This window comes from Prolixibacter denitrificans, assembly GCF_003014495.1.
Taxonomy (GTDB): Bacteria; Bacteroidota; Bacteroidia; order Bacteroidales; family Prolixibacteraceae; genus Prolixibacter; species Prolixibacter denitrificans.
Genome location: NZ_PYGC01000002.1, coordinates 288,357 through 346,027, shown reverse-complemented (window position 1 = coordinate 346,027; position 57,671 = coordinate 288,357). Strand labels below are relative to the sequence as shown.

General features: G+C 42.3%; 59 protein-coding genes and 1 tRNA gene (2 of these 60 cut by a window edge). 32 read left to right on the top strand and 28 right to left on the bottom strand.

All coding sequences use genetic code 11. The annotated features are described in order from the left end of the window. Positions 1–151, top strand: partial view of an AAA family ATPase gene (locus CLV93_RS05155; protein WP_106541105.1) — the end only. It extends 869 nt beyond the left edge of the window; 151 of the gene's 1,020 nt are visible here — the last part of the coding sequence; its start codon lies beyond the left edge, outside the window; its stop codon occupies positions 149–151. A 194-nt stretch (positions 152–345) separates the two neighbouring features. Here the strand turns inward: CLV93_RS05155 and CLV93_RS05150 are convergent, their stop codons facing one another. Continuing rightward, positions 346–567 carry a helix-turn-helix domain-containing protein gene (locus CLV93_RS05150; RefSeq protein ID WP_106541104.1) on the bottom strand — a complete coding sequence of 74 codons (222 nt, stop codon included), beginning with the start codon at positions 565–567 and terminating at the stop codon, positions 346–348. A gap of 152 nt (positions 568–719) precedes the next feature. Here CLV93_RS05150 and CLV93_RS05145 point away from each other — a divergent pair, with 152 nt between their 5' ends. The 6 genes from CLV93_RS05145 (at position 720) to CLV93_RS05120 (ending at position 4,035) form a co-directional block, all read left to right on the top strand. Further along, positions 720–1,178 carry a TerB family tellurite resistance protein gene (locus CLV93_RS05145; RefSeq protein WP_106541103.1) on the top strand — a complete coding sequence of 153 codons (459 nt, stop codon included), beginning with the start codon at positions 720–722 and terminating at the stop codon, positions 1,176–1,178. 363 nt (positions 1,179–1,541) lie between these two features. Next, on the top strand, positions 1,542–2,030 hold the full coding sequence (locus CLV93_RS05140) for a hypothetical protein (RefSeq protein ID WP_146141952.1): 489 nt from the start codon (positions 1,542–1,544) through the stop codon (positions 2,028–2,030). A gap of 50 nt (positions 2,031–2,080) precedes the next feature. Further along, the gene (locus CLV93_RS05135) at positions 2,081–2,491 is read left to right on the top strand and encodes a hypothetical protein (RefSeq protein ID WP_106541101.1); all 411 of its coding nucleotides are present in this window, start codon (positions 2,081–2,083) and stop codon (positions 2,489–2,491) included. Positions 2,492–2,524: 33 nt separating this feature from the next. Continuing rightward, positions 2,525–3,148: a hypothetical protein gene (locus CLV93_RS05130; RefSeq protein WP_106541100.1), complete on the top strand. Its 624-nt coding sequence runs from the start codon at positions 2,525–2,527 to the stop codon at positions 3,146–3,148. A gap of 75 nt (positions 3,149–3,223) precedes the next feature. Then, the gene (locus tag CLV93_RS05125) at positions 3,224–3,595 is read left to right on the top strand and encodes an SHOCT domain-containing protein (protein ID WP_106541099.1); all 372 of its coding nucleotides are present in this window, start codon (positions 3,224–3,226) and stop codon (positions 3,593–3,595) included. Between the two features lie 137 nt (positions 3,596–3,732). After that, positions 3,733–4,035 carry a DUF6804 family protein gene (locus tag CLV93_RS05120; protein ID WP_106541098.1) on the top strand — a complete coding sequence of 101 codons (303 nt, stop codon included), beginning with the start codon at positions 3,733–3,735 and terminating at the stop codon, positions 4,033–4,035. A 235-nt stretch (positions 4,036–4,270) separates the two neighbouring features. Here CLV93_RS05120 and CLV93_RS05115 read toward each other — a convergent pair whose 3' ends face one another. Beyond that, entirely contained in the window at positions 4,271–5,062 is a 792-nt protein-coding gene (locus CLV93_RS05115) for a hypothetical protein (protein WP_106541097.1), read from the bottom strand. Further along, positions 5,038–5,700, bottom strand: coding sequence for a sigma-70 RNA polymerase sigma factor region 4 domain-containing protein (locus tag CLV93_RS05110; RefSeq protein ID WP_106541096.1), 663 nt, complete (start codon positions 5,698–5,700; stop codon positions 5,038–5,040). Before CLV93_RS05110 ends, CLV93_RS05115 begins: the two co-directional genes overlap by 25 nt. 119 nt (positions 5,701–5,819) lie before the next feature. Between CLV93_RS05110 and CLV93_RS20230 the strand changes: the two genes are divergently transcribed. Genes CLV93_RS20230 through CLV93_RS20635 form a run of 5 tightly spaced genes read left to right on the top strand, consistent with a single transcriptional unit; the run spans position 5,820 to position 8,401 of the window. Next, positions 5,820–5,993 (top strand): hypothetical protein, encoded by a 174-nt coding sequence (locus CLV93_RS20230; RefSeq protein WP_170108868.1) that lies wholly within the window; start codon positions 5,820–5,822, stop codon positions 5,991–5,993. Between the two features lie 30 nt (positions 5,994–6,023). Continuing rightward, positions 6,024–6,323, top strand: coding sequence for a multiubiquitin domain-containing protein (locus CLV93_RS05100; protein ID WP_106541094.1), 300 nt, complete (start codon positions 6,024–6,026; stop codon positions 6,321–6,323). Then, the gene (locus tag CLV93_RS05095; protein ID WP_106541093.1) at positions 6,320–6,715 is read left to right on the top strand and encodes an E2/UBC family protein; all 396 of its coding nucleotides are present in this window, start codon (positions 6,320–6,322) and stop codon (positions 6,713–6,715) included. Before CLV93_RS05100 ends, CLV93_RS05095 begins: the two co-directional genes overlap by 4 nt. Continuing rightward, a complete protein-coding gene (locus tag CLV93_RS05090) occupies positions 6,691–8,097 on the top strand; it encodes a HesA/MoeB/ThiF family protein (RefSeq protein WP_170108867.1) in 1,407 nt (468 codons plus the stop codon). The genes CLV93_RS05095 and CLV93_RS05090 overlap by 25 nt, the downstream gene beginning before the upstream one ends. 1 nt (position 8,098) lies before the next feature. Then, entirely contained in the window at positions 8,099–8,401 is a 303-nt protein-coding gene (locus CLV93_RS20635) for a ubiquitination-like system serine protease family protein (protein ID WP_106541091.1), read from the top strand. A gap of 39 nt (positions 8,402–8,440) precedes the next feature. On the opposite strand, the gene CLV93_RS05080 is transcribed toward CLV93_RS20635, so the two are convergent. From CLV93_RS05080 to CLV93_RS05065, 4 genes are all read right to left on the bottom strand, one after another. Next, on the bottom strand, positions 8,441–9,067 hold the full coding sequence (locus CLV93_RS05080) for a hypothetical protein (protein WP_106541090.1): 627 nt from the start codon (positions 9,065–9,067) through the stop codon (positions 8,441–8,443). Positions 9,068–9,331: 264 nt separating this feature from the next. Next, entirely contained in the window at positions 9,332–10,063 is a 732-nt protein-coding gene (locus tag CLV93_RS05075) for a hypothetical protein (protein WP_106541089.1), read from the bottom strand. Then, the gene (locus CLV93_RS05070) at positions 10,063–12,630 is read right to left on the bottom strand and encodes an N-6 DNA methylase (RefSeq protein ID WP_106541088.1); all 2,568 of its coding nucleotides are present in this window, start codon (positions 12,628–12,630) and stop codon (positions 10,063–10,065) included. The genes CLV93_RS05075 and CLV93_RS05070 overlap by 1 nt, the downstream gene beginning before the upstream one ends. Positions 12,631–12,641: 11 nt before the next feature. Next, a complete protein-coding gene (locus CLV93_RS05065; RefSeq protein ID WP_106541087.1) occupies positions 12,642–15,173 on the bottom strand; it encodes a DEAD/DEAH box helicase family protein in 2,532 nt (843 codons plus the stop codon). Positions 15,174–15,623: 450 nt separating this feature from the next. On the opposite strand from CLV93_RS05065, the gene CLV93_RS05060 reads away from it, so the two are divergent. The 4 genes from CLV93_RS05060 (at position 15,624) to CLV93_RS05040 (ending at position 19,308) form a co-directional block, all read left to right on the top strand. Beyond that, positions 15,624–15,983, top strand: coding sequence for a hypothetical protein (locus tag CLV93_RS05060; RefSeq protein ID WP_174821578.1), 360 nt, complete (start codon positions 15,624–15,626; stop codon positions 15,981–15,983). 10 nt (positions 15,984–15,993) lie between these two features. Continuing rightward, entirely contained in the window at positions 15,994–16,908 is a 915-nt protein-coding gene (locus CLV93_RS05055) for an AAA family ATPase (RefSeq protein WP_246187195.1), read from the top strand. Next, positions 16,880–17,851: a DUF3871 family protein gene (locus CLV93_RS05050; protein WP_106541085.1), complete on the top strand. Its 972-nt coding sequence runs from the start codon at positions 16,880–16,882 to the stop codon at positions 17,849–17,851. The genes CLV93_RS05055 and CLV93_RS05050 overlap by 29 nt, the downstream gene beginning before the upstream one ends. A gap of 791 nt (positions 17,852–18,642) precedes the next feature. Next, a complete protein-coding gene (locus CLV93_RS05040; RefSeq protein ID WP_106541083.1) occupies positions 18,643–19,308 on the top strand; it encodes a PQLLE family protein in 666 nt (221 codons plus the stop codon). 62 nt (positions 19,309–19,370) lie between these two features. On the opposite strand, the gene CLV93_RS05035 is transcribed toward CLV93_RS05040, so the two are convergent. Beyond that, positions 19,371–21,035, bottom strand: a complete 1,665-nt coding sequence (locus CLV93_RS05035; protein ID WP_106541082.1) for a hypothetical protein — start codon at positions 21,033–21,035, stop codon at positions 19,371–19,373. Positions 21,036–21,041: 6 nt separating this feature from the next. Beyond that, on the bottom strand, positions 21,042–21,836 hold the full coding sequence (locus CLV93_RS05030; RefSeq protein WP_106541081.1) for an ABC transporter ATP-binding protein: 795 nt from the start codon (positions 21,834–21,836) through the stop codon (positions 21,042–21,044). A gap of 187 nt (positions 21,837–22,023) precedes the next feature. Here CLV93_RS05030 and CLV93_RS05025 point away from each other — a divergent pair, with 187 nt between their 5' ends. Further along, positions 22,024–22,473: a hypothetical protein gene (locus CLV93_RS05025; RefSeq protein ID WP_106541080.1), complete on the top strand. Its 450-nt coding sequence runs from the start codon at positions 22,024–22,026 to the stop codon at positions 22,471–22,473. Between the two features lie 3 nt (positions 22,474–22,476). On the opposite strand, the gene CLV93_RS05020 is transcribed toward CLV93_RS05025, so the two are convergent. Then, entirely contained in the window at positions 22,477–23,442 is a 966-nt protein-coding gene (locus CLV93_RS05020; protein ID WP_106541079.1) for a DUF1848 domain-containing protein, read from the bottom strand. Positions 23,443–23,510: 68 nt separating this feature from the next. After that, complete coding sequence (locus CLV93_RS05015) at positions 23,511–24,329, bottom strand: glycoside hydrolase family 97 N-terminal domain-containing protein (RefSeq protein WP_106541078.1); 819 nt, start codon at positions 24,327–24,329, stop codon at positions 23,511–23,513. 117 nt (positions 24,330–24,446) lie between these two features. Here CLV93_RS05015 and CLV93_RS05010 point away from each other — a divergent pair, with 117 nt between their 5' ends. Then, complete coding sequence (locus tag CLV93_RS05010; RefSeq protein WP_106541077.1) at positions 24,447–25,070, top strand: HAD family hydrolase; 624 nt, start codon at positions 24,447–24,449, stop codon at positions 25,068–25,070. A gap of 23 nt (positions 25,071–25,093) precedes the next feature. On the opposite strand, the gene ispG is transcribed toward CLV93_RS05010, so the two are convergent. Continuing rightward, positions 25,094–26,959, bottom strand: coding sequence for a (E)-4-hydroxy-3-methylbut-2-enyl-diphosphate synthase (gene ispG, locus CLV93_RS05005; RefSeq protein ID WP_106541076.1), 1,866 nt, complete (start codon positions 26,957–26,959; stop codon positions 25,094–25,096). Between the two features lie 272 nt (positions 26,960–27,231). On the opposite strand from ispG, the gene gldA reads away from it, so the two are divergent. Both gldA and metK read left to right on the top strand, forming a co-directional pair. Further along, positions 27,232–28,143, top strand: coding sequence for a gliding motility-associated ABC transporter ATP-binding subunit GldA (gene gldA / locus CLV93_RS04995; protein ID WP_106541074.1), 912 nt, complete (start codon positions 27,232–27,234; stop codon positions 28,141–28,143). A 227-nt stretch (positions 28,144–28,370) separates the two neighbouring features. Further along, positions 28,371–29,627, top strand: a complete 1,257-nt coding sequence (metK, locus tag CLV93_RS04990; protein WP_106541073.1) for a methionine adenosyltransferase — start codon at positions 28,371–28,373, stop codon at positions 29,625–29,627. Positions 29,628–31,181: 1,554 nt separating this feature from the next. Here metK and CLV93_RS04985 read toward each other — a convergent pair. Both CLV93_RS04985 and dnaG read right to left on the bottom strand, forming a co-directional pair. After that, the gene (locus tag CLV93_RS04985) at positions 31,182–32,210 is read right to left on the bottom strand and encodes an NAD-dependent epimerase/dehydratase family protein (RefSeq protein WP_106541072.1); all 1,029 of its coding nucleotides are present in this window, start codon (positions 32,208–32,210) and stop codon (positions 31,182–31,184) included. A gap of 82 nt (positions 32,211–32,292) precedes the next feature. Beyond that, positions 32,293–34,257 (bottom strand): DNA primase, encoded by a 1,965-nt coding sequence (gene dnaG, locus CLV93_RS04980; protein WP_106541071.1) that lies wholly within the window; start codon positions 34,255–34,257, stop codon positions 32,293–32,295. A gap of 268 nt (positions 34,258–34,525) precedes the next feature. Between dnaG and CLV93_RS04975 the strand changes: the two genes are divergently transcribed. Next, positions 34,526–34,936 (top strand): RNA recognition motif domain-containing protein, encoded by a 411-nt coding sequence (locus CLV93_RS04975; RefSeq protein WP_106541070.1) that lies wholly within the window; start codon positions 34,526–34,528, stop codon positions 34,934–34,936. A 28-nt stretch (positions 34,937–34,964) separates the two neighbouring features. On the opposite strand, the gene CLV93_RS04970 is transcribed toward CLV93_RS04975, so the two are convergent. Next, positions 34,965–35,714 carry a YkgJ family cysteine cluster protein gene (locus tag CLV93_RS04970; protein ID WP_106541069.1) on the bottom strand — a complete coding sequence of 250 codons (750 nt, stop codon included), beginning with the start codon at positions 35,712–35,714 and terminating at the stop codon, positions 34,965–34,967. 113 nt (positions 35,715–35,827) lie between these two features. Here CLV93_RS04970 and CLV93_RS04965 point away from each other — a divergent pair, with 113 nt between their 5' ends. The 3 genes from CLV93_RS04965 to CLV93_RS04955 all read left to right on the top strand — a co-directional run bounded on the left by CLV93_RS04965 (position 35,828) and on the right by CLV93_RS04955 (position 37,806). Next, complete coding sequence (locus CLV93_RS04965) at positions 35,828–36,508, top strand: SIR2 family NAD-dependent protein deacylase (RefSeq protein WP_106541068.1); 681 nt, start codon at positions 35,828–35,830, stop codon at positions 36,506–36,508. A 31-nt stretch (positions 36,509–36,539) separates the two neighbouring features. Then, positions 36,540–37,148: an outer membrane beta-barrel protein gene (locus CLV93_RS04960; protein WP_106541067.1), complete on the top strand. Its 609-nt coding sequence runs from the start codon at positions 36,540–36,542 to the stop codon at positions 37,146–37,148. An 82-nt stretch (positions 37,149–37,230) separates the two neighbouring features. After that, the gene (locus CLV93_RS04955; RefSeq protein WP_174821577.1) at positions 37,231–37,806 is read left to right on the top strand and encodes a UbiX family flavin prenyltransferase; all 576 of its coding nucleotides are present in this window, start codon (positions 37,231–37,233) and stop codon (positions 37,804–37,806) included. Here CLV93_RS04955 and CLV93_RS04950 read toward each other — a convergent pair. Together CLV93_RS04950 and CLV93_RS04945 are read right to left on the bottom strand one after the other, a co-directional pair. Further along, positions 37,803–38,486, bottom strand: a complete 684-nt coding sequence (locus tag CLV93_RS04950; protein WP_106541066.1) for a ComF family protein — start codon at positions 38,484–38,486, stop codon at positions 37,803–37,805. The two genes, CLV93_RS04955 and CLV93_RS04950, sit on opposite strands and share 4 nt — an antisense overlap. A gap of 467 nt (positions 38,487–38,953) precedes the next feature. Next, positions 38,954–39,559 carry a riboflavin synthase gene (locus tag CLV93_RS04945; RefSeq protein ID WP_106541065.1) on the bottom strand — a complete coding sequence of 202 codons (606 nt, stop codon included), beginning with the start codon at positions 39,557–39,559 and terminating at the stop codon, positions 38,954–38,956. Between the two features lie 105 nt (positions 39,560–39,664). On the opposite strand from CLV93_RS04945, the gene CLV93_RS04940 reads away from it, so the two are divergent. The 3 genes from CLV93_RS04940 to CLV93_RS04930 all read left to right on the top strand — a co-directional run bounded on the left by CLV93_RS04940 (position 39,665) and on the right by CLV93_RS04930 (position 42,742). After that, the gene (locus tag CLV93_RS04940) at positions 39,665–40,072 is read left to right on the top strand and encodes an OsmC family protein (RefSeq protein ID WP_106541064.1); all 408 of its coding nucleotides are present in this window, start codon (positions 39,665–39,667) and stop codon (positions 40,070–40,072) included. A gap of 85 nt (positions 40,073–40,157) precedes the next feature. Further along, positions 40,158–40,583, top strand: a complete 426-nt coding sequence (locus tag CLV93_RS04935; RefSeq protein WP_106541063.1) for a pyridoxamine 5'-phosphate oxidase family protein — start codon at positions 40,158–40,160, stop codon at positions 40,581–40,583. Positions 40,584–40,612: 29 nt separating this feature from the next. Continuing rightward, positions 40,613–42,742, top strand: coding sequence for a TonB-dependent receptor (locus CLV93_RS04930; protein ID WP_106541062.1), 2,130 nt, complete (start codon positions 40,613–40,615; stop codon positions 42,740–42,742). A gap of 274 nt (positions 42,743–43,016) precedes the next feature. Here the strand turns inward: CLV93_RS04930 and CLV93_RS04925 are convergent, their stop codons facing one another. The 7 genes from CLV93_RS04925 to CLV93_RS04895 all read right to left on the bottom strand — a co-directional run bounded on the left by CLV93_RS04925 (position 43,017) and on the right by CLV93_RS04895 (position 49,089). After that, positions 43,017–43,199, bottom strand: a complete 183-nt coding sequence (locus CLV93_RS04925) for a hypothetical protein (RefSeq protein WP_106541061.1) — start codon at positions 43,197–43,199, stop codon at positions 43,017–43,019. 10 nt (positions 43,200–43,209) lie between these two features. Next, on the bottom strand, positions 43,210–44,187 hold the full coding sequence (locus CLV93_RS04920) for an ROK family protein (protein ID WP_106541060.1): 978 nt from the start codon (positions 44,185–44,187) through the stop codon (positions 43,210–43,212). Positions 44,188–44,276: 89 nt separating this feature from the next. Then, entirely contained in the window at positions 44,277–45,635 is a 1,359-nt protein-coding gene (locus CLV93_RS04915) for an MFS transporter (RefSeq protein WP_106541059.1), read from the bottom strand. Positions 45,636–45,947: 312 nt separating this feature from the next. Beyond that, positions 45,948–46,022: transfer RNA gene (locus CLV93_RS04910), tRNA-Val, on the bottom strand. 102 nt (positions 46,023–46,124) lie between these two features. Continuing rightward, entirely contained in the window at positions 46,125–47,417 is a 1,293-nt protein-coding gene (locus CLV93_RS04905) for an NCS2 family permease (RefSeq protein WP_106541058.1), read from the bottom strand. Between the two features lie 26 nt (positions 47,418–47,443). Then, the gene (locus tag CLV93_RS04900; protein ID WP_106541057.1) at positions 47,444–48,124 is read right to left on the bottom strand and encodes a DUF5020 family protein; all 681 of its coding nucleotides are present in this window, start codon (positions 48,122–48,124) and stop codon (positions 47,444–47,446) included. Between the two features lie 299 nt (positions 48,125–48,423). Next, entirely contained in the window at positions 48,424–49,089 is a 666-nt protein-coding gene (locus tag CLV93_RS04895) for a DUF2461 domain-containing protein (RefSeq protein WP_106541056.1), read from the bottom strand. A gap of 105 nt (positions 49,090–49,194) precedes the next feature. Between CLV93_RS04895 and CLV93_RS04890 the strand changes: the two genes are divergently transcribed. Next, a complete protein-coding gene (locus tag CLV93_RS04890) occupies positions 49,195–49,896 on the top strand; it encodes a 2-C-methyl-D-erythritol 4-phosphate cytidylyltransferase (RefSeq protein ID WP_246187194.1) in 702 nt (233 codons plus the stop codon). Here CLV93_RS04890 and CLV93_RS04885 read toward each other — a convergent pair whose 3' ends face one another. The 4 genes from CLV93_RS04885 to CLV93_RS04870 all read right to left on the bottom strand — a co-directional run bounded on the left by CLV93_RS04885 (position 49,897) and on the right by CLV93_RS04870 (position 54,149). Then, complete coding sequence (locus tag CLV93_RS04885) at positions 49,897–51,231, bottom strand: peptidylprolyl isomerase (RefSeq protein ID WP_106541055.1); 1,335 nt, start codon at positions 51,229–51,231, stop codon at positions 49,897–49,899. It lies immediately after the preceding gene. After that, positions 51,232–52,047 carry a peptidylprolyl isomerase gene (locus tag CLV93_RS04880; protein WP_106541054.1) on the bottom strand — a complete coding sequence of 272 codons (816 nt, stop codon included), beginning with the start codon at positions 52,045–52,047 and terminating at the stop codon, positions 51,232–51,234. 75 nt (positions 52,048–52,122) lie between these two features. Next, positions 52,123–52,950: a peptidylprolyl isomerase gene (locus CLV93_RS04875; RefSeq protein WP_106541053.1), complete on the bottom strand. Its 828-nt coding sequence runs from the start codon at positions 52,948–52,950 to the stop codon at positions 52,123–52,125. Positions 52,951–53,060: 110 nt separating this feature from the next. Further along, complete coding sequence (locus tag CLV93_RS04870; protein ID WP_106541052.1) at positions 53,061–54,149, bottom strand: mannose-1-phosphate guanylyltransferase; 1,089 nt, start codon at positions 54,147–54,149, stop codon at positions 53,061–53,063. A gap of 357 nt (positions 54,150–54,506) precedes the next feature. Between CLV93_RS04870 and CLV93_RS04865 the strand changes: the two genes are divergently transcribed. The 4 genes from CLV93_RS04865 to CLV93_RS04850 all read left to right on the top strand — a co-directional run. Beyond that, positions 54,507–55,247: an MlaE family ABC transporter permease gene (locus CLV93_RS04865; RefSeq protein WP_106541051.1), complete on the top strand. Its 741-nt coding sequence runs from the start codon at positions 54,507–54,509 to the stop codon at positions 55,245–55,247. Continuing rightward, complete coding sequence (locus CLV93_RS04860; RefSeq protein ID WP_106541050.1) at positions 55,244–56,023, top strand: ABC transporter ATP-binding protein; 780 nt, start codon at positions 55,244–55,246, stop codon at positions 56,021–56,023. Before CLV93_RS04865 ends, CLV93_RS04860 begins: the two co-directional genes overlap by 4 nt. Before the next feature lie 441 nt (positions 56,024–56,464). Continuing rightward, positions 56,465–56,845: a DUF4296 domain-containing protein gene (locus CLV93_RS04855; RefSeq protein ID WP_106541049.1), complete on the top strand. Its 381-nt coding sequence runs from the start codon at positions 56,465–56,467 to the stop codon at positions 56,843–56,845. Beyond that, positions 56,832–57,671 carry the 5' portion of an amidohydrolase family protein gene (locus tag CLV93_RS04850; RefSeq protein ID WP_106541048.1) on the top strand. Its footprint extends 360 nt past the window's final position, so only the first 840 of its 1,200 coding nucleotides appear in the window; its start codon is at positions 56,832–56,834; its stop codon lies beyond the right edge, outside the window. The genes CLV93_RS04855 and CLV93_RS04850 overlap by 14 nt, the downstream gene beginning before the upstream one ends.

The following is a 57,671-nucleotide window of genomic DNA, read 5'->3' as shown; positions in this document are numbered from 1 at the left end:
AGAAAAAAAATTAGCGAGAGTAGTCGAGTTGAAGGATAAGGACATGTCCTTTGAAGAAATAGCGGCTCAAATGAACAAGGAGGGTTTAAATATTTCAAAAAGCACAGCTCACAATTACTACAAGGAGGCAGAGAGAAGAGAAGCAAAATAAGGTCACCGTCCATCCATCTAATACCATTAAGAGAAAAGGATGGATGGATGAACAAGAAAGCTCACCAACACGGTGGGCTTTTCTTTTTCACTAAACGTTCAGGCAATAATCACTTTTCTATTTCGTTAACAATAAGTTGACTAAATAAATACACCAAACAAAATGCACCTACTTTCGCCAATCAGGAATAGCTCCTAATCGTCAATATCGACGATATCCGACAGCGGAATTTCAAGTGCCTGAGAAATCTTGTACAAAGTGGAAACAGTAGGATTGGTTCGACCAGCTTCGAGCCTGGAAAGATTGGCCTTCTCAAAATTGCAGATGGCAGCCAGATTCTGTTGAGAAATCCCCTTAGATTCCCGCAACGTTCTGACGCGCGCTCCAATTTTTTGCTGAAGTTGACCGATTTCCATTAGTTATCATTTCTGACAACTAATTTTTTGTTTTAAATTTGAAATGAGGTTATCATAAATGATAACACCACTTTGAGATATACTACATTCACATAAAACATGCACCAACCAACAGCACGCAAATCATTATTTAACCTTAAAAATACCTTATTATGCTTTTTAATCTATTCAGAAAAAACAACCAAAAGGAATCTGTAAAACAACACTTCCAGGACTTCAACAGTGACTTCACATTAAGGCAAAAGAAAGCAATAATCGGCAGTCTGATTGTAATTGCAATGGCTGATGGAGATTATGACAGAAGCGAAGCAAGGTGTCTGGAAGAGACTGCTATGATGCTGGATTACCCATTGGATGACGATATTAATATCGCTGTACTTGAATTAATGGATATGGACAGAGAGGAAGTACTGGCAACACTAAATAGCTTAACAAGCTCACAAAAGGACTGGTACATTATCACTGCCATGGGTATGATTCATGCAGATGGTAAGACATTAGCCGAAGAATTAATGACCGCCGCAGCCTACTTCGAAAACATGGGTATTACGCCGGAACGAGTCGATAACACACTTAAAAAAAGCATGCTGTTCGCGGAAATGCTCGGTTAATCGCTTGGTGCCATATTTCAAATAGTCAATCTAAATTAACCTATATTTGCCATGCGACCTTTATTCAAAACCTTTCCCCAACGTAGGTATTTCAAATTTCAACTGATAACAATTATCAGTACTGTGCTTTGTACCTCAGTTACGATTGTCGCCAATCCAAGTCCGCCCAAACAATATGGCTCCGGTCAATCATCCCTCACACTACCTTATTCGTCATCAACCTATTTTGTAAACGGTAAGAGTGGGCAAACAAACGAAGACGGGGAAATAATACTGGAGAAATCACATATTACGATTCGCTCTGCAGACTACCGCGAACGGTTCAATATACGCTCTGTAAATACTAACGCGAATCCAATCACATTGACAGCGTACAATAGCCGAAACAGCAACGCCAGGTTCATAATATATTTCGATGCTTTGGCATCCTTGAAAGGAATAAAAGCACAACTCCCTTCAAAAAATATCAACTTCATATTGAAGCCCCAGAATTTCTTGTTTTCGGAGATCAAGCAGTTTTATTCCTTTTCCAATTCCACTAACTGGCAATCAGATAAAACTAATACAGAGGAAGACCCATTATCTTTCTTAGACCCTGGAAAATTTGATATACATGAAGTTAAGGCCGGACAGTCTTTGGAACCTATTCCTTCTAATGTAGATGTTTCCAAATATGAAAAGGATTTAGGAAGCACGCTTGACATATACCCAGATCTGGATAAGGCCTTAGAGAAAGCAAAAGCCAAGAAAAGAGAGGAGACGTTCAAAGCCATCATTCCAATTGTTGCAGTTCTCATTGGCTTAATGTTGATCCTACTTATCTACCAATTGAAAAATAGCTGGAGGAATTAGGCCTTTTGATCCTCTAACGAATAAAACCCTGTTTTTCAAAAATGACTGAAATGAGCGAAGGAAATCCACCTTACAAAAGAGTATTTCATTGTGACCATTGCGGATATGAGGCACAAGTGGCAGGAGAACGGTATCTCGATAAAGGCTGCAACAACTACATGGAAACATTTGTATGCCCGGATTGCCAAATTCTTTACGAAAGCATTGTTACGGAAATTACGCTGCACAAAACTTTGCCTCTTTTCTTCGAAATGAAAGAAGTATTTCCAGACTTCAATCTGGACTTACCCAAAGAAATCGAAGGAGATCAATCTATTGAACCGGCTCTTTATGCAGACCATGATGAAAGACCAGAATCCAAATGCCTTCGCTGTGGAAATACTCAAGGCATTAAATGGACGAAAGAGAATCCAATTTGCCCCAAGTGCAGTCAACTGATGAGGACCAAGAAAATTGAATAATTAACGCAAACCCCCTTCAAATAGTACATCGATATGATTTACAAACTATTATACATTTCCCTGCTTTGTTTGCTAACAACCTCCATGCATGCTCAAACATCCATAGAGAAGAATTCGATTAGTGAATTCAATGCTGGTAAAACCATTGAATATTTTTCGAATGGGCAAGGTAAATCACAAGGTTTAAAAATACATTTAAAGTACCCGCAATCATGGAAGTCTCTTGAAGGCCGTCATCCACATGTTCTGGTCGACCTTGTTCAGCCCGGAAATTATGTGAATGCACTGCTCATGGTTAGAAAAAGCAATGACATTTTTACGAAACCCGAAATAAGCCACCTATTGTCCAAAGAAGGGTTAAACATGTTTGTACCTCCCAATGGATCATATATTTCGAGTAATAGTAATATCCAAATTGAAGGCCAAAGAGCTGGATTGGTTAATTATACAATGACCGGTAAAAGAATGAATCGAGTATTCTTTTCTTATTCATCGGCATATATTGTTATTTACCAGGATTATATTTTTACTCTGACTTTTATGGTTACGAATAAAATCGGTGAATCCGAGAGCAGTGTTAAGAATAGGTATGATGCGATCAAGCCGCTATTTGGACAGATGTTCAATAGTATCGTAATCGACAATATTTGGGAGTAACCTTTAGAATATTTCCTAATAACTTAAAATCACAATTAAGTAAATCAGAAACAACAACAATTTAATTTCTTAATCATGGATACTATCGGCACCATTTTACTTGTCATTGGCCTTTTGATATTTCTAATGATTTTCTTAGGTGCAATAATGGCGGGTTTTTCAAAACTATTTAATGTTCGTGTGAGAGGTAGATTCGGCAGTAAGATCGCCGACCCAGAAGATTGGGATATGATGATTGATACATTTAAAGGAGTCGGAGAATTGGCAAAAGATTCCGCTAAAGGAACTTACAAAAAGATTAAAGCAATCGACCTGGGTAGAACAAACCTCAAATCAACTGACAGACAAAATAAAATTGATCAACTACAAAAATTGGCAGATCTAAAAAATAGCGGAGCGATTACCGATGAAGAATATAATGCGTTGAAAAAGGATTTGTTAAGATAGGCACGTCAAAGGGTGGCTTCGTCCGTTAAACGCTATTACTGTTGTCAAATCCAACAATAAAGATTAAGATGCTTTTTCCTTGAACAAATTTCAATATCTTACCACCAAATAACAACATAACTAAATTTATTTATATAATGAGATTTGTACTTTTACTAAGCGCAGCCTTATTGTTACTCTCACTGGCAGCCTTACCCAGCGGATTTTACATTCTCCTTCGCATTGCAGTAACAATCGGAGCAGTTGCGGCAATTATTAGTGAGATTGACAATGGAATCAATTTCTGGGTGGTAGCATTCGCAATAATCGCCATTCTGTTTAATCCGCTGCTACCGATTTACCTGGACGACAAATCTGCTTGGATGCCCATTGATATCATCGCAGCAGTCTTGTTTTTGGTAAAATCATTTACGCTAAAGAAAGCTGAAAAGGTGAGTTAGTCCGTAATCTCTCTTTCCTCGATACACAACAATAACGAAAAGGCATTTTTGTCCTCGAGGAAAGCGATGAAAAAAAAACCTCAAAGGCAATTGGGAAATCACTCTGATTCAGTTCGAATCATATTTGAAACCAAGAAGGTTCGGCTGGCTATAAAAGAGGTCTAGCCCAGGCTTTTCTTTTTTACACATTTTTTAAATAGTGTTGTGAATCTCAGACCCCTGAAAATATCAACAACTAACCTGCTGGAGTAACACCATTTTCTATCATCCACCTAATTGCTTTTTGGGCATCTTCCCAGGCAAATTTTTTCTTCTGCTCTGACCAATCATATAGAAGCTTTATGAGACTTTCATCGTTAACAAGCTGATTCTTTTCAATTAATTCTAACCAACAACCATAAAGAGTAGCAACAAGCTCAACTTTATGAAACGGAGCCTTTTTAAATACATCAATAAACCATTGTATCCGCCCCTTACTGCTACTAAAATATCTATTGTAATATCTTCTATGCGAACCATAATTGTTAGAAGGAGCGTACAAATACCTCGTAATCACCCCTCTCTTTTCTCTCTTTACATTAAACCATCCTTGCTTTTTAAATTCATGATCAATACTATGCATGAACTTATTATCGTAAGGGCCGGCAACCTGCTTAGAATAATGATTTCTGATGTTCATTCCTTCTATGTTTTCACACAAAAACATGAGTTTTTGAAGCTTTACATGACCAAAAGTTGGTTCTTCATATAACTGAGATGTTATTTCAGCTGCGAGAACAGCTCTTTTGAAATAGGTGTTTTTGTTCCTTCCATTCTTTGCCAGAGGTAAATTCGTATTCATTTTCTTTTCTTCCTCTGCAAATATTTTATCGGGATCTCCCAGGCAATTTTTCAATTCAGAGTCCCAGTCGGCATACAGGTTATTAAAATAATCCAGTTCATGTTCAGTTCGAGGAAAAATAAAACCTGTTGAAGCCAATATATGATCTACTTTGCTTTGATCTAAACTTCGTCCCTTTGTTGCCATAACTCGGTGTATTCGTTTATTTTCCTAATTACCTCATATCTGTAATAGCGTATCGTATCTTGAGAGATATCAAGCTTTTCACGCAATTCAGTTAAAAGCTTCCTAGGTAATTTATGTCCCTGCATTTCATACTTAAGGTAGGTCAAGTAAATAACTTTGTGCTTCCAAGAAAATGTCTCCAACACCTTTTTGAGAATAATGAGTTTTTCACTTCTGACATTCAATAATTCATCAGGAATTTCAACATCATAAACGATTTCCTCACTACCATCATATGGAGAGACATTTATTCCTTTTCGCTCATTGAGTAAATCATAAAATGAATTTTGTGCAATTCGTAGAAGGTACAATTCTACCCCTTTATCAGGAGTAGAGGCTTTCATTTTTTCAAGCCTAAAATTTGGATATTTCCAGAACCGCTTAAAGGTTCTTTCAAGAATTTCTACTGCAAATTCTTTGTCAAAGTTGTTGTTTAGGCTTATACGTTCGGCCGTCTTTGCAATTACAGGCCAAAATCTAAAATAAAAAGCACGAAACGCTGCTTTAGCTATATCAAGATTTCCAAGACCGTCCTTTGACTTTATAAGCTCAATAAGTTCAGTTGTCGGAGTTTCCTTATAATTTCTCCAATCTATCATTCTTGACTGGTATTATATATACCTAAAACCGTTGGTAACGCTTTGAAGTATTTTTTATGAGGAATTGCCTTAATCCGCGATTTCAATTAACAAATATAAAAAAAGAAAGGAGTCCTATTATGGCTAAAAACGGAAAACCCAACGATGGACACCGAGAAGGTGCCGTAAAACAAAGATCTCAAACTTATAATCCAAAAATTGACCGTTGGACAAAAAGAGATACCGAATCAGGTAAATTCATGGATCAGAAGTCTGATAACAAACCCTTTAAGGGTGTTAGAAAAGAAAAATAACTAGTATTTAACCCTTTAAACATTTACACAATGGAAATCATTGATTTAGAAGAATTCTCAGAAAAAAATCCCTTAGGAAAACCTGAAAAAGGGAAGACGTATCAAATTCGTGTTGACCGGAACAAGTATGTTGTTGATGTCGATGCTATGACTGGAAAAGAAATCCTCGAATTGGCCAATAAGAATCCATACAACCACTACCAATTGAATCAGAAGCTAAGAAGTGGAACAGTGAGAAAAATCAACTATGAAGAATTGGTTGATTTTACTGAGCCCGGCATAGAAAGATTCATGACAATTCCATTACAGCAACAGGAGGGCTCTAGATGAGAAAACAATTTTTATTACCCCCTGAAGACACTTCGTTTTTGGATTCTTTGGGTCTCAATTGGGAGACCCTTAAAGAATCTAATTCAGAGTGGTTGATTGTTTATGATTACCCTGTGCCAAAAGGATATTCAATAACCTGTGTGGACGTTGCAATTAAAATTCCCTCAGGCTATCCCATAGCACCTCTTGATATGGCATATTTTCATCCTGCGTTACAAAGATTAGATGGCAAACAAATAAATGCCACCAATTGTGTACAAGCTTTAGATGAGAAATCATGGCAACGTTGGTCTAGACATAGGACAGGCACCAATGCCTGGGAACCAGGCGTTGACAGCATCATCACTCATTTTATTTCAATTAAATATTGGCTAGAAAGGGAATTTCAATGAGTTGTAAACTAAGAATAAGCGGAATTCATTACCGCGAATTGAAGCAGTATTTGTATCCTGGTGACGGAAAAGAAGCTATTGCTATAGGATTATGTGGCAGATTAACGCTGAAAGACGAGACAATATTTACGGTTCACAAGATCTTTCCAATCCCTTATTCAGATTGTATTGTTAGAGAGGAACTATTCCTTGATTGGAAAACCGATCGTATTCAACCAATACTTGTTGAAGCAGAAAAAAACGGCTATTCAGTACTCAAAATACATTCTCACCCTTCAGGTTACTCTAATTTTTCCAATACAGATGACGATTCTGATCTAAAGCTATTCGAATCAGTTTTCGGATGGACATTAAATACTAAAAACCATCTTTCAGCCATTATGGTACCTGATGGGAGAATTCTTGGAAGAATAATTGACGACAAGCTCACTTTCCATGCCATAAGTTCAGTATCTATTATCTCTGATGACATAAAAAGGTTTGAGCAAAATAATGACGAAGGTCTCCAAAAAAGAGAGGTCGATATCAGAAATATTCAAGCTTTTGGAGAGGGAACATACCAAATTCTGAAGAAAATGTCCGTAGCTGTTATTGGATGTTCGGGAACTGGTAGTCCTGTTATTGAACAATTGGCAAGATTAGGAATAGGTAAACTAGTTTTAGTCGACCCTGATGTAGTTGAAGAAAAGAATCTGAATAGGATAATCAACGCAACGCAGGAGGACGCCGTTAAGCGAAGGCACAAAGTGGAAGTACTTAAAAATGCGATAATGTCATTTGGATTTGGTACTGAGGTGACTACATATTCTGACAATCTTTATAACAATATGGAAGCAATCAAAACAGTTGCATCGTGCGATTTCATATTTGGCTGTGTTGACACCGTTGATGGCAGACACTTGTTAAACTTAATATCGAACTACTATTTGACCCCTTTACTCGACATTGGTGTAAGATTAGATGCTGATGGAAAAGGTGGTATCGAATCGATCCACGGTACCGTTAACTACGTAACCCCAGGTCGAGCCTCATTACTTAAAAGAGGTCTTTATACCCCCGAGGATCTGCTTTCAGCAGGAGAATTACGGAAAAATCCCGAGCATTACGCAAATCTAGAAAAAGAGAAATATCTGAAAAAAGCAAAGACCGATTCCCCTGCTGTAATAAGTGTCAACATGTTTTACGCGAGCCTTGCTGTGAACGATTTCTTAGCAAGAATACACCCTTTTAGAATAGAGCCGAATAACAAGTATTCCATACAACGATTTGTCTTATCAGATCCAATGTATCTTGCAGAGGAAGTTGAAGAAGACAAACTCTTTATAAAAACCATTGGGAAAGGTGATATTTCACCTCTTTTAGGATTACCAGAACTCAGTTGATATGTGGAAATGGAAAGCTAAAAGACTCAGATATAAATACCAATTTGTAAATGAGATTCCACAATTGTTGCACACCAATACTCTATATGTCGAAGGAAATCAAAAGCACAGATGGACTGCTGCATTTATTTGTCCTTGTGGTTGCAACGAGATTATTTACCTAAATCTGATACCAACAACTCGCCCCAGATGGAAAATAAAACTGGGTTGGTTTAAAAAACCTACAGTTTCACCTTCAATAAATAGACGAATAGAATGTAAAAGTCACTTCTTCATCAAAAAAGGCAGAATAAAATGGGTTTAGAATTTTTATCACGATGACACAAAAAAATATCAGGCAGTGTCAATATCTCTTGTATTTTTTTATTTCATGAATGCAGGCTCCATCTAAAATTCCAGAATTTTCAACACCAAAATTAAGTTGTTTAACCGTTGCAGGTAATACAAGCCATTCTCTATCTCTCTCGGAATTTTTCTTGGCTTCTTCATAACCTTTCTGATTATCTAAACACCTTACTACATCAATCAGAACTATCCGGTATTTGAGTTGAAATTCAAACTCTTTGAGACTTGGACTGTAAAATCCTTCATACACACCTTGACCAACTTGAACCAACGACATTTTATCAGTATCCAATGCTATTAATGCAAAATCCCAATCCTTGTCATTTTCAAAGTATTCTTGGTAATCCATGAAATTTCTCACCACTTTGTCGAGTTCACAATGTAATCCTAATCGAAGAGCAATATCCTCACTCTCGGAAAAGGAAAGGAAATGAGTTTCGGACCATCCGGTATCAACGTGTTTATTTATTAAATCAAACAGTGGCTTTTCAATAATTTCTCTTCCAACGCCACCATTAATGAGATTTGATTGAAGTTGATAATAGCTCAAAGTATTTTTTAGCTCTCTCTTGTTTTTGTGGTCATTGTCACCTCGGTACAAAAACCTTGGTATTCTATATTTCATCGTCCTTTTGATTAAACGAAATAACGGTCTCTGCTATGCTTAGTGCGGGGTTTCAAGGCACTTCGTTGTCCGAATACCAATAAGTTCATTTAATGTAACTACTTCCTTTTTAGCACTTTCACCCGCATTATGTATAGCCAATGTTGTATCCCCGTGCTTTTTCATTTTTTTTCTTGTCAGCGTTGTTGCAACCATACTCTTTAACAATTTTCGGTTTGAGCGGTTGCCTTGAGCGTCTTGGCAATTGTGTATGGATGCGAAGGGTCAGGCTGTTTGTTCGGCATATTCATTTCTTAATGTTTCAAATATCCTTTCAATCTCAGGGTATTTCTCCTGGTCTGAAAGTGAAGTAATATCATAGTCCATGCATATTTCTAAATCTTTTTGTGATAGGTAATGCTCGTGGATTAAAACTTCCTTTATCTGTTCTTCAATTATTGAATATTGCCTTTCTTCTTCGTCTTGGCTCTCAATAAGGAACTTTGTAAAACATTCTTCAATTACTGGTTTACTGAATTCCTGTATTTCTGCCACGTATCGTATAATATCATTCAAGCGGCTTTGCAAATAGCTTTCAGTACGAAATGGCATGTTTCCGCTGGCATGTGCAATATCGTTCCGTTCTTTTACCAGTCTTTTGTATTGCCCAATAAGAGATTCGACATCTGAGTGAGAATTACATAAATATTTTAACAGATTAAATACTTTGCTTTCATTTTCTATGCTAAAACCAAACGGATTTTGTGCATTGCCTAAATTATTATGAAATCCAAGTTTAATCTTGTCAAAATCATCTGCCCTGACTGATTTAATTTGCCAAATGGTAAAATACACAAAACTCATAAAAAGCATGTGGTAAGCAATAAAGGCAAATTGAAACTTCTCGTTTTGGTAATTGCTTTCAAAAGCATCCCACAAGAATTCAATGTATTCCTGTTCGTCTCTTTGTTTAAAACGATTAGGCAAATATTGTAATATTTGATAGGCTTCTTCCATTATTCTCCCCAAACTTTTGCTATGCGGTCTTTTATTTTTTGCTCGAATATTTCTATGAGTTGCTTGTTGGCATTCACCAATTTTTGCTCTTTTTCAATTTGAGCTACGATTTGGTGTTGGGTATCAATGTCGGGCAAGGGAATAGAAATACTCTCAATTCCTTTATTGCTAATATTAGCTTGTCTAACACCACCTGATGAATTTGAAAAGAGTTGTTTTCTGAAATTGTCAGTTTGAGCAATGAAATATAGGTATTGACCATCTAATTGCTCAGTTTGAATTTCAAACTTGCCAACTCGTTGATTAAGTAGGAATTGTTGGTCAACATCAATTTGGCAAACATTTCCGTAGTCTTCTTTACCGACAGTTCCTGTCATTGAGATTAATAAATCGCCTTTCACAAGAACATAGTCCGAATAAATATTCAAATAATCTTGTGGTAAATAGGAAGGTGAATTTTCTTTGTCAAAGAACATTTGTTTGACATTCCCCATTCTTATAAGTTGAATACCTTTATCTACATAATCACTACTTTTAAAGGCGTTGCCTCCCTTAATTTTACAATGCTCACCCAACTCCACCATTTCCCATTCCGGGTCAATATCAATTTTCGGTTTGTAGTTTTCAACAACCTGGCGGGCTCCATCAATTATTTTTTGGTAGCTTTCTATTTCGGCTACAATTTCTTCCTGAACGGATAAGGGGGGAAGGGGGATTGGAACTTCACCTAAATCTGATGGTCTTACTCCTGCTTGTGCTGCCCGGTTACCTAATTCAATTATCTTGTTTTGAATAAAATCAGATTGAAGAATTAAAAATAAAAAGTCTTTTGTGATTTTCTTTTCATCCGGAATGGTTTTTAGAAGAGCTACATTGTAAGCCCCTTCTTGACCTCTACAAATTCTGCCTAATGATGCTCCGTATCGAGCAATAAATACATCATCCTTCTTACAAAGTTTATTTTTAGAAGATTCAGGAATAAATGTGGGTATAGGATTTTTCCCAAAATCTCTTATTTGTATTAGCCGAACGTAATCGTTTTTAGGTTCATAAATGAATGTTTCCTTTGGTGGCTGTGAACCACCTTGGAAATCCACAATTTCTTTAAGTTCAACATAAGGAAATTGAGATGTGGTAGTTATTTGCTGCTTGTACCTCTCTCCACTCAAATTGAATTCCCCATTCTCCTCAATTTTCTCTTTTTCAACCAACGAAACCAAAACTTCATTTTCAAAATCAACATCCTCACCAAGCATCAATTTATCCCGGTATTCTGTTAATTTTCGGAATACTTCGGGTAAATCATTTTGCTTTATTGGTCTTCTTTGAGCCCCCAAATCAAAACCATCGTTTTCTATTTTGGCAAAGAGTATTTTGTCGGTTTTTTTAGCCAGACTTTTATCCAACCACAATATGGATGTTTTTACACCGCTGTATGGATTGAAAACTCCTGCCGGCAGAGAAATAACACCCACCAGATAATTGTCTTCTACCAACATCTTACGCAGGCTTTTATAGGCTGTGCCACTTTGAAAAATGATGCCTTCAGGAACAATAATGGCTGCTTTTCCGGTTGGCGTAAGATGTTCAGCCATATAATCCACGAACAGCACTTCGCTACGCTTACTTTGTACAGCAAAACGCTTATGTGGGCGTATGCCACCTTTCGGAGACATGAAAGGCGGATTGGCGAGAATAATATCGAAAAACTCATTCCAGCGTTCTTCACTGGTCAAAGTATCGTATTCGTGAATATGCGGGTCTGTAAAACCATGCAAATAAAGATTTACCAAACTTAAACGCACCATATCAGGCGAAATGTCGTAGCCTTTTATATTTTGGATGATTCGTGCCCGGTCATCTGGACTTAATTTGTCGCCTTTGTAATGCTTGCCATTTACGGTAATTTCTGCCAGCTTAACATTATTCTGCTCAAAGGTGTAAGGGTCTGTTTTATCGTAGTTACTCGAATTTTCTTTTAAAATATGCTTGTACGCCGAAATTAAAAATCCTGCTGTTCCGCATGCAGGGTCAAGCACGGTTTCGTTTTTCTTTGGTGCAATAAGGGCTGTCATAAAGTCAATCACATGGCGTGGGGTACGAAACTGCCCGGCATCGCCCTGGCTTCCCAGAACCGACAAAAGATATTCAAAAGCATCACCCAATCTTTCGCTGTGGTCGTAGGAAAAGTCATTGATTATTTTCAGGAAACTTTTCAACGTTTCAGGGTCACGGTAAGGCAAATAGGCATTTTTGAAAATATCACGAAATAATTGAGGCAAATTGGGGTTTTGACCCATTTTTAAAATAGCTTCACTATACAAGTTCAGCATTTCAAAACCACCGAGTGAAGGATTAAATATCTTTCTCCAACCGTATTTTTCATATTCTCCGCTAAAAAACGTTGGTTCACCGCCTAATTCTTCCGAATCTAAATCCATGTCGTCCATGAATTTGTAAATCAATGCAATGGTAATCTGCTCCACCTGACTTTTTGGGTCAGGGACTTTTCCCACTAAAATATCACGGGCTGTATCTATTCTTCGTTTTGTTGTTGTATCTAACATTTATAATTCTCCTACATAAATTTATTTAACGGAACATAATCCTTCACATATTCCGGTATTAGCATTCTCCAATTTTTACCAACCGATTTGTAATCGTTGATATTAAAAGAAGGATTCACATTTAATTCATTGAATTTTTTCTTTTCAATGATATCTCTTACCCTGTTATCGGTAATATATGCTTTAAAGAAGTATTTCAGTGCAATAACATCATCTTTATCCTGTGGTTTATAGTCGCTTAAAAATTTGTCAAACTCTTCTTCCAGTAATTCGTCTTTTGATTTGAAGTAAGGAATTAAACCAAAAATTTTCTCAATAATTTCCCGTAGCGTTAAACGCCTGTCAACTTCTGCTGCTTTTCTTAATTTTTCAATGGTGTAGTATTCTTCAGGCTTATTCATTATCTCTTCATTGATATAATTCAATACCAAATCCCATTTACCTTCACGCACATTTTCAGCAACAAAATCATCTTGTTTCATTTCATCCTCAAACTTATTGAAGAACATGCGGTCTATACGCATTCCTTCCATTCCGATTTGTTCTTCCTGAAGTGTCAAAACTTTGTCTTCCTCAAAAGTCTCGTATTCTTCAATAGGTGTTGGACCATCTCCACCTTGTCCTTTTTTCGATGGCTTTGCAGGTAATTTTAAAACTTCGTCATAATTGAATTTTTCTTCGAAATACTCACAATTGGCAAAGAAATCAAACAGCTTAAAGGTTTTCTTTTCGGTATCTTTGAATTCTTCCTTTAACCCAACATCAACAATCTGTTCCGAAAAGTTGTGTTTTCTAGTTCCCCTGCCTTTTATTTGGATGAAATCCTGAGGTGAAAATATTGGACGCATCAGACAAATATTCAGAATATCGGTACAGTCATAACCTGTTGTCATCATACCAACCGTAACGCAAACCCTTGTTTTTGAAGTGCGATAAACTGGATTAAAATTTCCTGTTCCGTTCAAATTATTGCTCTTGTCGGTAAAATTCAAAGTCTTTTGTTGAGCCCCTGAAATAAGAGAAGTCACTTGAACAGCAAAATCGGAATTGTATCTTCCCGGGTAAAGCTTATCAGCCATTTCATTCAATATCTGCGTAAGTTTTGCTGCATGGTTCTGACTGACGGTAAATACAATAGTTTTGCCCATTTCTCCTGAAATTGGGTCTCTTAAGGCGTTTTCTAAAAAGGTTTTACAAAAAACTACATTGGTTCTTTCTGAGAAAAATTTACGTTCAAAATCACGTTGGAAGAATGAAGTTTCATCCTCTTGATTTTCTTCATTTGTTTCTAATACAGCATACCCTTCATCTGAAAGTAGTTGGGTAGTTATTTCGGTTCTTGCATCAACTACTGTTGGGTTTCTCAGAAAATCATCTTTAACACCGTCAAGCAAAGAATAACGGAAAGTTGGTTCGCCAGATTCACAACCAAAAGTACGATAGGTATCTAAAAGCAATCTTCTTTCAAATTCCCGTGGGTCTTTTGTCTTTTTAGTATCATCGTACTTCTTTAAATAATCTTTTGGAGTTGCTGTCAAACCTAATTTATATCCGACAAAATATTCAAAAACAGCACGGGCATTTCCGCCAATTGAGCGATGCGCTTCATCAGAAATGACCAAATCAAAATCGGTCGGTGCGAATAAACGCTTGAATTTGTTATTGAATAGAAGCGACTGCACAGTGGTCACTACAATTTCAGCTTTCCGCCAATCGTCCCGGTTTTCTTTGTAAATAACCGTTTTATAGTCATTACGTAAATATTCATCAAAAGCTTTTTTTGCCTGGTCTTCCAATTCCAGCCGGTCAACCAAAAACAAGACTCGCCTTGTATTTCCAGTTCTTAGAAAAAGTTTTATAACGGCTGCTGATGTTAATGTTTTTCCTGTCCCTGTAGCCATTTCAAACAAAAAACGGTCTTTCTTTTCTGCAACGGCTTTTTGAATAGCTTTTACTGCTTTTTTCTGATAATGACGTAAGAACCTTACTTTGGTGCGAAAGAAGAAATCGCTCCTTGTTGCTTCGTTTTGAAATTCAGGGTCGGTGGCATAGCTGGGGTATTGTGTAAGCGCAATATAATCATCATCAACATTTTCCGTAACAAGTCGGTTTTTGTCTGGTTTAAACATTTTGTACCCTTCAACCGAATCAGGATTAGGAAAATTGGTTATGATATAGGGATTGCCCCTTTCTAAATCCCAGAAATAATGCAGATTCCCGTTTGAAAGAATAATAAATCGGCAATTTTGTGATTTAGCATATTTCCGGGCTTGTTCTTTACCAATCAGTGGGTTTTTACCTTCGGCTTTAGCTTCTAAAACAATTAATGGATACCCTTTTTCATCTAAGAGCAAAAAGTCAATAAATCCATTTTTGGTTTTGTCGAAATTTTCTCCCAGGTCATTAATTGCCTGTTCTGTTATCTTAATATTGTTTTCAAATACAACATTGGCTTTTTTTGAACCATCGTCTAAAAGATTCCAGCCTGCTTCTTCGAGTAGTTTATTAATCTTTATTCTTGCTTTTGCTTCTTTTTCAGCCATTATATCATTTTCCTAATTCAATTTCATTTTGTTGGTTCGTTTTGGTGCATTAAAGTATTTAAAAATCTTTTAAAAGTAAGCATTTGAGTCTCATCTCTCCAACACATAATTATCATAATTTCCCCTCACTTAACAGATCTGACCGTTCGCCACTAAAAAATGACTGTTCACCCCAATTTTTTGACGAAAAATTCTTCATTTAAATAAGAATTCAACCATAATCAAAACGAAAAGCAAAAGTTCGGCTGGATTTGGGTATGGTGAGAAAGGACATGCGGTTGATGGCATACCTAAAATATCAACACTTTTATTACACTAAACCGTCCTCCCAGATTTTAAAACATAGCTATTTCTGAGAGAACCCTCCAACTATACCACGCACCCGCCCTAACAATTGGATGGGGGAAGTCCCCCCGCAAGTTTTCAATTGTTGAATTTAAATTTTTTATCATGGTAACAATTATTGATTATTCGAAAAGAAAGAATTCTGAGGGTGAAGAGTTCTTCCTATTGGTTTTACAAGGTGGAGTTGAAATGGTTAAATCGAATGAAACCGGAAGATATTATGCCACTGCCAGACAGTGCAATATTCCATCTACCTTCGATGAAAACACTTGTAAAAACCTTATTGGTGAGCAGATGCCAGGTTCGATTCAGAAAGTGAAATGCGAGCCTTATGAATACGCTATTCCGGACACCGGAGAACTCATCGAACTGGACTTTCATTGGACCTTCGTGAAAGAAGGCGATACGATTGAAGAAGTAATTTACGACGGTGATATACAACAACCAAGTCCAGGAGTTTTTTAAACCAACTGTCGTGAAAAGAGGGGAGCTCATTGCTCCTCTTTTTTTTACCCAAAATAAAGATGTTATGGAATTAAGAAAAGCAAAACGAAGCGAAGCCACTATCAAGATGGCATTGCAAGGCCCCAGCGGAAGTGGAAAAACCTACAGCTCACTTCTAATCGCGAACGGATTACTGAGCGACTGGCGAAAAATAGCTATTGTAGATACAGAGAATCATTCCGCTCATCTGTATTCCCATTTAGGGAACTACAATGTCCTAAGCCTTGAAAAACCTTTTTCTCCTGAGCGATATATTGAAGCCATTTCAATGTGTGAAAACGCTGGTATGGAAGTAATCATTATTGATTCAATCTCTCACGAATGGGAAGGTCAAGGCGGTATTTTGGATATCCATGGGAATATGGTAGGTAACAGTTTCACCAATTGGAGCAAAGTAACACCCAGGCATAATGCGTTTGTCCAGAAAATCCTTCAGTCCCCTTCTCATATTATTGGAACCATCAGAACAAAACAGGATTACGTCATCAGTGAGAAAAATGGCAAACATGTTCCTGAGAAAGTCGGATTAAAGGGAATTACACGAGATGGACTGGATTACGAATTCACCATCGTCTTTGATTTGGATGTCAGACATCACGCTACAGCATCAAAAGACAGAACCGGTCTGTTTATGGACAAGCCTCAATTCATGATCAATAACTACACCGGTAAAAAGATTATGAATTGGTGTAATCCGGGAGAGAACAAGGACGAAATCATTAACCAGATCAACACCGCAAAATCCGTTGATGAACTCAGGAAAATTTACCTGGCTTACCCGCTCTACCAGAAAGAATTAGAAGAAAGATTTCTTTACAGAAAAAATGAATTAACAGCAAACACTAAAATCGAAGAACATGGAGCTAACAGCAGTCAATCACTATGATACGTTGGTTAAAGACCAAAATGAATCAACCAACGCAAACTTCATGGGTGCCAATACCCAGGCAATTGATGGGGAGGAGCTCTTTCATCAATGTATCATCCCATCGTTCGCAAAAGACAATGAGAGTACCATCAGCCATACTGAATTTCTTGAGGTGGTCCATCAGGCTGCATCAAGCATCTTTAGCAACGAGCAAATATTAAGCCCGGCGATACGTGTATCCCATCCAATCAAAGGGCGGATACCCGAAGCGATGGGAAAACCTGCCAAAGAACTTCTTGAGCACGAAAAAACACTTTATTATGAACGGATGGCTTTCATTCTCGAAATTCCTACGATAAGCGAAACAGTTAGTAATAATCAATTGAGCCTGACGGTAGGTGGAGTAAGAGCCTACAATCTTGAAAACCTGTACAGCAAAAAGTCGGAAGAACGATTTAAGATTTTCATCGGTTTTCAAAATAAGGTGTGTACCAATCTTTGTATTTCAACCGATGGATTTTTAAGTTCAATAAAGGTTAGAACCACAGCAGAATTGTTAGATACCGCATTACAGCTTTTTGCCAGTTACAAAGCTGACAAGCAACTAATGCAACTCTCAGCGTTGAACAATTATGCAATCAGTGAAAAACAATTTGCACACCTGGTGGGGAAGGCACGAATGTATCAGTTTCTTTCGCCACCGGAGAAAAAAAAGATCAATCCGGTTCCAATAAACGAATCCCAAATATCGACTGTAGTAAAAGACTACTACACCGATGAGGCATTTTGTAAAAATGAAAATGGAGACATTGATTTATGGAAACTGTATAATCTTTTCACCGGAGCAAACAAAAGCTCATATATCGACACATTTCTTGAAAGAGAAGTCGGTTGCCTAAATTTTGTTGAAACACTATTCTCAGTCATACAAGGTAATAACGAGAACTGGTATTTACAGTAAATAGTCATTACCGCGAATAAAGAATGTCTGCCAGTCAAACGTATGAATTATATCGACTGGCGATATACTTTGAATCAATTGAATACAACGTTAATACCTCGTAGGGGTTTATTTGAATATTGAATAGTGATGAAACTGTCGAACAACTCCCCTCCTGTACTATCCACCAACAGCATACTTTATATTGACTCAAAAGGCAAGCTACATAGATTATACTGCCCTTTTAAAGCAGTTGTAACCATTGATGCATCACCATTAAAAAGGGGTGATATTGTCACGATTGAGGCAGTAAAAGTAACATCTGAGTGGATTGATATATATATCGTAGAGAACAGAGGGTATTATTATTACTGCTTCAGAATTACACTCTAAACTAATAGGTTTTATGCTGGATTTTTACGGAATTTTTGAGATGGTTTTTTCCCTGAATAAAAATGCGCTGTAAATAAAAACCACTGAAAAATCCATTTAAGAGCTGCCCTTCGGGGTAGCTTTTAACGAATCCGGCAAATCATAATTGCATGGCTTTCGATGCGGGTAAATGTGAAAGAAGCGAGACTTTATCGAGACCTCGTGAATCAAGGGCTTCTAAAAGCCGCTAAAACAGGCGTATTCCAAATTTCGTTCAAGCCCAGCTGGGCCCACCACCAAAGGGAAGCAGGCATCTGTTTCCCTTTTTTATTTCCGGAAACTGACACATCTTCAACTATTTTTAATACTCCTCAAACGCAGCAAATTTGCCATTGGATGTTGAATTTTGTATATTCTAAAGACTCAACAGGGGGGAATTTATGATTTACAAACAAATTGACATCCGTTACGAAGCCATTCTGGATGGATACCGGAAAATCATTAAAAATGCCACCGAAGTCACGTGCATCCGCAACCGTCTTGCGCCATTTGGGTACGATGAAGCTCACTTGCAAAAGGGACTGGCCCTTTGTGAAGAAGTGGATGAGTTGCTGAATCAGCAACGAAGTGAGTCGGAGGAAAAAGACAAGACGATCCGGACCTATCTGGAATTGAAAGAAATTGCCGACCTCCATTTCCGGCGGGTCCGCAAAATCGCACAGTACGTTTTCCGTCGGGACCTGGCCAACTGGCAGGCACTGCGTTTGGGCCTAATGGTTCCGGAACGAATTGACCGATGGCAAAACTTTGTGACACTATTCTACGAGGCCTTACTCGAACATCCGATGTGGCGAAAACCGCTCGAACCATTTGGTTACACACACGAAGTAATTAACCAGCTTTATCAACAACTAAACGAACTGAAAAACCTTCAGGCAGCGATGCTGACGGAAGATGGTGTTTTTCCGAAATCGCTGTTGCGGCTAAATGCCAAGCTTGAGAAGTTGAAGAACTGGTGCAACGATTTATCGGAACTGGTTCCGTTACTTTGTGAAGAAGACGATAATCATTACATCGAAAACATTATTCGCATTGAGGAGGCCTAATGCTGATTTAGCAAGGAAAAAGCGTTGAAACGGTTACAATACTGGTTTCAACGCTTTTTATTTTAATACCGTGTATTTTTATCAATCTCTTTCCAGGTAATCCTCGTGTACACCCACCTGTAATCAACATACCAAATCAATGTCAAATACAAGGGTATAAGCAGTAAGCTGACATGAAACGGCATACTTAATAATCCCCAATGCAGTAACGCAATAAATACGACAATAAGCATTGAAAGCATCACCCGTATTCCATTGGAGCCACCCTGGACAGCCGATTTTTCCATCGAAAACGGAAATCTGGGCGTCTGATAATAATAAATAATAATGGTCATTAAGTAATTGGCAAGAAGCGCAATTGCGATATCATCTATTTTGGACGGCCCCCAAAAGAAGAGAACCACAGCCGACACAATAAAGTACACCGGAAGCAAAAAACGAATAAATCCCGCTTTGATGATGCCCCGAAACAACTCGGCCGGCGAATTCATCGGGCTGGAACGAAATATCCAACCACTCATTTTCTGTTCGCCAACCAACACAGCATTAGCCAATGTTGCAGATATCAATACCGGGAAATACAACAAAACAAGATACATTTGACTCGTCCCCAGCGAACTCATATGTTTTCCCTGAAACATCAGCGGAAGCAGTACCAGAATATAACCAATGGAAGGCAACAACATCAGCTTGAACTGCCGTTCCCGGCCAATCATTTTCCACATTACCGTAAACGAGGCTCGCTCTTCCGCTTTGCGCGTGAAGATTTTTGCTGCCGTACGGCTCCATCTTCCACTCACCTTGCTGGTTTTCCGAACCGGAGAACTACGGTCACCTTGCTCCAAATCCGCCAGCTTTTTATTGAAAAGGGGCGTCAGGTACTTACCGGTGATGATAGCGGCAGCCAGCGGCATGCCAATGGTCAACGCCACAAAAATGAGGTGGTTCAAATCCCAGTTAGAGGTCGCAATCGCATCAATGGTACCGGCAAACCACGATTGTGGTAAAAGGAAGGTATACCAATGTACAGTTACAAACATGTTGAAAACATCGGTATTATCGATGAGACGGATTCCGTACTGGTAAAATGCCATAAAGAAAATAGCAATGGCGACCTGAAAATACATCATCAGGTTCTTGAGTTTCTCGCCGGATGCCAGCTTCATAATTCCCAGATACATAATATTCGTCAGGAATAAAGTAAAGGCCGCATTCAGCGCCAGCGAACCGATATACACCACCAGCGTGATGATACCAAACCGAAACGCTCCCATAATCATCGGAACCAGCGACAAACTGAAGCCCAGCAGAAAAAGATAGACAAATATGTGTGCATTCCGGGCCAGATTGACGGTTTGCCCATTAACCGGAAGTGAATGGATCAGACTATTATCGGAAGTGGCGAACAGAATAGCATAGAACTCCGAGATAATCAACATCGCCGTGAAAATCATCACCATGGAGTGAATGACGAAATAAAACACAAATGCCGACTGAATCACTTGAAGCATACCGGTAAGAATTGCGCCAAATAACGCATACAGCCCGCTTTGCATCAGCAACATATTCCGTGCTTCTCCGCCCCGTTTGGATGAAAAGGCCGTATTTCGGCGGTTATCCATCAATAGCTTGAGCTTTAATATGGTGATGAATTGCCCGTAATCAACGCCGGTCCATTCAATCAGTCTGCGGAAGGGCCAAAAGAGGGAAACAATAAATTTAACCATAGCCAACTACTTTTCTACAGAATGAATGAATTCCTCTGCTCTGTCGGAAAGGCCGGTAGATCCGGTCAGTCGCGTAAACAGTTTTTCCAGCGATTCGTCGTTGGCCTGAGCTTTCAACTCATCGAAGGTGCCGTCGGCAATCACATTACCTTTATCAATCAACACAATGCGATCGGAAATTTTCTCTACCACATCCATCAAATGTGAACTGTAGAAAATAGTTTTGCCGTCGCGTGCCAGCTGCGTCAATACTTCCTTCACCATGATAACTGAATTGGCATCCAGGCCGGAGAGCGGTTCATCGAGGAAGATGATCTCCGGATTATGAATCATTCCCGAAATAATCAGCACCTTCTGGCGCATACCCTTGGAAAACGTGGAAATGCGCTGGTTGGCATTTTTTTGCATCTCAAAAATGCGTAACAGATTCATCGCTCTTTCGGTTACCCGGCCCGGTTCTATTCCGCGCATCTCGCCCAGGAACGAAAGGAATTCCATCGGCGTAAGCGAATCGTAAAGCGAAGCATTTTCAGGAATATAACCGATCCGCTTTTTTATCTCCATCGCATCAGTGCGAACGTTCATTCCCATCATCCGGATATCGCCTTCAAAGTCGTCAATCAAACCGCATAATATCTTCACGGTAGTCGATTTGCCAGCTCCGTTCGGACCTATATAACCAATGATATTTCCGTTTTTTATATCGAGGTTAATTCCTTTGAGCACCTCATTTTCCGAGCTTCCACTCCAAAAACTTTTGTAGAGGTCACGGATTTCAATAACATTATGTTGAGACTCCATTGATATTGGTGAGTTTAGATTATCGAATTTAAAGTTAGAATTTTGTCGCAGATATAATCAGCAAGAAATAGAAAACTTGGTCCGTTTAAATCTATATAAATTAACATAATTCAATTTGGCATTTATTTTTTCCTGAAAACGCTGACTTTTCCCAATCCCTTTTAACTTTGTAGCAAACCATACGAATATGAAGAGCAAGCTGAATATACCGGTTATTCTACTGATCACCTTTACGTTGCTGATGGTATCGTGTAAAAAACAGAATACCCCGGAATATTTTGCGCAAACGGAAGTCAACTTTTCGTATACCGAACCCGATAGCGTCACCGACTCTATTCATCCCGTTACCGTAAACATCGACTGCCAAGCGGTCAACGCTCCTGAATACAGAGGTTCATTGGAGCCTTACGCTAAAGATGCTTACTGGAAATTGTCGATGGATCAATCAGAAAAAATTCTGAAAAGCTACAACTTTGCCATTATTGACGGGCTGTCAGCCCAGTACCATCAACAGGTCAACGTCACGCGCGGCGATACGGTTGTTTTTGCCCTTTCGGGAAAATTCCAGGTAAAAGTATCGGCTGACGAAACAAAAGTTTACCTGATTGATAAAGTAGATTCGCTGATTGTTCCCTGATAATTATCGCCCAATGGGATGAGTTTTCCCTGGAATACAGTTGGCGTAGCAATACGTGCATCCCAACGGGCAAGTATCATATTCCCCGATATCCTTTGAGGCAATGCAACCGCAGTCATTCCGCTGCGATTTATCTTTGATTTTCAGATAACGACTATTGTCCTCACCGGGAAATAGCGTGTCCTGCCCGCCAATAAAATTCATCAGATCCGGATCTCCAGAAAATAGTTCACGGATTAAATCGTCATCGATGCATTTGTTTGGCTGAATACCATACCCCCTCAGGTCGATTGCCTCGCAGCACGAACGCAATTCCAGATCGTATCGCGTCCCAATGTCCTCCAGCATTTTTGCCGCTTCGTTCATTAACTCCGGTGTAAATTCGCGGTAATCGACACTGGCTTTGCGCAAATTCCTCTCCACTTTCCGGTAAACCGAAATATCGGCAAAGCTGAAAACCAGTTTTCGGGTATAACCACTCAACTGACTGGCCAATGATTCCACTCTTTGCATCAGCTTCTCCAGCGATAATTCCCGGGTAATCAACAATGGATCGAACCGCCAGATTACTTTTTCCGGACCAATTCTCTGAGACAATCTCTGAAAAGTTTCTATCCGTTTCGCCAACGGAGGCATGAAAGGCTCAAGTCCCTCCGACTCGTAATCATTCAGTGTAAACTGGAAATAGTAATTGAGATGACGCTCGTCGAGCAACGGAAGAGCCGAAAAAAACGGAGCCGGATTTTTACTCCAAAATACAAACAGACGTGCTTTGTCGAAGGAGACATAACTGACTTTCTGATTGTAGGGATTTTTCCAACTCACATAACCTTCCTTCAGCCGTTTCCTGAACCAGACACTGTAATTGGCAGGTATATCGGTGCGACGACTGGCCGAAATAATAAGCGGCGTCGTAGCTTCTTCAATCCGTCCATCGGGGAGCTGTATCGTAGATTTATCCCAAATCATATGCTTGCCTTTTCAGTCTAATCTCTCACAGCATACAACCGGAACTCCAAATAAGTTAACAGCCCCGGTTATTTCAGTGAGGAAGGGATTTCGGTGTTCATAATCGTTTCTTTCGAATCGGCGATAGTTATTTCCCGCCAAGGGAAAGGAAACGGGAAAAAGTTGATAACGGTCCCGGTTTCACTGATGACATCGAGCGTAAAATCTCCCGTCTTTCGTAGTGACGCAGTCGGTACTTTTTCGATATCGCTGATCCGAACCCAGGCATTACGCGAACTGAACCACACCGGAAAATCGATATGCGTATCAGGTTGAATGGGATTATCGCCCAATTGGCCACTATAGAAATTATTCTGTCTTCCTTTCGGAAGAATGAATTCCGTCAATTCTCCATTGATATCAATATTCTCCGATAAACCGGAAAGCACCTCGCAACGAAACGCCATCACGTTATTCCCGTACAACCGCACCAGCAACTTCATGCGCCTATCCGGAACCTCTTTACTTCGCAGGTAAATGGCCAATTCATTATAATTATGCGCATCGGCTGCTTCGCCGGCTTGCTGCTCGCGGTACGAACGACCAATCACCTTTTCAACCTCCGGCTGAGACAAAAAGGCCTTGTTCTCCGCATTCGTTAATCCCAGTCGCGAAGGCTCCAGGATATTCCTGCCTTTATAATTGATACTGAATAAGATTCCTTTTTGCGGGAAAGCTTCGAAAAACAATTTAATCTGACCACTTGGAGCGCGCATCTCCAATGCATTTTCTCCGTTAAAACGATAAAAATCCTTTTTAGGTTGGTAACATCCTGAGAGCAGGAAAAGGAAAACAAAAATGGCAGAAAGGTTCGTCGCTTTTTGAAACAGGTTCCCGGTTCGTCTCATCTTTCAAAGTTTTTAAGTCAGGTTATCATGTAGACAAAGTAAATGCTTTCATGATAATATTCTAACTTTACCGGGCGCTTTTTTACAGGAAGCTCTTTTGCCACAAAATATCCCGATATGAGTACCATCAAAAATATCATCTTCGATTTAGGCGGCGTCATACTGAATATCGCACCGGAGCGAACCGTCGAAGCATTTGCCGCCCTGGGACTGGAAAATCCGCTGGGCGAAGGGGGATGGTTCTATCATCATGACTTGTTTTACCTGCTGGAGCAAGGTACTTCGTCACCCGAAGAATTTAGGGACAATGTACGCCGGTTGCTCCACCAGAACATTCCCGACTCCGCTATCGATGATGCCTGGTGTGCCATGATTCTCGATATTCCGGCTGACCGGGTTGAGTATTTGCAAAGCCTGCGGGGCCAATTCCGGATCTTCCTTTTGAGCAACACCAACGAAATTCATCGTCAACAGTATTTCAAGGATTTTGAGTCAGCATATGGCTTTGTGCTTTCTGAACTATTTGAGCAAGATTATTACTCACATCAAATGGGGATGAGAAAACCCGATCCGGATATTTTCAGGCAAGTTCTGGAAAACCATGAATTGGTACCTGAAGAGACTTTATTTATTGACGATTCCGAGGTAAATATCAAGGCTGCATCTGAGCTTGGAATTCAGGCACTACATATCGAACCGGGAACACTAACACAAGCATTACCGGATTTTTTCGTCAAATAAAAAATAGTTTTCGAGTAAATTTTCTACCTGGAAAGCGTTGGCTCGTGCCAGTCACCATTTTCCATCATCAGTTTTTTCAGCTCATCCACAGCCTTTTCTGATGGCACATGACGTTTCACAAGCTTCTGTCCTTTGTAGAGGTTGATATGTCCCGGGCCGGAACCAACGTAGCCGTAATCCACATCGCCCATTTCGCCAGGTCCGTTAACGACACATCCCATCACACCGATTTTCAGGTGGTTGAGATGACGGAAGTGTTTTTTCACTTCGGATAAGGTACCCTGAAGCTCGAAAAGGGTTCTACCACAACCCGGACAGGAAACAAATTCGGTGCGTGTTACCCGCATACGACTGGCTTGCAACAATCCGAACGAAAGATCCTTCAACTCGTTATAACCAATGGTTCCCTGATTCGACAACAAAATACCATCACCGTAGCCATCAATCAGCAGTCCGCCCAAATCGGTTGAAGCCTTTATCAGGAGATCTTCGTAATTATCTTCCCGGTAGGAACGATGCAGAATAACCGGATTTTTGCAGATATGCGCATCAAGTTCCATGAAGAAAGCACGTAACTCCGCAAAGCTATTCAGATTATCACTTTCCATAATGATAATCGCTTTCCGCTCGTTCTTCAGCTTTTCAACAATTTCCGGGTTTTCGGCTTTCAGGGCGTCATATTCCGGTTTGCTGGCGCGAATAAACCGCTCCTGGTTGGTGTACATATCGTTGAAGAGATAGTCTTCGAGCGAAAGTATCGGAAATGCTCGACCAGCTTTATTGAAAATGCGCTTACCATCGAAATAATAATCCGGTTCCGTTCCGGTATTCAGCGAACGCACTTCTTCCAGGGTGTAGTTATTTAGCGACGCAATGACAACAACCGATTTTTTACCACCAATATCACCAACCGGGCGGTTACTTCTCCGCTCATACTCGAACGGGTTGGTTTGTGAAATCATCGGAGCAGATATTGGCGCATGATTCTCGCGACCTTTAAAAGCATCGACCAGCTTACGGGCAAACCCAATTTCGTTGGCCGGATCTTCTGTCAGGGAAACCCGGATTGTATCGCCAATTCCGTCAGCCAGTAACGCACCGGACCCAACGGCTGATTTTATGCGTCCGTCTTCGCCTTCGCCCGCTTCCGTCACACCAATATGGAACGGATAATTCATTCCTTCCAGGCGCATCCGGTAGTTCATCAACCGGACGGTGTACACCATCAGCCGCGTGTTACTTGCTTTGATGGATATTACGACGTTGTGAAAGTCAACTTTTTTGCAAATGCGAAGGAATTCCATCACCGATTCGACGATTCCCGCCGGCGTATCGCCATAACGGCTCATGATTCGGTCAGAAAGCGAACCGTGATTGGCTCCAATCCGAAGCGCTGTGCCACGTTCTGCACAAGCTTTCAAAAACGGAATAAAGCGCTCTTCGATGCTCGCCAACTCGTCACGATATTCATCGTCGGTATATTCTACCTTCTGGAATCGGGCCCGAGGATCGTAAAAATTGCCGGGATTGATGCGGACTTTCTTCACATATTTAATAGCCGTTTCGGCAGCTTGCGGAGAAAAATGAATATCAGCCACAAGAGGTGTTGCGGCGTATCCGCGCTTATCAAGTTCTGCCCGGATATTCTTAAGATTTTCAGCTTCGCGGAGTCCCTGTACCGCCATACGAACGTAATCAGCACCCTCCTTGATAATCCGGATGATCTGCTCAACCGTGGCTTCCGTATCTTTTGTATCCGTGTCGGTCATCGACTGTAGACGAATAGGAAACTCTCCTCCAACCTTCACTTCTCCTACTTGTACGGTAGCTGTTTCTTGCCGCTCGTACCGGAATAAACTCTTCACAAAATTAAAATTCTGATCCTTCATGGTTATCGTCGCTCCGGGACATTTTACTGTAAAACAGACTCATTACACAACTTTTAATTGGCATTCAAAGAGCCTGTTCGAAATTCTCGAAATTAGTTGTTTCATGGTTCGCTGCCACAAAATTAGCAAAGATTTTCAGAGAGATATGAAAATTGTCATTGCATATTGCTATTTAGACCTAAAGTCAGCAAAAACAGTTAAAATTGTCGGCCATAGCCGCTGATTTTCTTGTCAAATGAAAGGAAAAGTTATTTTTGTAGAAAAGCGAGTTTATGTCGATACAGGTCGAAAACATCACAAAATTATTCGGGGAGCAGAAAGCACTGGACGATGTTACTTTTTCCATCCACACTGGTGAGGTGACTGGTTTTCTGGGACCTAACGGTGCTGGAAAATCAACCATGATGAAGATTATCACCGGCTTGCTCACTCCTTCATCGGGCAACGCAGTGGTGAATGACCTGCCTGTCCGGGAACACTCTATCGACATACGCCGGCAGATTGGATACCTGCCCGAGAACAACCCCCTGTATCCCGACATGTACATCCGGGAGTACCTTGAATCAGTTGCCGGAATGTACCCAATCAAAAACCGGAAAGCCCGTGTTGAAGAAATGATTGAACTTACCGGGCTGACTCCGGAATTAGGAAAGAAGATCGGTTCCCTGTCAAAAGGATTCCGGCAGCGTGTGGGCATTGCACAAGCGCTGATTCACGATCCGGGCGTTCTCATTCTCGACGAGCCAACCTCCGGACTCGACCCGGCACAACTGATCGAAATCCGACGTTTGATTCAGGAAGTAAGCCGAAATAAAACCGTTATGCTGTCCACTCATATTATGCAGGAAGTGGAAGCTATTTGCAACCGGGTACTTATCATCAACAAAGGCCGGATTGTAGCTGACAAAGACCGTTCGCAATTTCACGCACTCAGAACCGACGCACCTCAGCTTGTTCGTATTGAAACACAAGGTGAGGTTACGGCTGAAATGCTCGGATCGATCGATGGCGTAGAACAGGTTGAAAAAACCGGCGAGTCGGAATGGCTTCTGACCGGAACTACGCCCGAAGACATCAGGCCGGCTATATTCCGCTTTGCGGCAGAAAATGGATTTGTCTTACTCACACTGCAACGCGAAACCACCACACTCGAGAAAGTCTTCCTCGAAGTAACCGGGAACTGAGCAGAAACCGGTCAATGCCTGTCATTCAATTTTTATCCATCTTTTTGCATATTTAAATATTTTCGATGTACATTTGTGCCTCGAATGTGGATAGATTTGATTGATTGCAACCACGGAAAAAAATGCTAAAGCAGTGCCTTCCCGTCTATTATCAATCAACCATTTAACGTCCCGTTCTATTTTTGTTTCATCGATGGTCGGCCTGTGCCGTCCAAAAAATTATAATTATGGGATTTCTGTTTACATCAGAATCGGTATCGGAAGGGCATCCCGATAAGGTGGCTGATCAAATATCCGATGCATTGTTAGACGCCTTACTGGCGTACGATCCGGACTCGAAAGTGGCGATTGAAACCCTGGTAACCACAGGGCAGGTAATTATTGCCGGCGAAGTAAAGACCCAGACGTATATCGACGTTCAGAAAGAGGCACGCGACGTAATTGCCCGCATAGGTTACACCAAAGCCGAGTATCAGTTCGACAGTGATTCATGTGGTATCCTCACAGCCATTCATGAGCAATCGCCGGATATTAACCGGGGTGTTGACCGCGAAGATCGCGAAAACCAGGGAGCTGGTGACCAGGGGATGATGTTTGGTTATGCGTGTAAAGAAACCGATGATTACATGCCGCTTCCGCTGGAATTATCGCACCGTTTGCTGCTAGAGCTGGCTGAAATTCGCCGCGAAGGAAAGGAAATGACATACCTTCGTCCTGATTCCAAATCGCAGGTAACGATTGAGTACAATGACGATAATGAACCGTTGCGGGTTCACACCATCGTAGTTTCTACGCAGCACGACGATTTCGACAACGACGACGAACGTATGCTGGCAAAAATCAAAGATGATGTCCGCAAGATTCTTATTCCACGCACGGTTGCCAAGTTGCCTGAGCGTCTGAAGAAATTGTTCGACGACCAATATGTTTTGCACGTTAATCCTACCGGGAAGTTCGTTATCGGAGGTCCTAACGGCGACACAGGTTTAACCGGTCGTAAAATTATTGTCGATACCTACGGAGGAAAAGGAGCGCACGGTGGAGGAGCATTTTCCGGAAAAGACCCGTCGAAGGTAGACCGTTCGGCTGCTTATGCTGCGCGCCACATTGCCAAAAACCTGATAGCCGCCGACGTTGCCGATGAAATATTGGTTCAGCTGGCGTATGCCATTGGAGTAGCCCAACCGGTAAACATCTATGTTAACACTTACGGTCGGGCCAATGTCGATCTTTCGGATAGCGAAATTGCGGAAAAGATTAGCGAGATTTTTGACCTTCGTCCGTTTGCCATCGAAAAACGGTTGAAGCTTCGTAATCCGATTTACGAAGAAACAGCTGCCTACGGACACATGGGACGGACCCCGAGAACAGTCGTCAAAAACTTTGAATCGCCGTATTCGGGCAAGCTAGAACGCGAAGTAGAACTCTTTACCTGGGAAAAACTCGATTATGTTGAGAAAATAAGAGAGCATTTTATGCTTTAACAAATCTCATTTCTTACATAAACAAAAAAAGATCGCCCAAAATGAGCGATCTTTTTTTGTCTGAGAGAATACCATCGATTATTGAATATGATGTGGCAAACCCAGCTATTATCTTTCTGACAATTTGGTCCTTAATAATTCAATTGATGAAGTCACATCAGTCAATACACAATTCCGTATTTATCTTTTGAATATTGAATTTTACTTTTTGTGCATTCGAATTGACCATTTGTTTCGCAAAAATACCAGACTTACCATATTTTCGAACGGAAACCAAAACCCAAATTCGCCTTTGTACATGCATTCATTAATCAAGTTTTGCTTTTGAAAAGTCTGCAACACTAAGTCCGGGCATCCGGATTTAGTGTTTGTTTTTACAACGGCAAATAGGTTTTCCGCTTCGCGTTTTGAAGCAAATATTTTCGACTAACCAATGCCCATATATGGTGGATCCGGAGGGAAAAATCAAGTTGCCTCACAGCAACCTGAGCCAATCAACCAGCATTAAAACGGATTCGCACATAAAAAGAGCCGGTACCTGCAAAGGCAACCGGCTCTTTCATCAACTAACCTAACCAAACTAACTTAAAGATTCCTATGAAAAAACTTGCTTTTCCTTAAGACCAAAGATGAAACAATATTCTGTTAAGTGCTTAAAACGGATACTAAGAAAAGTTAAAGGAGAAGGATACGGTGGATGATTGCTGTACAGGCCGAATCGCAAAAAATTTATTTAACCGAAATGTGGAGACAAAAAAAGAGTCGGGCTGGGAACCCAACTCTTAATAAACTAACCTAACCTAACTTAAAGATTCCTATGAAAAAAACTTGCTTTTCCTGTTAACAAAGGTGCCCGTTTTTTCTGTTAACCCGTCCAAACAGGTATTAAAGAAAGTTAAACCTTATAGTAAATAGAAAGAATCTTTCGGACGAAGACAGGCTTGCACTAAAATGAGCTCAGGAAATATGACAACATAAAAAAGTCGGGCTGGGAACCCGACTTCTTAATAACCTAACTAAACCAAACTAACCTAACTTAAAGATTCCTATGAAAAAAACTTGCTTTTCCTGTTGACAAAGGTGCCCGTTTTTTCTGTTAACCCATTCAAACAGGTATTAAAGAAAGTTAAACCTTATAGTAAATAGAAAATCATTCGGGAAGACAGCCCTGCACTGAAATGAGCTCAGAAATATGAGGACACAAAAAAGTCGGGCTGGGAACCCGACTTCTTAATAACCTAACCTAACTAAACCAAACTAACCTAACTTAAAGATTCCTATGAAAAAACTTGCTTTTCCTGTTAACAAAGGTGCCCGTTTTTTCTGTTAACCCGTTTAAACAGGTATTAAAGAAAGTTAAACCTCACATCAAACCATAAAAAAGCCGGGCTGGGAACCCGGCTTTGTAAAACCTAACTGACTAAACCAACTAACTCTAACATATCAATGAAAAACTTGCTCTTCCTTGAGAACAAAGGTGTAACAATATTCCGTTAAGTAAATTCAACGCTACTTAAATATCGTTAATGCAAGTTTCCGGTAGTTGTAATTGGCTTAGTTATGCTCTTTCAGAAAAATCTTCGATACCCTGGCTACGCTTTCTTCCACGGCAGTGTACTGAAACGGAACAACCCGGGTGATACGGGAACCGTCGTAATGACTCATCTCGTTAGAACTATTGACACTATCGCGGGTGATGGCTGGCCTCGAGGAACTAAACCAGGATACAAACAAGGCAACACGCCAGCCAATTGCCAAAAGCCATTTCCCAGCCGGAATAACAGGCCGCTTTCTTCCCAGGTTGTCAGCAACCAGGTTAAAGAATTCGCGAAACCTGACATTTCGGGCTACCAACACATATCGTTCGTTTTTCGCCAACTCCCACTGCGCCGGATCAATCGTCGAAACAACCGCCTCAACCACATCGAGAACATCGACAAAACCGGTTCCGCCCTTCGTGTAGAACAGGAATCCGTTCCAAATGGTCTTAAAAAGCTGGGGACTTCCATTGTCCCAGTTTCCCGGTCCGATAATCACACCGGGATTCACAATTAGCACCTCCATGCCTTCGTGCATTCCCCGCCAAACTTCCATCTCGGAAAGGAATTTACTCATGCCATAGGCAGTCCGTTTCCGGCTATTATTCCAAACGTGCTCTTCAGAGGCAGGAACGCCTTCGGGTGGATTTCCCAAAGCCGAAGTAGAACTTACATGGCAAAAGCGATTAATTCCGGCTTCCTTTGCCAAATCAATCAGATTGCCTGTTCCCTCAACGTTGCTATGAATCATCGCATTGCGATCCTTTCGGTTAAACGAAACGATTGCCGCTGCATGGATAATAAAATCAACACCTACGAGATGCTCTTTTATCGAATCACGATCGAGCAAGTCACCGTCAACCCACTCAATCTTTGCCAACAGTTGCCTGGCCTCTTCTTCGGAACTATAGTAAGAAAATATTTTTTGTATCTGGTTCAGTTTGCTGGTCTCTCGTTTCAAGGCCCTTACCTGATAGCCTTCTTTTGTGAGACGATGGAGCAGATGCGCCCCCAGCATTCCGGTCCCGCCGGTTACATATATCATTAACTAATTCTTTTGATTAAAAGGAAACAAACCACAAAGATGATATGTGGTTTTGAGATAACCAATCAGTATCTGTTTGGGTTTAAAAATTAATGGTCCTTTTGCCAAGTTTATCCGACAACTCCTTTTCTACCAATTTGAGATTCTGAATATTCCGCTGCAAATCGACAATTCGATCAAAATCGTCGCCTTTAGCTGCCTCTTTCATCTCGTCGATGGCCTGGTTGATGAGGAATCGTACCATCCGGAGTTTGTACTCCTGCAACAACCGGGGCACCAGCATGTACAAGATATCGTGTTCCTCTTCGACGTAACTTCCCTGCTTTTTCCAAAACTGACTTTCGGTATATTTTTCCGACAAAATATTGGAGCAAAGCTGACTAACAGATGAATCGGGATGCTGAACAAAGTAACGCAGCGGTTCGAAGCCTTCTTCACCGAAATGTTCATCACATTCCTGAAAAACCTGCCGAATTACCGGGTCGACCGATTCGATGCCATCCGCATCCAGTTCCGATATAAAATAGTCCGCGACGGTGATTACTTCGGTTTCACCTTCATCGTTTTCTACTTCGAAAAGCTTCTGGTCGCCATACTTCAACATCATACGAAGCACTTCCCTCTCTTCGATGGCACACGGATTATTAACCGGTCCGGCCTCTTTCTTGACTTCAACATTTGGTGCTTCCGGAATATTCTCATGATGCACCTGCACCCGCTGTTCTCTACGAAACATTTCGTCGTCGCGCTTGCGCTTCAGCTTCCGCAACTCTTCGTACAAAACCTCTTCCCGAACATTCATCAAACGGCTGCATTCTTTCAGGTATTCCGCCCGTACAATCCCATCCGGAATAACCGAAACTGAACGAACGATATCGGTCGTCAATCGCGCGCGCGTAATCGGGTCGTTTTCGGTACCTTCCAGCAACAGTTGCGTTTTGAACTTGATGAAATCGGTTTCGTTTTTGTCGATGTATTCCTGCAACTCGGAAGAGCCCATCGAACGTGAAAACGAATCGGGATCTTCGCCTTCCGGAAGCGGAAGCACTTTAACGTTCACCCCTTCTTCCAGCACCAAATCAATTCCGCGCAGAGAGGCTTTGATACCTGCCTGGTCGCCATCGTAAATAATGGTAATATTGTTGGTAAACCGGCGAATCAACCTGATCTGGTCACTTGTCAGCGACGTACCCGACGATGCCACTACGTTTTCAATTCCCGACTGATGCATGGCAATTACATCGGTATATCCTTCCACCAGGTAGCATTTATCATTTTGAATAACGCTGCGTTTTGCCTGGAAGATTCCGTATAAAACACGGCTTTTGTGATAAATATCCGACTCCGGTGAATTGAGGTATTTGGCAATTTTCTTATCCTGCGAAAGTGTCCGGCCACCAAAGGCAATTACCCGCCCCGAAACACCATGAATAGGGAACATGACACGGCCGCTGAACCGGTCGCGAATCCAATCCTCACGTTTAATGGTGAGTCCGGTTTTTTCCAGGAACTTCATCTCGTATCCCGCTTTCAAGGCTTCCTGGGTAAAAACATCATTCCCGGAAGGACAATAGCCCAACTCGAATTTCCGGACCATGTCGTCGCGTAATCCGCGTTCGCGGAAATAGCCCAATGCAGCAATCCGACCTTCGTTGCTGTCCCAAAGCTGGCTGGTGAAATATTTCTGTGCAAACGAAGTGACAATCATCTGGCTCTCGCGATCGTTACGGGCCTGGATATCTTCGGGCGTTTCTTCCCGTTCGTTTACCTCGATATTGTATTTTTTCGCCAACCACTTCAGGGCCTCCACATACGAGAGGTGCTCATGCTCCATCACAAAGTTGACAACACTTCCTCCTTTTCCGCAACCAAAGCATTTATAAATTCCTTTGGAAGGCGACACATTAAACGAAGGAGTCTTCTCGTTATGGAACGGGCACAAACCGATGAAATTGGTTCCCCGCCGTTTGAGTGTGACAAAATCACCAACGACATCCACAATCTCGGAACTGTCCAGTATGCGTTGTATCGTACCCTGATCAATCATGAAGCAAAAGTAATGAAAATTGACAGATCCTATCGGCAGCTTGTCCTTGTATCCAGTTGATTTGAAAATTATTCTATAGGTTTGTTAATTAACACTTAATTGAAAAAATCTTTACCAAAGGTTGGTATCAATCTGAAATTTTTAGGTTACTTTTGACTTATAGATTAGAAATAAGTTCTGTGAGCCGATTGAAAAACACTTGCTTTGCTTGTCTCTCTTCTAACCGCGTTCATTACCCCTTTTAATTATTTAATAATTTTTATTTATCATGAACATTTTTGTAGCAAAGCTGAGCTCCGAGACTACAAGCGAAGACCTTGAGAATCTTTTTGCACACTATGGCGAAGTTGCTTACGCCAAAATTATCTTCGACCGGGAAACCGGGAACTCCAAAAGATATGGATTTGTTGAAATGCCTAATGAACCGGAAGCTTATGAAGCAATCAGTGAACTGAACGAATCAGAGCTTCAGGGCAGCACAATTGTTGTTAAGAAATCAGCACCCCGTGAAGGCGGCGGACGTGATGATCGTCGTGATTTCCGTGGTGGAGGTGGCAACCGTGGTGGCGGTGGTGGATATCGTCGTGAAGGAGGTTACCGTCGCGAGGGTGGAAACAGAGATTTTAACCGGGATGGTGGAAACAGAGATTTCAACCGTCGCTCCGATAGAAGGTACTAAAAAAGAGAGCGGGCAATGCCCGCTTTTTTTATGCTTTTTCTCTTAGCCGAACAATTTCCTCAACTTGTTCATGGCCTTCACCGAAATCATCGGAACCCGATAACCAGTTGCTCCCCTTATCGGGATTTTCCAACAGCAATCTGAGAATTTTTTCCAGCCTGTTTTCATGTACCGAAATACCTTTTTCTTTCAGGTAATGAATTAATCCACTATTCATCATTCGCCCTGCATGCAGCGGAAAATCGAATAACTGGGGATATACATCCGGTTTTTCGGGTTGGTGGAATTCCTGAAGACAGCTATTCAAATCAGAGGACAAATAAATTCGGCACGCCATCGGCCGAACCGCATAAACGCTACAACTCCCGTCCTGTAGTAACGGACACGGAATTTTTACCTGCAAGGCCCTTTCAGCCGTTAGGGATTGAACTTTCTCATCCTTTTCTATAGCACGACTCAGAATAGATTCCTTCGCTTCATCATCGAAATTCGTCCGGATATAGTCAGCAATTAACAGCATCTCTGCGGGCATCACCAAAACCTGTTGATGACAACACCATGAGCATCCCCGCCGGCAATCGATATGGCTACCGCTTGACTCGACTCTATGCTGAAAAGCTTCCAACAGACTATCGATTACGCTATATTGCGTTTTTAGATGTGCCAAAAGCGAATCCCTGGTCAAATTATCTTCCAGATTACTCGCCGCTAAACGGTATCCATCGGCAAAAAAAGCCTGGTCAATCTCGGCATACGGATCATGGTTTTCCCGTGTCATACAGTAAAATTAGAACAACAACAAGATATCGAATTATATGAATCCATATAATGGTTTCACTCATTCTTCGTATATTTTCATACGAACATTTAACCTAAAGAGTTATCGGGCCAATGAAACGACTGGTAGTACTATCCGGTGCTGGCATTTCCGCCGAAAGCGGTCTCAAAACCTTCCGCGACATGGATGGTTTATGGGAGCAGTACGATGTGACCGAAGTAGCAAGTCCCGAAGCCTGGCAACGAAATCCAGAACTTGTCCTGCGTTTTTATAACGAGCGACGGAAACAGCTTTTCGAATGCGAGCCCAATGCTGGCCATATAGGCCTGGCCCAATTACAGGATGATTACGATGTTCGAATCATTACGCAGAACGTCGACGATTTGCATGAACGGGCTGGTTCTCGAAATGTGCTTCATTTGCATGGCGAACTGAAGAAAGCACGCAGCACCGTCGATGAATCGCTGGTTTACGATCTCGACAATTGGGAACTGAAGCCCGGAGATTGTTGCGAAAAAGGAAGTCAGTTGCGCCCGCACGTGGTATGGTTTGGCGAACCAGTTACCGCTATTCCCGATGCTGTTGCGTTGGTTGAATCGGCAGATATCATGGTGGTGATTGGCACTTCATTGAATGTTTACCCGGCAGCCGGGCTGTTGAATTATACGCGAGAAAATGTGCCGGTTTTCCTAATCGACCCGAATCCGCCATTTCAGGTCTCACCGGAAGTACACATTATAGCAATGAAAGCGGGCGCCGGCGTCACCGAGTTAGAAAGAATATTAAAACAATAGGTCTGCAATAGACAGACAATTAATCCGATAAATGAAAAAACTATTCGTTATTCTTCTGTTTCTGCTACCAGCGTCGCTTTATGCGCAGAAATTTTATGGCGGTCTACAGGGAGGACTCAATGCCACACAGGTGGAAGGTGATTTATCTTCCGGCTTTAACAAAGTCGGAATTGTTGCTGGCGGATGGGTACAAATCGACCTGGCTCCGAAACTCTGGAGCGGCTTGGAATTAAAGTACACCCAGAAAGGGAGCAGAATGAATCCCAATCCGAAAACAGGTGAATTGAGGAAATACGTGATGCGCCTCGGCTACATGGAGATGCCCGTAACCATCGGCTATCGGGCTGAAGACTGGCTTTCGGTACTAGCCGGAGTGTCATACAACCGGTTAGTTAATTCCCGCGAATTCGATAATTACGGAGATTTGCCGCCACAGGAAACATTACCATTTAAAGACAACACGTGGGACGTAATGGCAGGTGGTCGCTTCAATGTTCTGCCGAAACTCCAGGTCGATATCCGTTACGCTATTTCACTAACTCCGATTAGGAATCTACCTGGACAATCAATTGTTTACATACGCGATGACCAGTATAGCCGGGCCATTACGACTACGTTGTTTTATCAAATTGATTGGTAACTTTGGCAAGAAACTTTTATCCCCGTCTTTCGTTTCTTCTGTAAACACTTTCCCGGATGACCGGAAGAGAAGAATTGGTATCATGAGAAAAAAACTGGTGGTTGCCGTTACCGGAGCAAGCGGCTCGATTTATGCAGCAACATTGCTGAAAAAGCTGGAAAGCATCAAGGACCAAATTGAATCCTGCGGAGTGGTGATGTCGACCAACGCCCGCGACATATGGTCGTACGAACTGAACAGCGAACCGCCGGTTCTGGAATATCCTTTCCTCGAATACAAGAAAAGTGACTTCTATGCCCCTTTTGCCTCCGGTTCGGCAGGTTACGATGCCATGCTGGTCGTGCCCTGTTCGATGGGAACAATGGGGAGAATTGCCGCAGGTGTTTCAGACGATTTGGTTACCCGCGCGGCCGATGTGATGTTGAAAGAGCGCAAAAAACTGATTCTCGTTCCCCGGGAAACACCGTACAGTCTCATTCATTTGCAGAATATGACCCGCTTAACTGAAGCCGGAGCCATTATCTGTCCGGCCAGTCCGTCGTTTTACAGTCGCCCCGAAACACTGGAAGAAGCAGCCGCGACAGTCATCAACCGGGTTATCGATCTGGCAGGCCTCCAACTCGACAGTTACCGCTGGCCCGGAGATTCGGGCCATTAAGCACACGCCAGGGTTGCAATGCTCACTTTCACACCCGGAATTTTCAACAATGGTGCACAACAGGCTTCAAGGGTAGCGCCTGTCGTTACCACATCGTCGACTACCAGCACATGCAGATTCCCGAGTTTTTCCGGTTTGGTAACCTGAAAAATACCTTCTACATTCTCCCAACGGTTGTAACGGCTCTTCCGCGTTTGCGATGAAGTATGGACGTTACGAATCAACACATCGGTGATAACCGGAATATTCATCACCTCGCTGATACCATTGGCAATGTACTCGCTCTGGTTATATCCGCGTTTCTTTTGTTTTTTAGGATGCAACGGAACCGGAATAACCGCATCCAATGTTTCGAACATCGAACTGGAGAACAACTCGATTCCCAATTCTCTTCCCAAAACCTGCCCGACTCCTGGTTCACGCCGATACTTCATCCTGTGAAACATCTTTTGCAACCGGCTTCCTTTCTCGAAATAACAAAGCGAAACAGCATGCTCCAATGGAATGCGTCCCCAGAAAACCTGGGCCACTTTATTATCAGCGAACCGGGCAAATCCCGTCCGGGGCAGATCGGCGAGACAGCGGATACAAATTTCCTCTTCGCCATGGACCAGAGGTTCGCCACAGCCGGCACATAAATGGGGAAAGAAAAGTGATATGAAATCGTTGACAAGAGACATAGCTTATCTTCGATATTCAAGTTACTATTTTTCAGTCATACTATATATCTCTTTCACTCCTGATTTGATTCACCCAGGAAAACAGTCTTTTTATGTATGAACATGTGATAGGAGAGAAGAATATTTGATTCCGTTAATTAAACCGAATGGTATAAGGCTTTCAGTGGATTATGGAAAGGCAAAAACAGATATGAACGTAATAAATGTTAATAAAAAAATTTGGTTAGATCTCGTAGAACTACTACTTTGCAGCAGATTTTAAAAGCAGGCATTTTAAGGGCAAACTTTGTTATTCTTTTTCCATTTTCCCAATTCCCAGAAGAACATGTTGTCCTTAAATACACAAAAGGGGTTGCACGAGTTGCAACCTTTTTTTTGCCCTAATAATCAAGAAAACACTTTCACCTGAATCATAAAAAAAGGCCCGCATTTTACGGGCCTTTCCTCTCTATTTCTCGTGAGCTCAGTTATTGATTATAGGTATTCAACCGGCTCAAATATTTTCCAATGATATCGAACTCGATATTTACAACAGAACCTGCTTCAAAAGTGTGGAAGTTAGTGTGTTCCTGAGTGTAAGGAATAATTGCCACCTGGAAACTATTGTCTTTTGCATTCACGACCGTGAGACTGACACCATTCACACACACCGAACCTTTTTCAACGGTCATATATCCCTGCCGCGCTTTCTCTATATCGAAATCGTAAGCAAACGTGTAGTACCAGCTTCCATCGGCTTCTTCTACTTTCCGGCAAGTAGCCGTCTGGTCAACATGTCCCTGAACAATGTGTCCGTCCAGTCGTCCGTTAATCGGCATGCTGCGCTCCAGGTTGACCTTATCGCCAACTTTCAGCAAACCCAGATTCGACTTTTGGAGCGTCTCCTTAATAGCGGTAACCGTGTAGGTTGTATCGGTTCTTTTCACTACCGTGAGACAAACCCCGTTGTGTGACAAACTTTGATCGATTTTCAGATCATTAACAAAATCACACTCCAGTGTAAGGTGAACATTTTCCTGTTCTTTATCGATGGCCACTACAGTGCCCATTCCTTCGACGATTCCTGAGAACATTTTCGCGTATCTTTAAAAATTTCTACGAAGGTAATTATTTTTGAAGAGAGAAAAGAGGAACCAACGTTCCGTTACCGTAACCATAACACAATAAGATTCATTTGTATGCCAACCGTTAAGACAAAATACCTGGGAAACCTCAGAACGGAAAACGAACATCTCCAATCGGGATGTACACTAATAACCGATGCGCCGCTGGATAATCAAGGCCGTGGCGAAGCTTTCTCGCCGACCGATTTGGCAGCAACAGCGCTCGGCGATTGCATCATGACCATCATGGGAATTAAGGCTCGGGACAAAGGAATCGACCTGGAAGGAACTCAAATTGAGATTACCAAGATCATGGCCGCTAATCCACGTCGCATTGGCGAAATTCAGGTCACTTTCCGTTTTCCTGATAAGCCTTACAGTGAGAAAGATAAAAAGTTACTCGAAGCAGTTTCAAAAACCTGTCCGGTAGCATTGAGTCTTCATCCCGAAATCAAACAAAACATTCAGTTCATTTGGCCGTAAAGAAATTTATAACGCTTCAACATTAAAAACCAATCAGGCAGATTAACACTAGAATTTCTATTTTTGATAGCTGAAGACACGAACAATGGAAAAACCCGATAAACGCATTCGCGACTTTATTAAGGAGCACCATGTCCTGACGCTGGCTACCAGCCAAAATGGACAACCGTGGTGTGCTAACTGTTTTTACGCTTATCACGAAGATGAGAATGTGCTCATCTTTACTTCGGACGATGAAACCCGGCATATTCAGGAAGCATTAGCCAATCAACAGGTAGCAGCCTCCATCGTGCTGGAAACAGGCGTTGTTGGAAAAATCAGGGGGCTGCAGATTACCGGAAAATTGGAATTACCCGAAGGCGAACTATCCGGCAAGGTTAAGAAACGCTACCTGAAGAAGTTTCCCTATGCCGCACTAATGGACACTAAGTTATGGGTGCTGCTAATTGAGTCGATGAAAATGACGGATAACCGGCTTGGATTCGGGAAGAAATTATACTGGCCATCTTAGTCAGGTACAATAAATTAACTAACTAAATAATGAAAAAAATTTGCACTTTTCTTTTTTTATCCTTCATGCTATTCCCTGTTTATCAGGTATTGGGGCAAACTCTTGAGGGCCGAATCACCGATAGTCAAACCGGAGCGCCCTTGCAACAAGCTACCGTTAGCATCCGTGGAACCAGCATGGGCCGGATTGCCGGAAATGAAGGACAATATCAATTCGATCACCTAAAACCAGGTACTTACCAAATCAAAGTGTCTTTTATCGGCTACGAGCCTACCGGGAAAACAATCACGGTAAAATCCGGCGAAACGACAAAAGCCGACTTTCAGCTGGTTTCGAAAATTTACCAACAAGAGCAGGTGCTCGTTACCGGAAACCAGGTGGCAACGACCCGTGAATTGGTTCCACTTACAACCTCGGTTGTTAACGAAGCCGAAATTGAAAACAGTTCACAAACCAACATTTTGCCTCTGCTGAGCGCCAAAGTTCCCGGCATGTTTGTTACCCAGCGCGGATACAGCGGTTTTGGCGTGGCCAGCGGTTCAGCGGGACAAATTACCATTCGCGGAGTTGGCCTCAACGGCGCGACCTCGGAAGTGCTGGTGATGATTGACGGTCAACCGCAGATGATGGGCTTAATGGGCCATCCATTTCCCGACAGCTACGTCAGTTCCGATTTGGAAAAGGTAGAAGTGATTCGCGGTCCGGGCTCGTTGCTTTACGGAACCAATGCCATGGGAGGTGTTATTAACCTCATCACCCGGAAGGAAGATAAAGAGGGCTTTTCGGGTCAGGTTCGCGGACAATATGGCTCGTTCAACACGGTAAAAGCGGCAGGTTCGGCTGGCTATCGCGGAAACGGACTGAATATTTTCGCGTCTTACAATTTCGATTCAACGGACGGTTCACGCGACAATTCCGATTTTAAAAACAACACGGCTTACCTGAAAACGGGATATCAGTTTAACGACCATCTTGATTTAGTTTGGGACGGAAGCTACGTTAATTTCACCGCTCATGATCCGGGACCGGTCAATGCATCCGATCCATCGATATATGCCAATAACGGCGCCTGGAACGATATTAAGCGGACGAACACGACGCTGACCCTATCGAACCATTACGACAAGGCTGACGGTAAGCTGAAGCTCTTCTTCAATCGCGGACATCACTTATTGTACGATGGTTGGAATTCAATTGATAAAAATTTTGGTGTCAACTTTTTCCAGGGCTTAAAACTAATCAACCACAACCTGATTGGAATTGGTATTGACTGGAATCGCTATGGCGGGAAAGGTTCGCCGGTGATGGTTCCGCAAATGAATCCCAATGGCCCACCAACCATGGTTCCGTCGCCGTACAACGATAAATGGATTTGGATAAACGAAACAGGTGTTTACTCTTTTGTTCAGCAAACATTTTTCGGATGGTTGACTGCGAATGCCGGATTGCGCTACCAACACCACACAACGTTTGGTCACGAGTGGATTCCGCAATTTGCACTGACCTTCAAAACTACCGAAAACAGCGATGTTAAGCTATTGGCATCGAAAGGATTTCGCAGCCCGAATGTACGGGAATTGTATCTGTTCCCGCCAGCCAATCCGGACCTGCAGCCCGAAAGCATGTGGAATTACGAAATCGGATACAACCAATCGTTGTTGAACAAGAAGTTGCAGTTGGAAGCTGATATTTACTATCTGAAAGGAAAAAATCTTATCCAGTTAGTACCTACTGGTTCTTTTCCTCCCGTCCGAAATGAAAACACCTGGGCATTTAAGCACTACGGCCTGGAATTGGACGCCAAATATTACGCATTGCCCAATTTAGCTTTCGACGCCAACTACAGCTACCTGCACATGGACACGCCCAAACTGGCATCACCTGAAAATCAGCTGTATTTTGGTGTAAATTACCTTTTCGGGAAATTCACCCTGAATACCAATATGCAATGGATTTCGGGACTTTACACGCTGGTGAAAGGAGATACGCGTGTCAGTCAGAATTACGTGGTGGTCAATGGAAAGTTGAACTACAAGGTCAATAAATACCTTGATGTATATGTGTCGGGCGACAACCTGACCGGAGCCAATTACGAAATCAATTACGGTTACCCGATGCCGGGAATATCCGTTTTGGCTGGTGCTACATTACGCTTTTAAACATTCCGACGATATATCAGGAAAGGCCGGATAACTCCGACCTTTCTTTTTTTTGGAGAAATACAAAATGCCAAGTTTATTGTCTTCCACCATACACTTTGTAAATATTACCAATTCAACAAACTATCTTTCCAGGCAAAAAGGTGGTCTTTCCAATACAATCTGGTATTCATTCCAGGTATTTTACTCATCTTTCCAGCAATATTGACACTTCTTTCAGCTATTTTGCCTGTCATTCCAGCTTCGCCGGCACTTCTTCCAACCAAAAACACCTTCATTCCTGCTCGCGGCACATGCTTTCCCTGATTTCGGATATTTCTTCCAGCCCCGACTTCTTTCTTTCCTGTGAAGGAAAGCTTATATACCAGGAACCAAAGAGCACCAATGCCCTTTTGAGGGCATTCCGGTAGGAAACAAAAAAGGCTGTCCCAACCGGAACAGCCTTTTTTATATACAAGTATTCTCTTTTATTCCTTTTCCAGTTCTTTCCAAACCAATGCACTGGCACCAACAATTGCAGCAGAACCAGCTTTCAGTTTCGAAGGAAGAATCTCCACCTTGTTACGGAAAATAGGTAGTACATGTCTTTCCATGCTCTCCTTAGTGGGTTTGAAGATCAGATCGCCGGCAGCAGTTGGACCTCCGAACAGGAAGATGGCTTCCGGGCTCAGATGACAAACCGTATCGCCAAGTCCCTGACCAAGCAATTCACCGGTAATTTCGAACGCTTCCAGGGCAACTTTATCACCTTTTTCAGCAGCTTCGAATACCTTCTTCGAGTCGAGTTCATCGAACGAATATTTCGTCAATTCACTGCCACCATTATATTTGGTCAACAGTTCAAATACGGTACGTTTGATACCAGGTGCTGAACAATAAGCTTCGAGGTGACCTGCACCGCCGCAACCGCAAACACGTCCGTGCGGAATAACAGTTGTGTGACCTACTTCGCCGGCAAAACCGTCATGCCCATAAACCAAATCACCATTTACCACAATACCACTTCCTAAACCTGTACCGAGGGTAATCATCACGAAGTTCTTCATGCCTTTAGCACCTCCGTAAATCATCTCACCCATAGCAGCTGCATTGGCATCGTTAGTCAACGCCAGCGCTTTCAGATGCGGAAAATTCTCTTTCAGCAAATCAACCAGTGGCACTACTCCTTTAAAAGCCAGGTTTGCTGCCTGCTCGATGGTTCCTTTATAGTAGTTTCCGTTAGGAGCACCAATACCAATTCCCATCACTTCTGCATCAGCATTCAGCTTGTGAACAGAATCGATTAACTCGTTGATACTTTCGCTCAACGAAGCAACATATTTGCCAACATCACCATGGTTGGGTGTTGAGATGGAATCTTTTACCAGGACATCGCCATTTTCGTCAACCACACCCAGAACGGTATTGGTTCCGCCGATATCTATACCTATCGCAACTCTTTTCATGTGTTTTTATGTTTTTAAAGGAGAGAACAAGTCCCAAAGTAAAAGCTTTACGTTTGGGACCTGAATCCTATTGATATTCTTATTAGTGATTAACGAATCTTGCTACCCTTAACAGCATAGAAGAAGATGTACAGGTAACTGAATGCCGGTACAAAGAATGCCCAGGTATAACCGTAGCTATCGGCAATGGTTCCCATAATAAGAGGAAGAACAGCACCTCCGAAAATCAAACTGTTGATAATTCCGGAAGCCGTACTTTTCTCTGCATTATCGAGGTCTCTGACAGCCAGAGCGAAGATATTCGGGAACATGATGGAGTTAAAGAAACCGATGGAAACAATGGTCCAAAGAGAAACACTTCCTGTAGTAACCGCGGTTGTAATGGCCAAAATAGCAGCAACACCCGCAAAAACAGCCAGGGTACGGTTGGCGTTTCCTTTACCCAATTGCATAATGGCAAAGTTGATTACAGCAATCAACAGGAAGTAGGCACCATAGTTAAAGTTCCAGTCGGTAACAAAAGCACCTGAAACGAGTGCAAGAATCAGCACTCCGAAAATATAAGGCAACTTATTTCCTTTCATTTCTGAGAGCAGAATCGAACCGAAGAAACGGCCAATCATAGCACCTCCCCAGTAAATAGCAGCAAAACGCGAGGCAATTTCAGGAGTAATATTCAACCCCTCGAGAGATTGCAGATAGTTAACCAGCAATCCGGCGTTTCCTACTTCTGCACCTACGTAAAAGAAAATACCTAAAGCTCCCAATAATACGTGGGGATACTTCCAAACACTCTTCTTAACACGCTCCGGATTAGCCATCTCTTCGCTGTCAAGCAAAACAGGAAGCTTAATCGCCATAATGGCAATCGCAACCAGTGTAATAATAACTCCCATGATAATAAATGGCAGCTGAACGGTCTTTGCGGAAGTCGCAGCATCAAGCATATCGCCTGCGCCTTTGAAAATAGCTACGGAGATAATCCAGGGAGCAATCATGGTAGCGATGGAATTCAACGCCTGCGTCAGGTTTAGTCGTCCTGAAGCACTGGATTCCGGACCAAGAGCCGTCACATAAGGATTGGCAGCCGTTTGGAGAATAACCACTCCGGCAGCCAACACAAAAGTTGCAGTCAGGAACAATCCGAAAGACGGAATGGCTGCTGCCGGGAAAAACAGGAAGCTACCTATTGCCATTACAATAAGTCCGGCTACAACAGCTGTTTTGTACCCAATACGATTAATAAGATAGCCTGTGGGAATCGATAAAACCGGATAGGTAAGGAAGAATGCAGCAGTTAAAAGCTGAGCTTCAAATTCCGACAAGGTAAAAATCATCTTCACCTTGGCACTTAACGTGATGATGAAAGTAGTTGCGAAACCAAAAATGAAGAAAATGGCTCCGAAAACGGACATTCCAAGTCCGTAATTAGCGTGCTTTTGTTCCATTATGCTTTGTTTTCAGTTAATGATTTGGTTTAGAATAAATCATTTCAAGTTTGAACAAATATAAAAATTAATCTGTCTTTCGTCATGAAAGATCTCAATCTTTACATGTACGTCACTTGCGATTTTAAAAATTCCCAACCATTATTTTACCTTTTTATTCAGGGATATTGTTATTCAACCAATAAGTCGCTCTGATCATTCGGTCTGAATAGCGGTTGTTTCACCTAAATATCTCTCAATGTTATTTAACTCTTTCGTGGTCGATTTCAGGATTCCGGGTAGTCAAATTGTTGTGGTAAGCTAAGAAAAGTGTGGGACGTACTGGATTCGAACCAGTGACTTCTACCCTGTCAAGGTAGCGCTCTAAACCAACTGAGCTAACGTCCCTTTGTGGTGAAGCCAAAAATAGAATATTTGACCGAATAAAAAAAGCCTTTCCAAAACTTGAAAAGGCCTTTTTTAGTAGTATATAACTGGAATAGATTCTGTCTAAACCAAAAACTTCAGAACGAATAAAACTGCCAGAACATACATAATGACACTAACATCTTTCATCTTACCCGACAAAACTTTGAGCAGTACATATGAAAGCATTCCGAAAACAATACCTTCGGCAATACTGTAGGTCAGCGGCATCATGACGATGGTCAGGAATGCCGGAATCGACTCGGTGTAATCATCAAAGTTGATTTTCAGAATTGGTGACATCATAAACGAACCGACCAAAATCAGGGCCGGAGCCGTAGCTGCACCCGGAACCATCAGGAAAAGCGGAGCCAGGAACAGTGCCAGGAAAAACATTCCGGCAACGGTCAGCGAAGTCAAACCGGTTTTTCCGCCTTCAGCCACGCCCGAAGCGCTTTCCACGTAAGTGGTAACTGTAGAGGTACCCAGCATGGCACCAAAAGTAGTTCCTACTGCGTCAGCAAACAGTGCTTGCTTCACACGGGGAACGCGTCCTTCCGAATCCAGCATGTTCGCTTTCGACGATACCCCCACCAGGGTTCCAACCGTATCGAACATATCGACAAACAAGAAGGTGAAGAGAATGATCACCATATCGAGAGAGAAAACCTTGCTGAAATCGAATTTGAAAGCGATGGGAGCAATGGACGGCGGCAGACTTAATACATGTCCTTCGGGAAGATGAGTCACGCCCAGCGGAATACCCAAAATAGTCGAAGCAAAGATACCAATCAACAGGGCACCTTTCACCCGCAAAGCCAGCAATACCCCGGTGAGCAGCAAGCCAAAAAGGGTAACCAGCACGGTCGGTGAGCTCATATCGCCGAGACCAACCAAAGTGGCGTCATTATTTACAATCAAACCAGAGCCCTGCATTCCGATAAATGCGATAAACAAACCGATACCAGCTGAAACAGCATGCTTCAGGTTAATTGGGATGGCATTCACAATTAGCTCGCGAATATTAAATGCAGTTAGAATCAGAAAAATGATTCCCTCGATAAATACTGCCGTCAGGGCAAATTCCCAACTAAAGCCCATTCCCAGGCACACTGTGAAAGCAAAGAAAGCATTCAAGCCCATTCCCGGAGCCAAGGCAAAAGGCAGGTTCGCCAGGAGAGCCATTACCAACGTAGCAACGATTGAGGCAACAGCCGTTGCCGTGAAAAGCGCATTCTTATCCATTCCGGTTTCCGAAAGAATGGTCGGGTTCACCGCAAGGATATATGCCATTGTCATAAACGTGGTGATTCCGGCCACCACTTCGGTTTTCACCGATGTTTTGTTCTGTGTAAGTTTAAAAAGCTTTTCTAACATAACAGGTTATTTAACAATGTCCGGTATCAGAATGTCCATTTACCGGCAATGGTCGGATTCACCATAAATCCTTCATGTCCTCCAAAGTTAGTACTCAACTCAATTTCACTACCTACCGAGAAATTCTTGGTCACATTGTACCAAAACTGCGGTTCACTCAGGAAAACGAACTTGGTAGATTTATCAGCAAACATATTGTCCTCGCGCCAGAAATCCGCAAATCCATCCAATGTCAACTTGTTGTTGAAAAACTGGAGTGTCCACACGCCAGTAACCTGGAAAGAGTTTTTGTTCTTTCCGCGGATGGTTTTGTACATCAGTTGCAGAGTGAAAATCTTCGAATAATCAGCCGTGTTCCAGGTGTAGTTTCCACCGAAAAGCCAGGCATCGTTAATCTGGTAAGCACCACCCGGGGCATACTGTCCGAAGCCACCGTTGTACTCTACATGGATTTCAAACGGATTATCCCAGAATTTGAGTCCGCGGGCAATTTCCCAGTAAGCCAAAGCCACCCCTTGCACATCGTTGGCACCATAATCCATATCGATGAAGAAGAAGGTACTACCATACTGGTCGGGTTTGAACATTTCAACCGTCGAAGTCAAATACTTGCGGTCTTTGCCCAGGTCATAATGCAGCTGAATGTCCTGAGCTTCCAAAGCCGTAAAGGCCATCAGAAAGGAAAGAGCAAAAAGGATCTTTTTCATGTGATATTAGTTCATTTTACGTCACATGCAACGAACCAACACATTGCCGACCATTAGGTTACAATGCTAATGGCTTGTTTCATGAAATGAGGGTTTATTACGATAATCGTTGCAAAACTAATGAAATATCCCTGCGACGATTTTAAAAAATATTAACAAATCCGCCGCGAAATTAACAATATTTACAAATTGACTTACAGATTAGTAGGTCAGAACGATAGTTTGTAATAAATCTACATTTCAAAGTTCTTTTGCTTCTCCCGTTTTCACTGATGAACCGCAAAGAATTTGGACTGACTTCAGGACTTCAGATTATCATCGATGGCCTGGTTCAGGAAATGGTTCATCCGGGAAAGTACTTTGAAGGTTTCCAACACATTTTCCATCAACGAAGACGATAGAATTTCCTCTTCACTCAGGTTACGGTCATAAGCGTATGATTTATTTCTAAGCAAATGAATGTATTCCCAGTCCTTCGGAAAATCGCGGGGTGCGGTTTTCAGTTTGTCATCGTATTCATCGGGGAGATATCGCTGAAATTCGGGGTTGTCTTTTATTTCCATAAAGCCTTTCGGATCGAGATAGATTTCCTGCCGGATGGCTTTCAACCGGTCGGATGGCGGCATATACACGCCTCCTCCCAGGAAAGAACTTCCCGGTTGCAAATGCAGATAATAACCAGCATATCCTGATTTTCGTCCGCCGCGGGCAATAAAACTTCCGTAATTGGTTTTGTAGGGACGTTTATCGTTCGAAAACCGAACATCGCGGAAAATCCGGAACATACAATCTTTTGGAGCGAGTATTGGCACCTCCGGATCAAACGTCCTGATTTCATTATTCAGCAATTCAGTAAAAACCAAAAACTGGTTCCGGGTCGCTTCGTAACGAGCCCGATTTTCTTCAAACCATTCGCGGTTATTATTCTTTTCCAAGTCATTCAAAAAGTCAAGAATCTCTTTCATGATAAAATGCTTATGCAGTTTCACCAAATTTATTCGAAATCACCGTAAGGTTTGTAAAGGGAAGACTAAATTTGCAAGGAAAACCGAAATCAGACCTGAATCGCCATGAACAGAACCGACTCACATTCCATGACACGTTCCACGATTATTGTTGCCGGCGGCAGTGGCTCGCGAATGAAAAGCGACCGACCGAAACAGTTTCTCGAATTATTAGGCAAACCTGTTCTGATGTACACACTCGAAGCTTTCCACCGGTTCGACTCATCCATGGAATTGATTGTAGTTCTTCCTGCCGAACAGATTCCTTTCTGGGAACAACTGTGTCTGAATCATCATTTTGTCCTTCGGCATCAGGTTGTTTCCGGAGGAGACACGCGTTTTCAGTCGGTAAAAAACGGTTTGTCGGCTTTGTCCGACTCCGATTTAGTTGCTATACACGACGGTGTTCGGCCGTTGGTCAGCCAAACCACCATCAACGATTGCTTCGCGGTAGCGGAAAAAAAAGGAGCTGCTATTCCGGTTCTGTCCGTTGTTGAATCGTTACGTGAAGGGACTATGGAAAAATCGGTTCCGGTTGACCGCAGCCGTTATTTTTCGGTGCAAACGCCACAAGTATTCCATTCGTCGACGTTGCTAAAAGCTTACGAACAAGCTTACGATCCGTTATTCACCGACGATGCTTCGGTAGCAGAAAGTGCTGGCTTTCGGGTTCATCTTGTGGAAGGAAACCGCGAAAACATCAAAATTACGCATCCGGTAGATTTGAGAATTGCCGAGTTTTTCCTTTCCCTACCGGGAAGAAAATAATCACTTCAGGATACGAATACGCTTCACGCGAATATCGCGCAACGGGCGGTAATATTTGTCCACGCTCACGGTATCAATCCGGTCTGCCACGTCCATCCCCGAAGTCACTTCACCAAAGATGGTGTATTCTCCGTCCAGCGTTGGAGCTCCGCCAATGGTTTTGTACACCCGACGTTGTTCGGGCGAGAATTTAATGTGGTTCTCTTTTTCAATGTCATCCAACTCGCTATCGGAGTACTTTCTTCCCACCACAATATAAAACTGACTTCCGTCCGAACGCTTATAATTGTTTTGACTATCGGGAAGACGGGGCACTCCCACCATTCCACGGCGGTGGAAATATTTCGGGTTGATATTGGCCGGCAGCGTGTAACCCGGACCTTTCCAACCTACCATGTCATCGGGCTTGGCATGCCGCGTGTCAGCCGCACCGGTTTGAATCACGAATTTGGCAATGACCCGGTGCCACAGCAGCGAGTCGTAGTAATGCTCCCGGACCAGTTTCAGGAAATTATCCCGGTAAATCGGCATATTATTAAAAAGCTTGATGGTTATGTTACCATAGTCGGTTTCCACCAACACCCCCTTAATTTTTGCATTGGCAGCACTAACCGCCGGAGGAACTTTCCCTCCCAAGCGGGACAGCGGTTTCAACGGCTCGGTCTGTTTCTTCAGTAGCTTTTCGACAAGTTCAGCCGGAATAGCCAGGTAATCCTGATCGATGCCCGCGGAATAGAGGTTGCCAACCCCCAACACTTCACGGTTCTTAAGAAAAACCGGCCGTCCACAGGTCGATCCATAAATAACGTTGGATATCCGGAAAACATGGTTCCCCTGGATGGTCGATTCTTCAAGCATTTTACCCGTGCCAACAGGAACTGTATTTCCCCTTATGGGACTAACCAAATAGGTCAGAGCCGCCTGTGGAACATGGCCTGTATATAATTTCAATCCGGGCCGGTGCAAATTTTTTATCTTCAGTAACACCAAATCATTGATTCGATCGACCGCCAGAAAGCCGGCTACCTCATAGGTCTTGTTTCCATCCAGCGGCTGCACGATGGCGCGATTCGAATTTCCAAAAAGCGAATAGAGACTAACAGCAACGCTATCGTTCAGGAAGAAACCCATTCCCTGCTCCAGGCGGCGTTTCCCGTCGTAGGTGGTAACTGAAAAAATAGAGGGCAAAAATTTTCCGAATGAGACTTTCTCCGGCGCTTTCTTCTCAGTTTTTGCATCTTTTTCACCAGACGTATTGCCTTTTTTTCCCGAACCTCCACAGGAAACCAATACTACCGCGAGCGTCAGAATCAACAGTTGTCTCATTCGTGCCATTTACTTGATTACTTTAATATTTAAAATTTTCACATCCGTGAGGGGACGATCATTTTTGTCTGTCTTCATTGCAGCAATCTTATCAATGACATCAAAGCCATCAATCACTTCGCCAAAAACTGTGTACTTTCTGTCCAGTTCCGGATAACCGCCAACCGTTGTGTATGCTTTTCGCTGCGCTTTGGAGAACTTCAGCACATGAGGGTTCAAAGCATATTCCGTTTCGATTTGTCCTTTAATAGGATTAGCAAGCGCCCGGAATTCCTTTACTTTCTTTTCCTCTTTTAGTTTTTTCAGCTTCGCTTTTATTTCGGGTGTCAGAATCTGATTGACGATTTGTTGCTTAATCGGAACATTGTTTGCCAGTTCCATGGTATCCAATTCTCCCGGACGAAAAACACGTCCTTCGACAATATAAAACTGCGAAATATCGGATTGCTTGAACGGATTCACTTTGTCGGGTTGGCGGGGAGCACACAAAGCTCCTTTCTTGTGGAAATGGTTTGGACGAATCTCATCGTCGACCGTGAATGCCGGATCTCCATAGCCAATGCGCTTCCCCGGAGGCGCATTGCGCGAATCAGCAGCTCCACCCTGAATCAGAAAATTATGTATCACCCTGTAGAACAAGGTTCCGTTGTAGTAACCCTTCCTGACTTCCTGTAAAAATTTGTCGCGGTGTTTCGGTGTGTCGTTATACAATTTGCACTTCATATCACCGAAGTTCGTTGAGATAACCACAACATGTTCGGGCTGCTGAGCTTTAGCAGCAATTACTGCAAAAAATAATACCAACAAGAAAACGATCTTCTTCACAATCCGGTCTGTTTTTGATGTTTTCCGTGAATAAAATGAAAATTGAAGAAACAGGCAAATAGCCTGACTTCTTCGCTAATCCTTCAATATTTTCATGCTCATCTTCACATCTTTCACGGGCCTGTCGTGATCATCCGTTTTTACGTGAGCAATGGAATCGATTACATTCAGGCCTTCAATCACCTCACCAAATACGGTGTAGTTGCCATCGAGATGCGGAACACCGCCAATGGTGGTATAGGTCTCCCGTTGCTGTTTCGTAAAATGGAACGGATGCAAAGCGGCACTATCCTGAGCCTGCTTTTCCAATCGATCGAGCATATCAGCATACTCAATCTGCTTCCCTTGCTCCTGCAATATGCGTACCGAGTCGGCCTTCTTCATAAACAGCTGATGATAAATCGTCTGAGCTTCATGCTGCGTGCGCAATGCTTCCAGCGAATCCAGGGCTTGCGGCGTAAAGACTTTCCCTTCGACAATGTAAAACTGTGAGCCGGATGAACGCTTTTCCGGATTTTCCTGATCGCCCAGACGCGCTGCTGCCAGAGCACCTTTCTTATGAATCAAATCGGGCCGGAATTCTGCCGGAAGGGTATAACCCGGGCCACCGTTTCCCAACATCTGACCGGGTTCTGCATCCCGCGACTTCGGATCGCCGCCCTGAATCATGAACTCAGGAATTACGCGGTGAAAAAGCAGTCCGTTGTAGAATCCCTGCTTGACCAGTTTCAGGAAATTATCGCGGTGTTGTGGTGTTTCGTTGTACAACAACACTTTCATGTTGCCATATTCTGTTTTTATCAGTACGACCGGTCCTTTTTGTTTTCCGGTTTTACCGGAATGAGAACAGGACGCGAGGAACAGGATGGCCAGCGTCAGGAAAAGATGGATTTTTCGTTGCATAATTTTCAGATTTGATGCCTAAGGTATAAAAATCAGCCAGATCAGATGACAGGCAAAACAACAAAGGCCTCCTTTTGAGGAAGCCTCTTATTGTAATAAATATTTTGTGATTACTTTTTCTCTTCTGCCAGATTCACATCTGCAACAAACTGCCTGATTTGTTGCTCATCATCCTTTTTGCAAATCAAAAGAGTATTGTCTGTTTCCACAACAATGTACCCTTCCAACCCCTGCACCACAGCAGTTTTTTCTCCTTGCATATTGATGATGCTATCTCTGGTTTCATAAAGAAAAACCTTGTTTCCCCACACGGCATTTTGATTTTCATCGACATGATGATTTTCGTGAAGAGAGCCCCAGGTTCCCAGATCGGACCAACCAAAATCGGAACAAAGAACGTAGACGTTATCCGCCTTCTCCATAATTCCGTAATCGATAGAAATATTCGGACATTCAGAATACGCTTTATTGATAAAATGGACTTCGTCTTCTGTATGGTAATATTTGTAGCCCTTCTCAAAAACGGTGTTCACATCCGGAAGGTACTTCGACAATGCTTCGTGAATGGCCTTTACGGACCAGATAAAAATGCCCGAATTCCAAAAGAATTCACCTGTCTCCATAAACAGCTGAGCCATTTTCCGATCGGGCTTTTCGGTAAATGTTTTTACATGATACAGATTATCATAATCATCGTACTCACAACTGTCCGCTACCTGAATATATCCATATCCTGTTTCAGGTCTGCTTGGTTTTATTCCGAGCGTTAAAAGTACGTTGTTCTTTTCAGTGAAATCCATTCCTTTACGAATCTCCTCCAGAAACGCATCTTCTTTCAAAATCAGATGATCGGACGGAGCCACAACGATGTTGGCATCTTTACAGCGACTAAGAATTTTATGGGTCGCATAAGCCATACAAGGCGCTGTATTTCTTCTGAGCGGCTCACACAGCACCTGGTCCGAATCCAGCTGAGGCAGCTGCTCCAACACCATTTCGCGGTAACGCTCACTGGTAACTATCAGTATATTTTCAGCAGGGAATATCTTGTTGAAGCGTTCAAAAGTGAGTTGAAGTAAAGACTTTCCTACTCCCAGAATATCAATAAATTGTTTCGGTCTGTCTTGCGTACTGAGCGGCCAGAATCGACTTCCGATACCACCAGCCATAATGACGCAGTAATTATTGCAATTGTCCATATGAACGGTTTTGTACCAAATTTATCCAAATTTTTGCAAAGGTAAAGTCAAAATCCTTCAGGATGATCAAATAGCTAAGAAAAGGCAGAAATAAGAGCATTCCTTAATAATTTTGTACTTTTAGATCAATGTATCAAACAGGCTATCCATCCGGTTCGGGTGTTTAGGAAAGAAATGGTTCAGAGAAAATAACTGCTGATAATCAACTTGTTATTTTATCCGTAAAACAAAGACACGCGCATATTTGTACAATAATAGGTTAAAGAACCGAACTGAAAAGCAGACCGGAAATTCGACAAGACCTGAGCAAATAATGCACGACAAAAGGCATTACAAAGAATTAGAAAAACCAGATATATGAAATTCTTCTTCCACCTGGGTCAGTATATGTTACTGATGAAGAAAGTATTCAGTAAGCCGGAAAAAGGCCGGATTTACTGGCGTCAGTTACTGGTTGAGATCGAAAAACTAGGAATTGATTCCATTGGCATCGTGGTGATCATATCGGTTTTCATGGGAGGAATTATCACCCTTCAGTTAACCTATAACCTAACCAATCCGTTTATGCCCAGCTATTTGATTGGACTCGGCAACCGCGATACACTCATACTCGAGTTCTCTTCGACGGTTCTTAGCCTGATGCTGGCCGGAAAAGTTGGTGCCAACATTGCCACCGAAATAGGAAGTATGCGAATTACCGAGCAGATTGATTCGATGGAAATTATGGGTGTTAACTCGGCTTCGTTCCTCATTCTTCCCAAAATTATCGCGGTGGTTTTTGTGAGTCCGATGCTGTTCATCCTGAGTATTGCCACGGGACTGGTTGGTGGCTTAATCACTGGTCCAATGGCCGGAGTTGTCACAACCGCCCAATATCTGAATGGTGTGACTTACGCATTCGTACCCTACTATGTTACCTTTTCGGGATTAAAAACGCTGGTATTCGGTTTCCTCATTGCATCGGTGCCGGCATACAAAGGTTATTATGTCGATGGAGGTGCGCTCGAGGTAGGAAAAGTAAGTACACAGTCGGTGGTGACAACCAGTATTTTAATTCTGTTTTTTGATTTAATTCTGACGCAAATCTTCTTCAAATGATCGAGATAAAAAACCTGTGCAAATCCTTCGAAGAACGCCCGGTTCTGAAAGATATATCCACCAAATTCGAGAAAGGAAAAACCAATCTGATTATCGGACAAAGCGGTTCGGGTAAGACCGTTTTGCTGAAATCCATTGTTGGCTTACTCGAGATTGATGAGGGAGAAATTCTGTACAACGGAGAAGATGTGGCCCACTTCTCAAATAAAGAACGGAAAAGTTTGCGGCAGGATATCGGCATGGTTTTCCAGGGCGGTGCGTTGTTCGATTCCCTTACGGTAGAAGAAAATGTGCGCTTTCCGCTCGACATGTTCAGCAAGCAAACAGAAAAGGAAAAGCTTGACCGGGTTAACTTCTGCCTCGAACGGGTCGATATCAAAGGTGCCAACGAATTATATCCAGCTGAAATTTCGGGAGGGATGCGTAAACGTGTAGCGATTGCCCGGGCCATCGTGCTCAATCCGAAATACCTATTTTGTGACGAGCCCAACTCGGGTCTCGACCCGATGACCTCCATTCTGATTGACAACCTGATCAATCAGATTACGCGCGACCTGGACATCACGACCATTATCAACACGCACGATATGAACTCGGTAATGGAAATTGGTGACAACATTCTGTTCATTTCGCATGGAGAAAAATGGTGGGAAGGGAATAAAAACGAAATTCTGTACACGTCGAATGAGAAGTTGAACGACTTTGTTTTTGCTTCGCCGCTTTACCGCGAGATGCGGACCTTGAAAAAGCAGGAATTAAAAGACGAACAATCATAGAATAAAAAAAAACGGTAGCCGCCAGACTACCGTTTTCCAGCTATTCCACACGTATTTACAGACCTTCAACGGACAACCGGAAATTTGAACCATCCGCTGTCGGTCGCTCACACTCTCTCATATTCCGCCGGCCGGCATTTCATCGACAATTACTGTCGTCGACTAATCCTACTCTTAATTTGCCCGGCCAACTCTTACCCCATATTTTGATTGAACTTCTTCGAAACCAATGTCAAAAATATATTTTTCGTTTCCCCTAAAGACTGACGTTTGTTACCCTTTTGCGATAATATGACATAAAACAGCAATTGCGAGGATAAAAATCGCCCCGTCATAACCCAAAACAGACTTTTTAATACTATGGTCCCCCGATTTTCAGCAACTTTAACATTTGTCTTTCATACAATGGGTAAGTATCTTTGGTCTCACTAAAACAGAATCATGCGGACAAAAATATTCTTACTCATATCGGCACTATGGCTGCTGGCTTCGTGCTCCGACAGTAATAAAACTCCGAAAGGAATTCTCCCTCAAAAACAGATGGTGGATCTGCTGGTCGATATGCACCTCTCGGAGGCCATCAACGGCCAACGGTTCCGCCTCGATCAAACCACCAAAAATTTTTCCAACGACCTTTATTTTTCCATTTGCAAGAAACACGACGTCGACCCGGATGTATTTGCCAAATCGGTGCTCTACTATGGTAAACATCCCGAAAAATATGACGCCATTTACGACCAGGTGCTGAACCGGCTTAACGAGATGGAAGAACAGGCAAAGAAAGAAGAACCCAAACTCAAGCCCGACGATGGCAAAAAATAAGTTCGCAGCTCATTATATATTCACCGGTAACGGAAAAGTATACAAAAACGGGATCGTTGTCACCGAAAAGGATGGCACCATCAAAGAAATCATCGACACTGGCGGTCAACTGCCGGAAAAAGCCAGCGTAAAGTTTTACAGCGGCGTCATCGTTCCGGGATTCATAAATGCACACTGCCATCTCGAGTTATCTCATCTGAGAAATACGTTTCCTGAAAAAACCGGGATGGCCGGATTTCTCTCCCGCATTGTCAAACAACGCGAAATACAGGAAGACCTCATCAAGGAAGCGGCCCGGATTGCCGACGCTGAAATGCAGCGAAACGGCATTGTAGCCGTGGGAGATATTGCCAACAATCCGCTGGCTTTCGACACGAAAAAGTCATCGCCAATTCAGTATCACACATTCATCGAAGCCCTGGGATTCTCACCTTCCCGGGCTGATGCAGCTTTCGAGTACACTACGCTTTTGCAGAAAAAAGCACTCGAACTGGGTTTAAATGCTTCTGTTGTTCCTCACGCACCTTATTCCATTTCGGAGCAACTTTTCCGCAAAATAGGTGAACTGGCGTTAGAACAGAACGCGATTCTCACCATGCATAACCAGGAAAGCAATGAGGAAAATGAACTCTACCAAACGGGGAAAGGCAAGATTGCGAAGCACATCAGGAAAAACCTCGGCATCGATCTAAAGTCGTTTCACCCTACCGGGAAGAATTCGCTGGAAAGCGTATTGCCGTTTTTGCCGGCCTCGAGCCAGCTACTCCTCGTACACAATACATTTACTGGAAAAGAAGAACTCGATTGGCTCCATGCTAACCGCGAC

Bases quoted from the DNA above. Each gene is read 5' to 3' on its own strand.
- CLV93_RS05150 (WP_106541104.1), bottom strand. From the start codon at position 567: ATGGAAATCGGTCAACTTCAGCAAAAAATTGGAGCGCGCGTCAGAACG.
- CLV93_RS05145 (WP_106541103.1), top strand. From the start codon at position 720: ATGCTTTTTAATCTATTCAGAAAAAACAACCAAAAGGAATCTGTAAAA.
- CLV93_RS05135 (WP_106541101.1), top strand. From the start codon at position 2,081: ATGAGCGAAGGAAATCCACCTTACAAAAGAGTATTTCATTGTGACCAT.
- CLV93_RS05130 (WP_106541100.1), top strand. From the start codon at position 2,525: ATGATTTACAAACTATTATACATTTCCCTGCTTTGTTTGCTAACAACC.
- CLV93_RS05125 (WP_106541099.1), top strand. From the start codon at position 3,224: ATGGATACTATCGGCACCATTTTACTTGTCATTGGCCTTTTGATATTT.
- CLV93_RS05120 (WP_106541098.1), top strand. From the start codon at position 3,733: ATGAGATTTGTACTTTTACTAAGCGCAGCCTTATTGTTACTCTCACTG.
- CLV93_RS05115 (WP_106541097.1), bottom strand. From the start codon at position 5,062: ATGGCAACAAAGGGACGAAGTTTAGATCAAAGCAAAGTAGATCATATA.
- CLV93_RS05110 (WP_106541096.1), bottom strand. From the start codon at position 5,700: ATGATAGATTGGAGAAATTATAAGGAAACTCCGACAACTGAACTTATT.
- CLV93_RS20230 (WP_170108868.1), top strand. From the start codon at position 5,820: ATGGCTAAAAACGGAAAACCCAACGATGGACACCGAGAAGGTGCCGTA.
- CLV93_RS05100 (WP_106541094.1), top strand. From the start codon at position 6,024: ATGGAAATCATTGATTTAGAAGAATTCTCAGAAAAAAATCCCTTAGGA.
- CLV93_RS05095 (WP_106541093.1), top strand. From the start codon at position 6,320: ATGAGAAAACAATTTTTATTACCCCCTGAAGACACTTCGTTTTTGGAT.
- CLV93_RS20635 (WP_106541091.1), top strand. From the start codon at position 8,099: ATGTGGAAATGGAAAGCTAAAAGACTCAGATATAAATACCAATTTGTA.
- CLV93_RS05080 (WP_106541090.1), bottom strand. From the start codon at position 9,067: ATGAAATATAGAATACCAAGGTTTTTGTACCGAGGTGACAATGACCAC.
- CLV93_RS05075 (WP_106541089.1), bottom strand. From the start codon at position 10,063: ATGGAAGAAGCCTATCAAATATTACAATATTTGCCTAATCGTTTTAAA.
- CLV93_RS05070 (WP_106541088.1), bottom strand. From the start codon at position 12,630: ATGTTAGATACAACAACAAAACGAAGAATAGATACAGCCCGTGATATT.
- CLV93_RS05065 (WP_106541087.1), bottom strand. From the start codon at position 15,173: ATGGCTGAAAAAGAAGCAAAAGCAAGAATAAAGATTAATAAACTACTC.
- CLV93_RS05060 (WP_174821578.1), top strand. From the start codon at position 15,624: ATGGTAACAATTATTGATTATTCGAAAAGAAAGAATTCTGAGGGTGAA.
- CLV93_RS05050 (WP_106541085.1), top strand. From the start codon at position 16,880: ATGGAGCTAACAGCAGTCAATCACTATGATACGTTGGTTAAAGACCAA.
- CLV93_RS05040 (WP_106541083.1), top strand. From the start codon at position 18,643: ATGATTTACAAACAAATTGACATCCGTTACGAAGCCATTCTGGATGGA.
- CLV93_RS05035 (WP_106541082.1), bottom strand. From the start codon at position 21,035: ATGGTTAAATTTATTGTTTCCCTCTTTTGGCCCTTCCGCAGACTGATT.
- CLV93_RS05030 (WP_106541081.1), bottom strand. From the start codon at position 21,836: ATGGAGTCTCAACATAATGTTATTGAAATCCGTGACCTCTACAAAAGT.
- CLV93_RS05025 (WP_106541080.1), top strand. From the start codon at position 22,024: ATGAAGAGCAAGCTGAATATACCGGTTATTCTACTGATCACCTTTACG.
- CLV93_RS05020 (WP_106541079.1), bottom strand. From the start codon at position 23,442: ATGATTTGGGATAAATCTACGATACAGCTCCCCGATGGACGGATTGAA.
- CLV93_RS05015 (WP_106541078.1), bottom strand. From the start codon at position 24,329: ATGAGACGAACCGGGAACCTGTTTCAAAAAGCGACGAACCTTTCTGCC.
- CLV93_RS05010 (WP_106541077.1), top strand. From the start codon at position 24,447: ATGAGTACCATCAAAAATATCATCTTCGATTTAGGCGGCGTCATACTG.
- ispG (WP_106541076.1), bottom strand. From the start codon at position 26,959: ATGAAGGATCAGAATTTTAATTTTGTGAAGAGTTTATTCCGGTACGAG.
- gldA (WP_106541074.1), top strand. From the start codon at position 27,232: ATGTCGATACAGGTCGAAAACATCACAAAATTATTCGGGGAGCAGAAA.
- metK (WP_106541073.1), top strand. From the start codon at position 28,371: ATGGGATTTCTGTTTACATCAGAATCGGTATCGGAAGGGCATCCCGAT.
- CLV93_RS04985 (WP_106541072.1), bottom strand. From the start codon at position 32,210: ATGATATATGTAACCGGCGGGACCGGAATGCTGGGGGCGCATCTGCTC.
- dnaG (WP_106541071.1), bottom strand. From the start codon at position 34,257: ATGATTGATCAGGGTACGATACAACGCATACTGGACAGTTCCGAGATT.
- CLV93_RS04975 (WP_106541070.1), top strand. From the start codon at position 34,526: ATGAACATTTTTGTAGCAAAGCTGAGCTCCGAGACTACAAGCGAAGAC.
- CLV93_RS04970 (WP_106541069.1), bottom strand. From the start codon at position 35,714: ATGACACGGGAAAACCATGATCCGTATGCCGAGATTGACCAGGCTTTT.
- CLV93_RS04965 (WP_106541068.1), top strand. From the start codon at position 35,828: ATGAAACGACTGGTAGTACTATCCGGTGCTGGCATTTCCGCCGAAAGC.
- CLV93_RS04960 (WP_106541067.1), top strand. From the start codon at position 36,540: ATGAAAAAACTATTCGTTATTCTTCTGTTTCTGCTACCAGCGTCGCTT.
- CLV93_RS04955 (WP_174821577.1), top strand. From the start codon at position 37,231: ATGAGAAAAAAACTGGTGGTTGCCGTTACCGGAGCAAGCGGCTCGATT.
- CLV93_RS04950 (WP_106541066.1), bottom strand. From the start codon at position 38,486: ATGTCTCTTGTCAACGATTTCATATCACTTTTCTTTCCCCATTTATGT.
- CLV93_RS04945 (WP_106541065.1), bottom strand. From the start codon at position 39,559: ATGTTCTCAGGAATCGTCGAAGGAATGGGCACTGTAGTGGCCATCGAT.
- CLV93_RS04940 (WP_106541064.1), top strand. From the start codon at position 39,665: ATGCCAACCGTTAAGACAAAATACCTGGGAAACCTCAGAACGGAAAAC.
- CLV93_RS04935 (WP_106541063.1), top strand. From the start codon at position 40,158: ATGGAAAAACCCGATAAACGCATTCGCGACTTTATTAAGGAGCACCAT.
- CLV93_RS04930 (WP_106541062.1), top strand. From the start codon at position 40,613: ATGAAAAAAATTTGCACTTTTCTTTTTTTATCCTTCATGCTATTCCCT.
- CLV93_RS04920 (WP_106541060.1), bottom strand. From the start codon at position 44,187: ATGAAAAGAGTTGCGATAGGTATAGATATCGGCGGAACCAATACCGTT.
- CLV93_RS04915 (WP_106541059.1), bottom strand. From the start codon at position 45,635: ATGGAACAAAAGCACGCTAATTACGGACTTGGAATGTCCGTTTTCGGA.
- CLV93_RS04905 (WP_106541058.1), bottom strand. From the start codon at position 47,417: ATGTTAGAAAAGCTTTTTAAACTTACACAGAACAAAACATCGGTGAAA.
- CLV93_RS04900 (WP_106541057.1), bottom strand. From the start codon at position 48,124: ATGAAAAAGATCCTTTTTGCTCTTTCCTTTCTGATGGCCTTTACGGCT.
- CLV93_RS04895 (WP_106541056.1), bottom strand. From the start codon at position 49,089: ATGAAAGAGATTCTTGACTTTTTGAATGACTTGGAAAAGAATAATAAC.
- CLV93_RS04890 (WP_246187194.1), top strand. From the start codon at position 49,195: ATGAACAGAACCGACTCACATTCCATGACACGTTCCACGATTATTGTT.
- CLV93_RS04885 (WP_106541055.1), bottom strand. From the start codon at position 51,231: ATGGCACGAATGAGACAACTGTTGATTCTGACGCTCGCGGTAGTATTG.
- CLV93_RS04875 (WP_106541053.1), bottom strand. From the start codon at position 52,950: ATGCAACGAAAAATCCATCTTTTCCTGACGCTGGCCATCCTGTTCCTC.
- CLV93_RS04870 (WP_106541052.1), bottom strand. From the start codon at position 54,149: ATGGACAATTGCAATAATTACTGCGTCATTATGGCTGGTGGTATCGGA.
- CLV93_RS04865 (WP_106541051.1), top strand. From the start codon at position 54,507: ATGAAATTCTTCTTCCACCTGGGTCAGTATATGTTACTGATGAAGAAA.
- CLV93_RS04860 (WP_106541050.1), top strand. From the start codon at position 55,244: ATGATCGAGATAAAAAACCTGTGCAAATCCTTCGAAGAACGCCCGGTT.
- CLV93_RS04855 (WP_106541049.1), top strand. From the start codon at position 56,465: ATGCGGACAAAAATATTCTTACTCATATCGGCACTATGGCTGCTGGCT.